Source organism: Modestobacter sp. VKM Ac-2985 (assembly GCF_026967925.1).
In the GTDB taxonomy this organism is placed as follows: domain Bacteria; phylum Actinomycetota; class Actinomycetes; order Mycobacteriales; family Geodermatophilaceae; genus Modestobacter.
In genome coordinates this window covers 226,381-283,241 of sequence record NZ_JAPVBI010000002.1, presented here as the reverse complement: position 1 = coordinate 283,241, position 56,861 = coordinate 226,381, and the positions used below count along the sequence as shown (strand labels likewise).

The 56,861-nt window shown below is 74.1% G+C and carries 51 protein-coding genes, 1 pseudogene and 1 riboswitch (2 of these 53 only partly in view); of the genes and pseudogenes, 21 read left to right on the top strand and 31 right to left on the bottom strand.

All coding sequences use genetic code 11. The features are described 5' to 3' along the window. Both O2V61_RS10565 and O2V61_RS10560 read right to left on the bottom strand, forming a co-directional pair. A protein-coding gene (locus O2V61_RS10565; RefSeq protein ID WP_269183267.1) for a carbohydrate kinase family protein crosses the window boundary here: on the bottom strand, nucleotides 1–591 show its 5' portion. Its footprint begins 357 nt before the window's first position; the window shows 591 of its 948 coding nt (coding positions 1–591); it begins with the start codon at nucleotides 589–591; its stop codon lies off the left edge, out of view. Continuing rightward, nucleotides 531–1,370 (bottom strand): BtpA/SgcQ family protein, encoded by an 840-nt coding sequence (locus O2V61_RS10560; RefSeq protein ID WP_269183266.1) that lies wholly within the window; start codon nucleotides 1,368–1,370, stop codon nucleotides 531–533. Before O2V61_RS10560 ends, O2V61_RS10565 begins: the two co-directional genes overlap by 61 nt. A gap of 201 nt (nucleotides 1,371–1,571) precedes the next feature. Here O2V61_RS10560 and O2V61_RS10555 point away from each other — a divergent pair, with 201 nt between their 5' ends. After that, entirely contained in the window at nucleotides 1,572–2,576 is a 1,005-nt protein-coding gene (locus O2V61_RS10555; RefSeq protein ID WP_269183265.1) for a LacI family DNA-binding transcriptional regulator, read from the top strand. 20 nt (nucleotides 2,577–2,596) lie between these two features. Here the strand turns inward: O2V61_RS10555 and O2V61_RS10550 are convergent, their stop codons facing one another. From O2V61_RS10550 to O2V61_RS10535, 4 genes are all read right to left on the bottom strand, one after another. Further along, nucleotides 2,597–3,685: a M20 family metallopeptidase gene (locus tag O2V61_RS10550; RefSeq protein ID WP_269183264.1), complete on the bottom strand. Its 1,089-nt coding sequence runs from the start codon at nucleotides 3,683–3,685 to the stop codon at nucleotides 2,597–2,599. A gap of 33 nt (nucleotides 3,686–3,718) precedes the next feature. Continuing rightward, the gene (locus O2V61_RS10545) at nucleotides 3,719–5,959 is read right to left on the bottom strand and encodes an MMPL family transporter (protein ID WP_269183263.1); all 2,241 of its coding nucleotides are present in this window, start codon (nucleotides 5,957–5,959) and stop codon (nucleotides 3,719–3,721) included. Nucleotides 5,960–5,982: 23 nt separating this feature from the next. Further along, nucleotides 5,983–6,609 (bottom strand): TetR/AcrR family transcriptional regulator, encoded by a 627-nt coding sequence (locus tag O2V61_RS10540; protein ID WP_269183262.1) that lies wholly within the window; start codon nucleotides 6,607–6,609, stop codon nucleotides 5,983–5,985. A gap of 129 nt (nucleotides 6,610–6,738) precedes the next feature. Next, the gene (locus O2V61_RS10535; protein ID WP_269183261.1) at nucleotides 6,739–8,469 is read right to left on the bottom strand and encodes a glycerol-3-phosphate dehydrogenase/oxidase; all 1,731 of its coding nucleotides are present in this window, start codon (nucleotides 8,467–8,469) and stop codon (nucleotides 6,739–6,741) included. Between the two features lie 158 nt (nucleotides 8,470–8,627). Between O2V61_RS10535 and O2V61_RS10530 the strand changes: the two genes are divergently transcribed. The 5 genes from O2V61_RS10530 to O2V61_RS10510 all read left to right on the top strand — a co-directional run bounded on the left by O2V61_RS10530 (nucleotide 8,628) and on the right by O2V61_RS10510 (nucleotide 14,273). Beyond that, nucleotides 8,628–9,323 (top strand): IclR family transcriptional regulator, encoded by a 696-nt coding sequence (locus O2V61_RS10530; protein ID WP_269183260.1) that lies wholly within the window; start codon nucleotides 8,628–8,630, stop codon nucleotides 9,321–9,323. Then, complete coding sequence (gene glpK, locus O2V61_RS10525; RefSeq protein WP_269183259.1) at nucleotides 9,316–10,818, top strand: glycerol kinase GlpK; 1,503 nt, start codon at nucleotides 9,316–9,318, stop codon at nucleotides 10,816–10,818. Before O2V61_RS10530 ends, glpK (O2V61_RS10525) begins: the two co-directional genes overlap by 8 nt. Nucleotides 10,819–10,978: 160 nt before the next feature. Then, on the top strand, nucleotides 10,979–11,716 hold the full coding sequence (locus O2V61_RS10520) for an MIP/aquaporin family protein (RefSeq protein WP_269183258.1): 738 nt from the start codon (nucleotides 10,979–10,981) through the stop codon (nucleotides 11,714–11,716). Nucleotides 11,717–11,778: 62 nt separating this feature from the next. Next, nucleotides 11,779–13,296, top strand: a complete 1,518-nt coding sequence (gene glpK, locus O2V61_RS10515) for a glycerol kinase GlpK (protein WP_269183257.1) — start codon at nucleotides 11,779–11,781, stop codon at nucleotides 13,294–13,296. A gap of 113 nt (nucleotides 13,297–13,409) precedes the next feature. After that, a complete protein-coding gene (locus tag O2V61_RS10510; RefSeq protein WP_269183256.1) occupies nucleotides 13,410–14,273 on the top strand; it encodes an endonuclease domain-containing protein in 864 nt (287 codons plus the stop codon). A 34-nt stretch (nucleotides 14,274–14,307) separates the two neighbouring features. Here the strand turns inward: O2V61_RS10510 and pgm are convergent, their stop codons facing one another. Further along, nucleotides 14,308–15,942 (bottom strand): phosphoglucomutase (alpha-D-glucose-1,6-bisphosphate-dependent), encoded by a 1,635-nt coding sequence (pgm, locus tag O2V61_RS10505; RefSeq protein ID WP_269183255.1) that lies wholly within the window; start codon nucleotides 15,940–15,942, stop codon nucleotides 14,308–14,310. A gap of 77 nt (nucleotides 15,943–16,019) precedes the next feature. Here pgm and O2V61_RS10500 point away from each other — a divergent pair, with 77 nt between their 5' ends. Then, nucleotides 16,020–19,280 (top strand): DEAD/DEAH box helicase, encoded by a 3,261-nt coding sequence (locus tag O2V61_RS10500; RefSeq protein ID WP_269183254.1) that lies wholly within the window; start codon nucleotides 16,020–16,022, stop codon nucleotides 19,278–19,280. Here the strand turns inward: O2V61_RS10500 and O2V61_RS10495 are convergent. From O2V61_RS10495 to O2V61_RS10485, 3 genes are all read right to left on the bottom strand, one after another. Beyond that, nucleotides 19,273–19,653 carry a DUF4190 domain-containing protein gene (locus O2V61_RS10495; protein ID WP_269183253.1) on the bottom strand — a complete coding sequence of 127 codons (381 nt, stop codon included), beginning with the start codon at nucleotides 19,651–19,653 and terminating at the stop codon, nucleotides 19,273–19,275. The two genes, O2V61_RS10500 and O2V61_RS10495, sit on opposite strands and share 8 nt — an antisense overlap. Before the next feature lie 140 nt (nucleotides 19,654–19,793). Beyond that, complete coding sequence (locus O2V61_RS10490; RefSeq protein ID WP_269183252.1) at nucleotides 19,794–20,204, bottom strand: VOC family protein; 411 nt, start codon at nucleotides 20,202–20,204, stop codon at nucleotides 19,794–19,796. Nucleotides 20,205–20,208: 4 nt separating this feature from the next. After that, on the bottom strand, nucleotides 20,209–21,054 hold the full coding sequence (locus tag O2V61_RS10485) for a helix-turn-helix domain-containing protein (protein WP_269183251.1): 846 nt from the start codon (nucleotides 21,052–21,054) through the stop codon (nucleotides 20,209–20,211). A gap of 91 nt (nucleotides 21,055–21,145) precedes the next feature. Here O2V61_RS10485 and O2V61_RS10480 point away from each other — a divergent pair, with 91 nt between their 5' ends. Beyond that, nucleotides 21,146–22,951, top strand: a complete 1,806-nt coding sequence (locus O2V61_RS10480) for a SpoIIE family protein phosphatase (RefSeq protein ID WP_269183250.1) — start codon at nucleotides 21,146–21,148, stop codon at nucleotides 22,949–22,951. Here O2V61_RS10480 and bluB read toward each other — a convergent pair. After that, complete coding sequence (bluB, locus tag O2V61_RS10475; RefSeq protein ID WP_269183249.1) at nucleotides 22,948–24,678, bottom strand: 5,6-dimethylbenzimidazole synthase; 1,731 nt, start codon at nucleotides 24,676–24,678, stop codon at nucleotides 22,948–22,950. The genes O2V61_RS10480 and bluB overlap by 4 nt on opposite strands. Further along, nucleotides 24,675–25,517 carry an alpha/beta fold hydrolase gene (locus O2V61_RS10470; protein WP_269183248.1) on the bottom strand — a complete coding sequence of 281 codons (843 nt, stop codon included), beginning with the start codon at nucleotides 25,515–25,517 and terminating at the stop codon, nucleotides 24,675–24,677. Before O2V61_RS10470 ends, bluB begins: the two co-directional genes overlap by 4 nt. Nucleotides 25,518–25,608: 91 nt before the next feature. Here O2V61_RS10470 and O2V61_RS10465 point away from each other — a divergent pair, with 91 nt between their 5' ends. Then, nucleotides 25,609–27,390 (top strand): DEAD/DEAH box helicase family protein, encoded by a 1,782-nt coding sequence (locus O2V61_RS10465; protein ID WP_269183247.1) that lies wholly within the window; start codon nucleotides 25,609–25,611, stop codon nucleotides 27,388–27,390. Nucleotide 27,391: 1 nt separating this feature from the next. On the opposite strand, the gene O2V61_RS10460 is transcribed toward O2V61_RS10465, so the two are convergent. The 5 genes and pseudogenes from O2V61_RS10460 to O2V61_RS10440 form a co-directional block, all read right to left on the bottom strand. Beyond that, the gene (locus O2V61_RS10460; protein WP_269183246.1) at nucleotides 27,392–27,835 is read right to left on the bottom strand and encodes a GNAT family N-acetyltransferase; all 444 of its coding nucleotides are present in this window, start codon (nucleotides 27,833–27,835) and stop codon (nucleotides 27,392–27,394) included. 20 nt (nucleotides 27,836–27,855) lie between these two features. Further along, the gene (locus tag O2V61_RS10455; protein WP_269184261.1) at nucleotides 27,856–28,293 is read right to left on the bottom strand and encodes an HNH endonuclease signature motif containing protein; all 438 of its coding nucleotides are present in this window, start codon (nucleotides 28,291–28,293) and stop codon (nucleotides 27,856–27,858) included. A 27-nt stretch (nucleotides 28,294–28,320) separates the two neighbouring features. Beyond that, nucleotides 28,321–29,177 (bottom strand): annotated as a pseudogene (locus O2V61_RS10450) (DUF222 domain-containing protein); the annotation flags it as partial. Between the two features lie 72 nt (nucleotides 29,178–29,249). Next, nucleotides 29,250–30,788 (bottom strand): flotillin family protein, encoded by a 1,539-nt coding sequence (locus tag O2V61_RS10445; RefSeq protein ID WP_269183245.1) that lies wholly within the window; start codon nucleotides 30,786–30,788, stop codon nucleotides 29,250–29,252. Continuing rightward, entirely contained in the window at nucleotides 30,785–31,351 is a 567-nt protein-coding gene (locus O2V61_RS10440) for a hypothetical protein (protein WP_269183244.1), read from the bottom strand. Before O2V61_RS10440 ends, O2V61_RS10445 begins: the two co-directional genes overlap by 4 nt. A gap of 122 nt (nucleotides 31,352–31,473) precedes the next feature. Beyond that, a riboswitch (TPP riboswitch) is annotated at nucleotides 31,474–31,568 on the top strand. On the opposite strand from O2V61_RS10440, the gene thiM reads away from it, so the two are divergent. The 3 genes from thiM to thiD all read left to right on the top strand — a co-directional run bounded on the left by thiM (nucleotide 31,561) and on the right by thiD (nucleotide 33,832). Further along, on the top strand, nucleotides 31,561–32,355 hold the full coding sequence (gene thiM / locus O2V61_RS10435; RefSeq protein ID WP_269183243.1) for a hydroxyethylthiazole kinase: 795 nt from the start codon (nucleotides 31,561–31,563) through the stop codon (nucleotides 32,353–32,355). It overlaps the preceding riboswitch by 8 nt. Next, nucleotides 32,352–33,017 (top strand): thiamine phosphate synthase, encoded by a 666-nt coding sequence (gene thiE / locus O2V61_RS10430; protein ID WP_269183242.1) that lies wholly within the window; start codon nucleotides 32,352–32,354, stop codon nucleotides 33,015–33,017. The genes thiM and thiE overlap by 4 nt, the downstream gene beginning before the upstream one ends. Further along, complete coding sequence (gene thiD / locus O2V61_RS10425) at nucleotides 33,014–33,832, top strand: bifunctional hydroxymethylpyrimidine kinase/phosphomethylpyrimidine kinase (protein ID WP_269183241.1); 819 nt, start codon at nucleotides 33,014–33,016, stop codon at nucleotides 33,830–33,832. Before thiE ends, thiD begins: the two co-directional genes overlap by 4 nt. A 1-nt stretch (nucleotide 33,833) precedes the next feature. On the opposite strand, the gene O2V61_RS10420 is transcribed toward thiD, so the two are convergent. Continuing rightward, nucleotides 33,834–34,775, bottom strand: coding sequence for a tetratricopeptide repeat protein (locus O2V61_RS10420; RefSeq protein ID WP_269183240.1), 942 nt, complete (start codon nucleotides 34,773–34,775; stop codon nucleotides 33,834–33,836). Between the two features lie 61 nt (nucleotides 34,776–34,836). After that, nucleotides 34,837–36,189 (bottom strand): DNA polymerase IV, encoded by a 1,353-nt coding sequence (locus tag O2V61_RS10415; protein WP_269183239.1) that lies wholly within the window; start codon nucleotides 36,187–36,189, stop codon nucleotides 34,837–34,839. Nucleotides 36,190–36,219: 30 nt separating this feature from the next. Between O2V61_RS10415 and O2V61_RS10410 the strand changes: the two genes are divergently transcribed. Together O2V61_RS10410 and O2V61_RS10405 are read left to right on the top strand one after the other, a co-directional pair. Beyond that, entirely contained in the window at nucleotides 36,220–36,810 is a 591-nt protein-coding gene (locus tag O2V61_RS10410) for a class I SAM-dependent methyltransferase (RefSeq protein ID WP_269183238.1), read from the top strand. After that, nucleotides 36,807–37,265: a cupin domain-containing protein gene (locus O2V61_RS10405; protein ID WP_269183237.1), complete on the top strand. Its 459-nt coding sequence runs from the start codon at nucleotides 36,807–36,809 to the stop codon at nucleotides 37,263–37,265. The genes O2V61_RS10410 and O2V61_RS10405 overlap by 4 nt, the downstream gene beginning before the upstream one ends. Nucleotides 37,266–37,281: 16 nt before the next feature. On the opposite strand, the gene O2V61_RS10400 is transcribed toward O2V61_RS10405, so the two are convergent. From O2V61_RS10400 to rpsF, 8 genes are all read right to left on the bottom strand, one after another. Next, entirely contained in the window at nucleotides 37,282–38,124 is an 843-nt protein-coding gene (locus tag O2V61_RS10400) for a GmrSD restriction endonuclease domain-containing protein (protein WP_269183236.1), read from the bottom strand. 109 nt (nucleotides 38,125–38,233) lie between these two features. Continuing rightward, nucleotides 38,234–38,854: a hypothetical protein gene (locus tag O2V61_RS10395; RefSeq protein ID WP_269183235.1), complete on the bottom strand. Its 621-nt coding sequence runs from the start codon at nucleotides 38,852–38,854 to the stop codon at nucleotides 38,234–38,236. A gap of 106 nt (nucleotides 38,855–38,960) precedes the next feature. Continuing rightward, a complete protein-coding gene (locus O2V61_RS10390) occupies nucleotides 38,961–39,491 on the bottom strand; it encodes a GNAT family N-acetyltransferase (RefSeq protein WP_269183234.1) in 531 nt (176 codons plus the stop codon). A gap of 5 nt (nucleotides 39,492–39,496) precedes the next feature. After that, nucleotides 39,497–40,867 carry a replicative DNA helicase gene (gene dnaB / locus O2V61_RS10385; RefSeq protein ID WP_269183233.1) on the bottom strand — a complete coding sequence of 457 codons (1,371 nt, stop codon included), beginning with the start codon at nucleotides 40,865–40,867 and terminating at the stop codon, nucleotides 39,497–39,499. 603 nt (nucleotides 40,868–41,470) lie between these two features. Further along, on the bottom strand, nucleotides 41,471–41,917 hold the full coding sequence (gene rplI, locus O2V61_RS10380) for a 50S ribosomal protein L9 (protein ID WP_269183232.1): 447 nt from the start codon (nucleotides 41,915–41,917) through the stop codon (nucleotides 41,471–41,473). 11 nt (nucleotides 41,918–41,928) lie between these two features. Beyond that, nucleotides 41,929–42,165 (bottom strand): 30S ribosomal protein S18, encoded by a 237-nt coding sequence (gene rpsR / locus O2V61_RS10375; protein WP_036333041.1) that lies wholly within the window; start codon nucleotides 42,163–42,165, stop codon nucleotides 41,929–41,931. Nucleotides 42,166–42,199: 34 nt separating this feature from the next. Next, entirely contained in the window at nucleotides 42,200–42,712 is a 513-nt protein-coding gene (locus O2V61_RS10370) for a single-stranded DNA-binding protein (RefSeq protein ID WP_269183231.1), read from the bottom strand. A gap of 2 nt (nucleotides 42,713–42,714) precedes the next feature. Next, entirely contained in the window at nucleotides 42,715–43,002 is a 288-nt protein-coding gene (gene rpsF, locus O2V61_RS10365) for a 30S ribosomal protein S6 (protein ID WP_269183230.1), read from the bottom strand. A 172-nt stretch (nucleotides 43,003–43,174) separates the two neighbouring features. Between rpsF and O2V61_RS10360 the strand changes: the two genes are divergently transcribed. Next, on the top strand, nucleotides 43,175–43,990 hold the full coding sequence (locus O2V61_RS10360; RefSeq protein ID WP_269183229.1) for a deoxyribonuclease IV: 816 nt from the start codon (nucleotides 43,175–43,177) through the stop codon (nucleotides 43,988–43,990). On the opposite strand, the gene O2V61_RS10355 is transcribed toward O2V61_RS10360, so the two are convergent. After that, entirely contained in the window at nucleotides 43,945–45,381 is a 1,437-nt protein-coding gene (locus O2V61_RS10355; protein WP_269183228.1) for a glycosyltransferase family 87 protein, read from the bottom strand. The two genes, O2V61_RS10360 and O2V61_RS10355, sit on opposite strands and share 46 nt — an antisense overlap. Before the next feature lie 115 nt (nucleotides 45,382–45,496). Further along, nucleotides 45,497–47,764 (bottom strand): transglycosylase domain-containing protein, encoded by a 2,268-nt coding sequence (locus O2V61_RS10350; protein ID WP_269183227.1) that lies wholly within the window; start codon nucleotides 47,762–47,764, stop codon nucleotides 45,497–45,499. Between the two features lie 585 nt (nucleotides 47,765–48,349). Between O2V61_RS10350 and O2V61_RS10345 the strand changes: the two genes are divergently transcribed. The 3 genes from O2V61_RS10345 (at nucleotide 48,350) to O2V61_RS10335 (ending at nucleotide 50,974) form a co-directional block, all read left to right on the top strand. Further along, complete coding sequence (locus O2V61_RS10345) at nucleotides 48,350–48,961, top strand: PadR family transcriptional regulator (protein WP_269183226.1); 612 nt, start codon at nucleotides 48,350–48,352, stop codon at nucleotides 48,959–48,961. A gap of 80 nt (nucleotides 48,962–49,041) precedes the next feature. Next, nucleotides 49,042–50,121: an inositol-3-phosphate synthase gene (locus O2V61_RS10340; protein WP_269183225.1), complete on the top strand. Its 1,080-nt coding sequence runs from the start codon at nucleotides 49,042–49,044 to the stop codon at nucleotides 50,119–50,121. An 88-nt stretch (nucleotides 50,122–50,209) separates the two neighbouring features. Further along, entirely contained in the window at nucleotides 50,210–50,974 is a 765-nt protein-coding gene (locus O2V61_RS10335) for a hypothetical protein (RefSeq protein ID WP_269183224.1), read from the top strand. A 119-nt stretch (nucleotides 50,975–51,093) separates the two neighbouring features. Here the strand turns inward: O2V61_RS10335 and O2V61_RS10330 are convergent, their stop codons facing one another. Next, the gene (locus tag O2V61_RS10330; RefSeq protein WP_269183223.1) at nucleotides 51,094–51,765 is read right to left on the bottom strand and encodes a YqgE/AlgH family protein; all 672 of its coding nucleotides are present in this window, start codon (nucleotides 51,763–51,765) and stop codon (nucleotides 51,094–51,096) included. Between the two features lie 108 nt (nucleotides 51,766–51,873). Here O2V61_RS10330 and O2V61_RS10325 point away from each other — a divergent pair, with 108 nt between their 5' ends. Beyond that, nucleotides 51,874–53,199 carry an MFS transporter gene (locus O2V61_RS10325; RefSeq protein ID WP_269183222.1) on the top strand — a complete coding sequence of 442 codons (1,326 nt, stop codon included), beginning with the start codon at nucleotides 51,874–51,876 and terminating at the stop codon, nucleotides 53,197–53,199. On the opposite strand, the gene O2V61_RS10320 is transcribed toward O2V61_RS10325, so the two are convergent. Continuing rightward, the gene (locus tag O2V61_RS10320; protein ID WP_269183221.1) at nucleotides 53,200–54,711 is read right to left on the bottom strand and encodes a CCA tRNA nucleotidyltransferase; all 1,512 of its coding nucleotides are present in this window, start codon (nucleotides 54,709–54,711) and stop codon (nucleotides 53,200–53,202) included. Between the two features lie 42 nt (nucleotides 54,712–54,753). On the opposite strand from O2V61_RS10320, the gene O2V61_RS10315 reads away from it, so the two are divergent. After that, the gene (locus O2V61_RS10315) at nucleotides 54,754–55,230 is read left to right on the top strand and encodes an NUDIX hydrolase (RefSeq protein WP_269183220.1); all 477 of its coding nucleotides are present in this window, start codon (nucleotides 54,754–54,756) and stop codon (nucleotides 55,228–55,230) included. Then, nucleotides 55,227–56,861, top strand: partial view of a DUF6049 family protein gene (locus tag O2V61_RS10310; RefSeq protein WP_269183219.1) — the 5' portion only. It continues 702 nt past the right edge of the window; the window shows 1,635 of its 2,337 coding nt (coding positions 1–1,635); it begins with the start codon at nucleotides 55,227–55,229; its stop codon lies off the right edge, out of view. The genes O2V61_RS10315 and O2V61_RS10310 overlap by 4 nt, the downstream gene beginning before the upstream one ends.

Below are 56,861 nucleotides of genomic sequence, written 5' to 3'. Positions count from 1 at the left end.
CCGGTGGTGCCCGACGACGACGTGGTCGGCGGCGTGCACCGCGGCGATCGCGACGTCGCGGTCGTCGCAGCCGTCGAGGTCCACGGCCAGGCGGACCCCGGTCCGGGCGGCCTGCTCGAGCTCTGCCGCGCGGTAACCGTCGAGGTAGAGCAGCCCACCGTCGGCAGCCAGCCGATCGGCGACCGCCGTCACGTGGGCCGGCCCCAGGGCGTCGTCCTCGCTCACCACCGAGCGCCGGCCGGCGCCGTCCACCAGCACGATCGCGGTGGACAGGAAGCCGGTGCGGTCGGTCCACCCCGTGTCGATGCCCTCGGCGGTGAGCTCCGCGAGGAACCGGGCGGACAGCGGGTCGTCGCCGACCACGCCGGCGAAGGCGACCTGCGCACCGGCGCGGGCGGCGGCGACCGCCGCGTTGGCGGCCATCCCGCCCGGGAGGTGCTCCACGGTGACGGCGTGCACCCGCTCGTCGGGACGGGGGACGTGGGGCACCCGTCCGACGACGTCGAGGTTGGCGTACCCGCAGAAGACGATCACCGTCCGGCGGCCCGGGAGACGGCGCGCACCTTCTCGGGGTCGACCCGGCCCCACCACCGGCTGTTCTCCTTGGCGGCCGACGCGACGATCGCGCCGTCACACTCGGCGAGCAGGGGACCGACGTTGCCCGGGTCGATGCCGCTGCCGATGATCACCGGCAGTTGGGTGTGGTCCCTGATGCCCACGACCTCGGCCACGGACGTCGGGTGCCCGGTGCGGGAGCCGGTGGCGATCAGGACGTCGGCGTCGAAGAACTCGGCGTCCTCGGTCTGCTCGGCCAGCGTGCGGTCGGCGACGATCGCGTGCGCTCCGTGCTTGACGTGCACATCGGCGAAGACCTTCACCGGGTCGGCCCCGATCGTGTGCCGGTACCGGGTGGTGCTGGCCGCCTGCCCCTCGATGATCCCCTCGTTGGCCACGTAGGCGTTGGCCCACTGGTTGACCCGGACCCAGCCGGCCCCGGCGGCCCAGGCGGCGGCGACCGAGCACTGGCCGGCGTTGGACAGCACGCTGACCCCGACCTTCGTGCCGAGCTCGGCGACGACGGCGGCGGTGATCACGCCCATCGTCGCGGCCACCTCGTACCCGTGCTCCCCCGGCTTGAGGAACGGCAGGTCCCAGTGGTTCTCCACGATCACGGTGTCGAAGCCGTTGCCGACGTAGGCCTGCGTCTCCTCGACGGCGAACCGGCACAGCTCGGCCACCGACTGACCGCGGTAGGAGGGGCTGCCGGGGAGCGGAGGCAGGTGGACCGCACCCACGAGCGTCTTCTCCGTGCCGAAGAGCTCGGCCATCGCCGAGGGCTTGCGGGGGTACACACCGAGCTGCGTTGCCACGTCCACACCCGTTCAGGTAATCGATTGCACGACCCCGATGACGCTAGTGGCGCACCCCGTGGTGGCGTCAATAGGCAATCGTTTACATTCGTGTTTCCGCTGGTCAGCCGAGTGACATCTGTTCGACACGGGCGTACGGCACGCTCCCGCACGCGCGGTCGGCGATGATGACGGAGTCAGCAGACCGACAGAGGAGGGTGCGTGGGGAGGGTCACCATCCGCGACGTCGCCGAGCGGGCACAGGTGTCGACCGCGACCGTCTCCCGCGCCCTGTCCGGGGCCAAGCCGGTCTCCCCGGCCGTCGTCGACCAGGTCCGCCGCGCCGCCGACGAACTCGGCTACGCCGGGAACGGCATCGCCAGTGCGCTGCGTCGCAGCCGCACCGACACCGTCGGCATGGTGGTGCCGAGCATCGCCAACCCGTTCTTCACCGGCCTCGTCGAGCACGTCGAGCACGCCCTGCAGGACGTCGGCCGACAGCTCTTCCTGTGTTCCTCCCGGTCGGACCCGGAGCTGGAGGCACAGCGACTGCGCAGCCTCGTCGCCCGCCAGGTCGACGGCATCATCATCAGCCCGGTGCACGGCAGCCTGAGCACGACGGCGGTGCGGTGGGCCGCGGACGAGCTGCCCCTGGTCCAGGTCGACCGCTACGTCACCGGCGTGGACAGCGACTGGGTCGGGGTCGACGACGACGCCGCACTGGAACTGGTCATGGAGCACCTGGCCGACCGCGGCGTCCGCTCCGCCGCGTTCGTCAGCTCCCAGCTCACCAACTCCTCGACCGAACTGCGGGGCGCGGGCTTCCGCCGGCACGCCGCACGCCTGGGCATCGCCGTGCGTGAGCGGGACGTCCTGCTGGGCGAGTACTCGATCGAGTGGGGACGGCAGGCCGCCCTCGCGTTGCTGGCTGCCGGACCACGACCGGACGCCGTCGTCTGCGCCGACGACCTGATCGCGCTCGGGATGCTGCAGGCGTGCGCGGCGGCAGGCGTCGACGTCCCCCGCGACCTGCTGGTCACCGGGTTCGACGACATCCCGTTCGCCGCGCTGAGCCATCCGCCGTTGACCACCGTCCGGCAGCCGCAGGCGGAGATCGCGGCCGAGGCGGTACGCCTCCTGTCGCGGGTGCTGGGTGCGCAGGAGGCCCCACCTGCGCGGGTGGCGCTACGGCCCTCCCTCACCGTCCGGTCCAGCACGAGCCGCTGACCGGTTCCACGTGGAACCGGTCACCGCGGCCAGCGGGCGAGGACGTCGGCGAACGCGGCGGCGGCCTGCTGCGCCTCGACCACCTCGACGTGCTCGTCGACGGCGTGCATCACCGCGGGCGTGCCCGGCCCCCACACGACGATCGGCGCCCCGCCGGTGACCGCGGTCAGCACGGAGGCGTCGGTGAAGTAGGTGGCCGGCGCAGCCTGCACCTCCACGGGCAGGGTGGCGACCCAGGGGTCGTCGGCCGGCGTCCGCACCGCCGGGAGGTCGACCAGGACGTCGACCTCCGACACCTCCGCCTGAGACCGCCACCAGGCGGTCAGCCGCTCACCGGTGCCCACGGTGCGCTGGTCGACCACCACCTCCGCCCGGTCCGGGACGACGTTGGGCACCGTGCCGCTGTGCAGCACGCCGGGGTTCCAGGTCTCGGCGCCCAGGAACGGCTCACTGGTCAGCGGCAGCTCCCGGCCCGCCCGGCCGAGCACCGCGACCAGGTCCAGCAGCGCGTTGTGTCCCCGCTCCGGGGTGCTCCCGTGGGCGGCGACCCCCCGGGTCCGGACGGCGAGCCACAGCGCGCCCCGGTGGCCCAGGACGACCCGGTTGCCCGTTGCCTCCGGGACGATGACGGCGCCCACCGACAGGTCCGCGACGGCCCCGGCCGCGGCAGCGGCACCTCGCGAGCCGATCTCCTCGTCGCTGGTGAGCAGCAGGGCGAGCGGCGTCTCCGGGTCCGCCGCAGCCAGCGCCGCGACCGCAGCGACCACCCCGGCCTTCATGTCCGAGGCACCACGGCCCCAGATCCGGCCGTCGTCCAGGTCTGCGCCGAACGGGTCCCGCTGCCACCCGCCGGGGTCGCCGGCCGGGACCGTGTCGACATGGCAGGCGATGACCAGCCGCGGTCTCGCCGGGTCGGTGGCGGAGGTGAGCAGGGTCCACGGCTGCTCGGGGTCGGGGCCCTCGATGCGCTGCAGGTGCGGGGCGACTCCTGTCGCCACGTCGGCGACCAGGCCGAGCAGGCCCCGTTGACCGGCCGCGTCGCCGGAGACGGTCGGGGTCCGCACCAGCTCACGGATCAGCTCGGCGACGTCCAGGGCAGGGGCGCTCATGGACCGATCATGGCCCGCGCCCCTGCCCTCCGCTCAGCTGCCCACCGGCTCCGGGGTGCGCTCGCTCTCGACGGTCCGGCCCAGCTTGGCGCCCTCGACGTCCAGGTCGGGGAGCAGCCGGTCCAGCCAGCGCGGCAGCCACCAGGCCGAGCGGCCCAGCAGCGCCAGCACGGCGGGCACCAGCGTCATCCGGACGACGAAGGCGTCCACCAGCACGCCGACCGCCAGCCCGAAGGCGATCGCCTTGACGGTCACGTCCTCGATGGTCACGAAGCTGCCGAACACCGAGAACATGATCAGCGCCGCCGCGACCACCACCCGGGACGCGTGCCGCATGCCGGCGACCACCGCCGCACGCGGGGCGGCCCCGTGCACGAACTCCTCGCGCATCCGGGAGACGAGGAAGACCTCGTAGTCCATGGCCAGGCCGAAGAGCACCGCCATCAGCAGGATCGGCATGAAGCTGATGACCGGGCCGGTGGCCGGCACGCCGAAGACGTCCATCAGCCAGCCCCACTGGAAGACCGCGACGACGGCACCGAACGAGGCGCCCACCGAGAGCAGGAAGCCCAGCGCGGCTTTGATCGGCACCAGGATCGAGCGGAACACCAACAGCAGCAGGACCAGCGCCAGGCCGACGACGACCAGGGTGAAGGGCAGCAGGGCGTCGCCCAGCCGGTCGGAGACGTCGATGGCGACGGCGGTCTGCCCGGTCACCGTCACGTCGCCGCCGGTGTCGGCCTCGAGGTCGTCCGCGAGGTCACGCAGGTCGGCCACGAGCGCGGTCGTCGCCTCGTCCTGCGGACCGCTCTCGGGCACCACCTGGACGATCGCGGCGGAGCCGTCGGCCAGCACCTGGGGCAGGGCGTAGGCGACGTCGTCCAGTCCGCCGGTGAACTCCCCGGGCTGGTCGGTCGGCGTGCCACCGATCGCCGCTGCGGCCTGGCCGGCCGTCTGCTCGGCCGTCGCCGGGTCCAGCCCGTCGAGGAAGACGATGAGCGGGCCGTTGGCGCCCGGACCGAAGTACTCGCTGACCGCGTCGTACGCCTGGCGCGTGGTGCTCTCCTCCGGGGCGGTGCTGGCGTCGGGCAGGGCCAGCCGCAGCTGCAGCGCCGGGATCGCGACCACCAGCAGGCCGACGACGGTGACCAGGACGGTGAGCACCGGGCGGCGGGTGACGATCGCGGCCCACCGGGCGCCACCGGTGCGCGCCGGGGCGCCGGCGTGCTCGGCGAGCGCGTGCTCGCGGCGGGCGGCGCGGGACCCGGGCTTGGGCACCAGCCGGGCGCCGGCGAAGCCCAGCAGCGCGGGCAGCAGCGTCAGCGCGACCAGGACGGCGACCAGCACCGTCCCCGCGGCGCCCAGGCCCATCACGGTCAGGAAGGGGATGCCGACGACAGCGAGCCCGGACAGCGCGATGATCACGGTCAGGCCGGCGAACACGACCGCGGACCCGGCGGTGCCGGCGGCCCGCCCGGCGGACTCCTCGGGGTCCATGCCGGCGGCCAGCTGGCTGCGGTGCCGGGACAGGATGAACAGCGTGTAGTCGATGCCGACCGCCAGGCCGATCATCAGCGCCAGCGTCGGGGCGGTCGAGGAGAGCGTGATGACCCCGGACGTCGCCAGCAGCCCGGTGAGCCCGATGCCCACCCCGACCAGCGCGGTCAGCAGGTTCATCCCGGCCGCGAGCAACGACCCGAAGGTGATCACCAGCACCAGCACGGCGACCACGACACCGATGAGCTCCAGCGGGCCGACGGTCACCGCCCCGGTGTTGAACGCGGCCCCGCCGACCTCGACCTGCAGGCCGGCGTCCGTGGCGGCGGTGGTGGCCGCCTGCAGCTCCTCGAGCGCGTTCTCCCCGAGCTCGGGCGGCGGCACCGCGTACTGCACCGGCGCCAGGGCCGCGCGGCCGTCCGGGCTGATCGACTGGGTGGCGAAGGGGTCCTGCACACCGGCGACCTGGTCGACCTGGCCGGCGGCGGCCACGGTCTGGCCGATCGCGGCGGCGTACTCGGGGTCGGCCACCGTGGCGCCCTCGGGCGCGACGAAGACCAGTTGCGCACCCGCCCCCGCCGCTGCCGGCGAGACGTCGTCGAGCCGGTCCAGCGCGGCCTGGGACTCCGAACCGGGGATCGTGAACTCGTCGTCGAACTCCCCGCCGATGGTGAGGAAGAGCCCCACGACGAGCCCGAGGACCGCGAGCCAGGCCACGGAGAAGAGCCCGCGACGGCGATAGGCCGCGCGGCCGATCCGGTAGAGCAGGGTGGACATCGGTTCTCCTGGGTTCAGCCGGGTCAGGGGGTGGTCGGGGTGCTCGACACGGCACCGCGGACGAGGGAGAGCAGGGCGGTGCGGCGCAGGGGCTCGAGGTCGCCCTGCGCGGTGAGTGACATGACGGTGAGCCCGCTGAGCAGCGCGGTGGCCGCCCCGATGAGGTCGGCCGCCGGCAGGGAGAAGGTCAGCCCCGCCTCGGCGGCCATCCGGTCGACCAGGTCGGCGAGCCGGCTGCCGACCTGCTCGTCGTGCCGGCGCAGCACCTCCGCGGCCTCGGGGTTCCGAGCGGCGTGCAGCGTGTACTCGGTGACCACCAGCGCCCAGGTGCGGTCGCAGCGGAACGCGCCCAGCACCCGGTCGACCGCGGCGGCGAGGGGGTCCGGCTCATCGGCCAGGCCGGCGAGGAGCTCGGCGACCCGGGCGAGGTCCCGCTCGACCTCGCGGGTCATCAGCGCCTCGAACAGCTCGTCCTTGGACGTGAAGCTGGAGTAGAAGGCGCCGCGGGTCAGCCCACCGCGGCTGCAGATGTCCTCGACGCTGGCCGCCGCGAAGCCCTGCTCGGCGAAGGTCTCCAGGGCGGCGTCCAGCAGCCGCTCGACGGTCGCCTCACGACGGCGCTTGGGCCGCTGCAGGTCGACGTCGGTCACGATGCAGCACTGTATTGGATACACCGGTGCATCGGGAGGCGAGATGGGTCACTGTCCCGGCGCCGGACGCGACGAGGCCGCCGCCTCCCCACAGGGAGGCGGCGGCCTCGTGTGCAGCTGCCCGGCGGATCAGCCCAGGGCGCGGCCCACGGCGACGGCGCGGGTGTCCGGTGCAGCGATCCGCGCGGCGTCGGCCTCCTGGTCGTCGGTGGCCTCCTGCGAGCGCCGTTCGGCCTCCACCCGCGCCGTGTAGCTCTGCACCTCGCTGACGATCCGCTCCTCGTCCCAGCCGAGCACGCCGGCGACGGCCCGGGCGACCGGCTCGGCGGACTCCACCCCGCGGTGCGGCGTCTCGATGGAGATCCGGGTGCGCCGGGCCAGCAGGTCGTCCAGGTGCAGCGCGGCCTCGTGCGCGCACCCCCACACCATCTCCACCATCAGGTACTCCTCGGCACCGGGCACCGGGTCGAGGAGCTCGGGTGCGTCGGCGGCCAGGTCGAGCACCTCGGGGGTCAGCGAGCCGAACCGGTTGAGCAGGTGTTCGGCACGGAAGCGGGGGATGCCCCAGCGGTCGGAGAGCCCGTCGAGGCTGTTGACCATCGCCGCGTAGCCCTCGGCACCGACCAGCGGGATGTTCTCGGTGACGCTCGGCGGGACCCGGCGGGTGACGTCCTCGGCCACGGCGTCCACGGCGTCGGCGGCCATCGGCCGGTACGTCGTGTACTTCCCGCCGGCGACGGCGATCACCCCGGGCATCGGCCGGGCGACGGCGTGCTCCCGGGACAGCTGGCTGGTCGACTCGCTCTCCCCGGACAGCAGCGGGCGCAACCCGGCGTAGACCCCGGTGATGTCGTCGTGCGTCAGCGGGACGGACAGCACCTCGTTGACGTGGTTGAGGATGTAGTCGATGTCGGCCCGGCTGGCGGCCGGGTGCGCCTTGTCCAGCTCCCAGTCGGTGTCCGTCGTCCCGATGATCCAGTGGCTGCCCCACGGGATGACGAACAGCACCGACTTCTCGGTGCGCAGGATCAGCCCCGCCTCGCCGTTGATCCGGTCCCGGGGGACGACGATGTGCACGCCCTTGCTGGCCCGCACGTGGAAGCGGCCGCGGCCGCCGACCAGCGTCTGGATGTCGTCGGTCCAGACCCCGGTGGCGTTGACGACCACCTCGCTGCGGACGTCGACCTCGTTGCCGGTCTCCACGTCCCGGACGCGCGCACCGACCACCCGGCCGCCGGCGTGCTCGAAGGAGACCACCTCGGCCGAATTGAGCACGGTCGCCCCGTAGGCGGCGGCGGTGCGGGCCACGGTCAGGGTGTGCCGGGCGTCGTCGGCCTGGGCGTCGTAGTAGCGGACGGCGCCGACGAAAGCGTCGGGCTTGAGCGCGGGGAACATCCGGCGGGCGCCGGTCCGGGTCAGGTGCTTCTGCGCGGGCATCGGGTCGGACAGCGAGCCGAGTCGGGCGAGCCCGTCGTAGAGGGCGAGCCCGGCGGTGACGTAGGGCCGCTCCCAGCCGCGGTGGGTGAGCGGGTAGAGGAACGGCACCGGCTTGACCAGGTGCGGGGCGATCCGGTTGACCGACAGGTCGCGCTCGTGCAGCGCCTCCCGGACCAGGCCGAAGTCGAACTGCTCCAGGTAGCGCAGCCCGCCGTGGAAGAGCTTGGAGGAGCGCGAGGAGGTGCCGCTGGCGAAGTCACGGGCCTCGACCAGCGCCGTCCGGAGCCCGCGGGTGGCAGCGTCCAGCGCGACACCGGCACCGGTCACCCCGCCGCCGATCACCAGGACCTCGAACTCGCCGGCCGCGAGGTCGGCCCAGGCCTGGGCGCGCTGCTCGGGACCGAGTGGGCGGACTGCCGTCATGGGGGAACTCCTCGGTACGGGCCGTCGCCGACGACGGCGCACGATGCCACGGTAGGTCGGCGCCGGGAAGGCCGTCGACGCCCGCTGTCTGACATGGTCGGACAACCCAGGTGTGCTGGGTCACCATCCGGGCCCGGGATGGCCTAGCGTCGGGCGTCGTGCCGGGCACCGTGCAGTCCATCGAGCGGGCAGCGGCGATCCTGCGCGTGGTGGCCGGCTCCGGCGGCAGGCTCGGGGTCACCGACATCGCCGCGGCGGTCGGGCTGGCCAAGACCACCGCGCACAGCCTGCTCCGCACCCTGCTGAGCGTCGGCTTCGTGGAGCAGGACCCCGCCACCGGCCGCTACGCCCTGGGCCCCGGGTTGCTACGGCTGGGCACGCCGCTCGACGTGAACGAGCTGCGGGCCCGCTCCTCGAACTGGGCAGACGCCCTGGCCGCCCGCAGCGGGCACGCGGTACGGCTGGCCACCCTGATCGGCACGGAGGTCGTCGTCGTCCACCACGTCTTCCGCCCCGACGACTCCGCGCAGGTGCTGGAGGTCGGCACCACCCTGCCCGCGCGCAGCACCGCGCTCGGCACGGTGCTGATGGCGCACGCGCCCGCCCCCCCGGCCGAGCTCGCCGAGGTGCGCACCCGGGGCTGGGCGGCCGAGCGGGGCGAGCACGAGCCGGGGATGGGTGCGATCGCCGCACCGGTCCGGACCGCGGGTGGCCTGGTGGTCGCTGCCCTGGGCGTCAGCGGGCCGGTGACCTCGCTGTTCGACGGCCGTGGCGTGCCGCGCAGCCTGCTGCTGGCCATGGTCACCGACGCCGCGCACGCGGTGTCCCGCGAGCTGGGGCACAGCAGTGGCTGACCGCTACGTGCTCGCCGTCGACCAGGGGACGACGTCGACGCGGTCGCTGGTCTTCGACCGGGGCGGCCGGATGGTCGCCGTCCGCCAGCGCGAGCACCACCAGTACTTCCCCCGCCCCGGCTGGGTCGAGCACGACCCGATGGAGATCTGGGCGAACACCCAGCGGACCGCTGCACAGGTGCTCGGCGACGTGCCGGACGCCGGGGACGTCGTGGCCCTGGGCATCGCCAACCAGCGGGAGACCACCGTGGTCTGGGACCGGGTGACCGGCCGGCCGGTGACCCGCGCGCTGGTCTGGCAGGACACCCGCACCGCCGACCTGGTGACGGAGCTGGCCGCGCGACCCGACGCCGGCCTGGTCGCCGAGCGCAGCGGGATGGCGATCGCCGGCTACTTCTCCGGCCCGCGGCTGCGCTGGATCCTCGACCACGTGCCGCGCGCCCGGGAGCGCGCCGAACGCGGTGAGCTGCTGTTCGGCACGATGGAGACCTGGCTGATCTGGAACCTCACCGGCGGGCCGGACGGCGGCGTCCACGTCACCGACGTGACCAACGCCAGCCGCACCCTGCTGATGGACGTGCGCAGCTGCCGGTGGGACCCCGACCTGCTGGCCTTCTTCGACATCCCGGCGGAGATGCTGCCGGAGATCCGACCCTCGGTCGGCATCCTCGGCCAGGCCACTGCGCTCAACCGGTCGCTGCCGATCGCCGGGGCGCTGGGCGACCAGCAGGCGGCGCTGTTCGGCCAGGCCTGCTTCGCCCCCGGGGAGGCCAAGTGCACCTACGGCACGGGCAGCTTCCTGCTGCAGAACACCGGCACCGAGCTGGTGCGCACCCGGTCCGGGTCGATCAGCACGGTGGCCTACCAGCTGGCCGGGGAGGCGCCGCGCTACGCGCTGGAGGGGTCCGTCGCCGTCGCTGGGGCGCTGGTGCAGTGGCTGCGGGACGGGCTCGGCCTGATCGGCTCGGCCGCGGAGGTGGAGACCCTGGCGCGCACGGTCGCCGACAACGGCGGCTGCTACGTCGTCCCGGCGTTCTCCGGTCTGCTCGCCCCGCACTGGCGGGGTGAGGCCCGCGGCCTGGTCGCCGGGCTGACCTCCTACGTCACCAAGGGGCACCTGGCCCGGGCGGTGCTGGAGGCCACCGGCTGGCAGACCCGCGACGTGGTGCAGGCGATGGCGGCGGACTCCGGCCTCTCGCTGCCGGCCCTGCGGGTGGACGGCGGGATGACCACCAACAACCTCCTCATGCAGTTCGTGGCCGATGCGCTGGACACCCCGGTGGTGCGGCCGATGGTGGGGGAGACGGTGTCGCTGGGTGCGGCCTACGCGGCCGGCCTCGCCGTCGGGGTGTGGTCGGACATCGAGGCGCTGCGCCGGAACTGGCACCGGTCCGCGCAGTGGACGCCCACCCCCGAACGGGCCCGAGCACTGACCGCGGAGTACCGGTGCTGGGAGCGCGCGGTGGAGCTCAGCATCGCCTGGGGAGCTCCCTGAGCCGGTCGGTACGACCATGTCGGACCCCGACTGTTGTCCAGCTCACACTCAGCCTCCTACGGTCCTCGCACGACGGGACGCGTGGTGATCACCACCACAGTCCCGTCACCGACCCACCCGGTCCGCGACGCCGCGGGCCCGTCGTGAGGAGCGCCTACTCGTGGACACCGTCGGTCTCTGGACCGTCTTCGGCAGTGAAGTACTCGGCACCGGGATCCTGCTGCTGCTCGGCGTCGGCGTGGTCGCCAACGTCGTGCTGCCCAAGACCAACGGCAACGGCAGCGGCTGGATCGTCATCATCTTCGGCTGGGGGCTCGCCGTCTTCGCCGGCGTCTTCGCCGCGGCCACCTCGGGAGCGCACATCAACCCGGCCGTCACCGTCGGCCTGTGGGTCAGCGGGGCCGAGGAGTACGCCCCCGGCGTCGACGTCAGCATCGCCAGCACGCTGGTGTACTTCGCCGGCCAGCTGCTCGGCGCCTTCCTCGGGGCGGTCGTCGCCTACCTGGCCTACTACGGGCACTACAACGACCCGGACGCCGCCGGCACCCAGCTGGGCACCTTCGCGACCGGGCCGGCCATCGGCACCGTCAAGGACAACGTGGTGACCGAGGCCGTCGGCACGTTCGTCCTCGTCTACATCGTCCTGCGGTTCGGGGACACCCCGACCGAGATCGGGCCGCTGGCCGTCGCCCTGCTGGTCGTCGGCATCGGCGCCTCGCTCGGTGGTCCGACCGGCTACGCCATCAACCCGGCCCGTGACCTCGGGCCGCGCATCGCGCACGCCATCCTCCCGATCCGCGGCAAGACCCACAGCAACTGGGGCTACGCCTGGGTGCCGATCGTCGGCCCGATCATCGGCGCCGTCCTCGCCGGCGCGCTCTCCCACGTCAACCTCTGACCCGACCCCTTCCGGGGGCCGGAGTCGCGATTCCGGCCCCTCCTTCTGTAGGAGGTACTCGCATGGCCCAGTACGTAGCCGCCATCGACCAGGGCACCACCAGCACCCGGTGCATGATCTTCGACCACGACGGCGCCGTCGTGTCCGTCGGCCAGAAGGAGCACGAGCAGATCTTCCCGCGGGCGGGATGGGTCGAGCACGACGCGATGGAGATCTGGCGGAACACCCGCGAGGTGGTCGGCCAGGCGCTGGCCCGCAGCGACGCCGGCACCTCCGACATCGTCGCCGTCGGGATCACCAACCAGCGGGAGACCGCGGTGGTCTGGGACCGCGCGACCGGGGAACCGGTCTACAACGCGATCGTCTGGCAGGACACCCGCACCGGCAAGATCTGCGAGGAGCTCGGCGCCCTCGGTGGCGGCGCCGACCGGTACAAGGACAAGGTCGGCCTGCCACTGGCCACCTACTTCGCCGGCCCCAAGGTCCGCTGGATCCTGGACAACGTCGACGGCGCCCGGGAGAAGGCCGAGCGCGGCGAGCTGCTCATGGGCACCATCGACTCCTGGCTGATCTGGAACATGACCGGCGGAGCGGACGGCGGGCTGCACCTCACCGACGTCTCCAACGCCTCCCGCACCATGCTGATGGACTACCGGAAGCTGGCCTGGGACGCCGACATCGCCGAGGAGATGGGCATCCCGATGTCCATGCTCCCGGAGATCCGCTCCAACTCCGAGGAGTACGGCAAGGGCCGCAAGGCCGGCTTCCTGGCCGGGGTGCCGATCGCCGGCTCGCTCGGTGACCAGCAGGCGGCCACGTTCGGCCAGGTCTGCTTCACCAAGGGCATGGCCAAGAACACCTACGGCACCGGCAACTTCATGCTGCTCAACACCGGCGAGGAGGCCGTCCCGTCGGAGAACGGGCTGCTCACCACGCTGTGCTACCAGCTCGGGGACGCCAAGCCGGTGTACGCGCTGGAGGGCTCGATCGCGGTCACCGGCTCGCTGGTGCAGTGGGTCCGGGACAACCTGGGGATGATCAAGACCGCCCCGGAGATCGAGGAGCTGGCCCGCACGGTCGACGACAACGGCGGCTCCTACTTCGTCCCCGCCTTCTCCGGGCTGTTCGCGCCGCACTGGCGCGCGGACGCCCGCGGCGCCGTCGTCGGGCTGACCCGGTTCGTCAACAAGGGCCACCTGGCCCGCGCCGTCCTGGAGGCGACCGCGTACCAGACCCGCGAGGTGCTGGACGCGATGAACGCCGACTCCGGGGTCGACCTGACCGAGCTCCGGGTGGACGGCGGGATGGTCGGCAACGAGCTGCTCATGCAGTTCCAGGCCGACCTGCTCGGCGTCCCGGTGATCCGGCCGAAGATCCCCGAGACCACCGCGCTCGGTGCGGCCTACGCCGCCGGCCTCGCCGTCGGCTTCTGGTCCGACCTCGACGAGCTCACCGCCAAGTGGGCCGAGGACAAGCGCTGGGACCCGCAGATGCCCACCGAGGAGCGGGAGCGCTACTACCGCAACTGGCAGAAGGCGGTCACCAAGTCGCTGGACTGGGTCGACGAGGACGTCACCTGACCCCGCGCCGCTCCGCCTGACCCCGAGGGCAGAAATGGCCATTTCTGCCCTCGGGGGCCGGACCTGTGGACGACGGCAGCAGGGCCGACGGGTACTCCGCCAGTCTCTCGTGGGTGTCCAATCGCACTCATCGCCTCACCGGCGTCTTCGTCGGCAGCCACGCCGTGGCAGCCGGGGACCTGACCGTCAAGGAACTGCGCACGTTGAGCTACCGGCGGCTCGTCCAGGGCGTGTACGCCGATCCAGCCCTGCCCTTCGACCACCGATTGCGGTGCCGGGGTGTGGCGCTGCTGCTGCCTGACGGCGCAGCGATCGGAGGTCACTCGGCGGCCGCCTGGCACGGTGCACCCTTCGCCGGGGCCCGTGACCCGGTGACCGTCGTCCGGCAACCGGACGTCGAGTGGAGGGGTCCGCGCGAGGTCCGGGTGCACCGCACCGCTCTGCGGCCGTCCGACGTCGTGCTCATCGACGACGTCCCCGTCACCACGGCCCGTCGAACCGCATGGGACGTCGCCGCCCTGGAACCGCTGGGCACCGCCATCGCCGCGCTCGATGCCATGGTCCGCGCCGGCCGCGTGACCGAGCACGAGTTGGCGACGATGGCGGAGCACGGCATCGGTCGCTGGGGTGTCACAAAGGTCCGACGTGCGGTCCCACTCGTCGATCCGCGGGCCGAGTCCCCACCGGAGTCGAGGGTCCGGGTCGCGCTCGTGCTGGCAGGTCTCTGCCCCGTCCCGCAGCTCCCGGTCCTCGACGGCGGCGTTGAGGTGGCGCGGGTGGACCTCGGCTTCCCCGAGGAACGACTGGCCGTCGAGTACGAGGGTGCCCACCACTTCGACGCTGAGCAGATCGTTCGAGACGACGCGCGGTACGCCCGCCTGCTCTCCGCCGGCTGGCGTGTGATCCGGCTGGCCGCCCATGACCTGCGTGACCTGGAGTCCGTCATCGCCCGCGTCCGGCTCGCGTTGGACTCGTGAGCGGGGGCAGAAATGCCATTTCTGCCCCCGGGCGTCACCTCTGGAGGGCGGCGGAGACGACGGCCTTGGCCTCTTCCCTGACCTGGGCGAGGTGGTCGGGGCCCTTGAAGGACTCCGCGTAGACCTTGTAGACGTCCTCGGTGCCCGAGGGGCGGGCGGCGAACCAGGCGTTCTCCGTGGTGACCTTCAGCCCGCCGATCGCGGCGCCGTTGCCGGGCGCCGTCGTGAGCTTCGCGGTGATCGGCTCGCCGGCCAGCTCGGTGGCGGTGACGGCGTCGGGGGAGAGCTTGCCGAGCGCGGCCTTCTCCTCCCGAGTCGCTGCGGCGTCGACCCGGGCGTAGGCAGACTCCCCGAACCGTTGCGTCAGTGACGCATGCAGTTCCGAGGGGGAACTCCCGGTCACAGCCTGGATCTCCGAGGCCAGCAGGGCGAGCAGGATGCCGTCCTTGTCCGTCGTCCACACCCCACCGTCGCGGCGGAGGAACGACGCCCCGGCCGACTCCTCGCCGCCGAACCCGACCGACCCGTCGAGCAGGCCGGGCACGAACCACTTGAACCCGACCGGCACCTCGACCAGCCGGCGCCCCAGGTCGGCGACGACCCGGTCGATCAGGGAGGAGGACACCAGCGTCTTGCCCACCGCCGTCTCGGCGCCCCAGCCGTCGCGGTGGCTGAAGAGGTAGGAGATCGCCACGGCCAGGAAGTGGTTGGGGTTCATCAACCCGCCGTCGGGGGTGACGATGCCGTGCCGGTCGGCGTCGGCGTCGTTGCCGGTGGCGATCTGGAACTGGTCCTTCGCGCTGATCAGTGAGGCCATCGCCGAGGGGGAGGAGCAGTCCATCCGGATCTTGCCGTCCCAGTCCAGCGTCATGAACCGCCAGGTCGGGTCGACCAGCGGGTTGACGACGGTGAGGTCCAGACCGTGCCGTTCGGCGATCGCACCCCAGTAGTCGACGCTCGCCCCGCCGAGCGGGTCGGCGCCGATCCGCACCCCGGCGCTGCGCACCGCCTCCAGGTCCAGCACCTGCGGCAGGTCGTCGACGTAGGTGCCGAGGAAGTCGTAGGACTGCGCCGCGGCCCGGGCCCGGGCTATCGGGATGCGGCGCACCCCGTCGAGACCGGTGGCCAGCAGCTCGTTGGCCCGCTGGGCGATCCAGCCGGTGGCGTCGGTGTCGGCCGGCCCGCCCGAGGGTGGGTTGTACTTGAAGCCGCCGTCCCGGGGTGGGTTGTGCGAGGGGGTGACGACGATGCCGTCGGCCAGCCCGGAGGTCTTCCCCTGGTTGGCCCGCAGGATGGCGTGGCTGACCGCGGGGGTGGGCGTGTACCGGTCGGCGGCGTCGACCAGCACGGTCACGTCGTTGGCGGCCAGCACCTCCAGGGCGCTCACCCAGGCCGGCTCGGACAGCCCGTGGGTGTCCCGGCCGACGAACAGCGGGCCGTCGTACCCCTGCTGGGCGCGGTACTCGCAGATCGCCTGGGTGGTGGCCAGGATGTGCGGCTCGTTGAACGCGCCGTCCAGCGAGGAGCCCCGGTGCCCGGAGGTGCCGAACGTGACCTGCTGGGCGACGTCGTGCGGATCCGGCTCGACCGTGTAGTACGCGGTCACCAGGTGCGGGACGTCGACCAGGTCGGAGGGCTGGGCCGGCTGGCCGGCGCGGTCGGAGCTCATGCGTTGATCTTCGCGCCGAGCGCCCGGTCACCGCGACCTGGGCCACCGGTGTCGGTGCCCCGCCGTAACCTGGCCGGGTGTTCGGTGACTGGCGGGAGATGGTCACCGACGCGGCGTTGACGGACGCCGTCGGCGCGGACGTGCTCGACCGGGCCCGCCCCTACGTCGCCCGCGGCGTCCTCGACGTCCGGCTGGCCGACGACGCACGGCGGTTGACCGGTCTGGTCCAGGGCGGCGCACCCGAGCCCTACCGGACGACGGTGGTGCGCACCGACGGCGGCCGGGTGGGCTGGGCCGGGGCGTGCACGTGCCCGGTCGGCGACGACTGCAAGCACGCGGTCGCCGTCCTGCTGTCGCTGCGGTCGAGCCTGAGGGCGTCCCCGGTGGCGAACGGGTGGGAGCAGGAGCTCGAGGAGCTGGTGGCCGCGGCCGCCGACCGGCGGCCGCGCACCGCGGTGCCGATCGGGCTGCAGTTCGAGCTGGTCGAGCAGGCCCCCGGGCAGGGGCGGAGCTCGGTCGGCGCACCGGGCACCCGGCAGCGGTTGGTGCGGCTGCGGCCGGTGGTCCCGGGCAAGCGGGGGCAGTGGGTGCGCACCGGGATCTCCTGGCGGCAGCTGCAGTACGACAACAGCCGGGCCGGCTGGGACCCGGCGCACGTGGCCTCCATGCGGGCGCTGCACGCCACGCACCAGGCCGCGCGGAACCAGTTCTACTCGTACGCCCCGGTCGACGTGTACCTGCACGAGTTCGGCCCCGGGCTCTGGCGGCTGCTGGCCGAGGCGGTGGCCGACGGCGTCCCGCTGGTGACCGCCGACCGTTCCCCCCGGCCGGTGGTGCTGGCCGAGGCCGAGGCGGACGTGGCGGTCGACCTGCGCGACAGCGGCGACCGCACCGAGCTGTCCGCCGTCCTGCGGGTCGACGGACGATCCGTCGCCCCCGCCGCGCTCTCCTTCCTCGGCATGCCCCCGCACGGGGTCACCGTCGACGGTCCGGCCCGGGACGAGGCACCCGACGGTGCGCCGGGCCTGGTGCTCGCCCGGCTCGACTCCCCGGTGCCCCCGGTGCTGGCGGGCCTGGTCGCCCGGGGAGGCGTCATCGGCATCCCGGCCGGCGACGTCGACCGGTTCCGCCGCGACTTCTACCCGGGGCTGCGGCAGGCCGTGCCGGTGATCTCCGCTGACGGCTCGGTGGAGATCACCGACGTCCCGCCCCCGCGGCTCGCCGCCGAGGTGCGCTACCCCGGTGACGCGACGGTGACGGTGGCCTGGTCGGTGCGCTACGCCGACCGGTCCTACACCCCGGGCACGGAGGCCGGCCCGGCCGACGGCCGCGACCTGGCCGCCGAGGAGCTGCTGGTCGAGGGGCTGCCCGGCCCCGTCGGTGGGGTCGCCGAGCTGTGGACGCCGGAGCGCCGGCTGGCCGCGCGGGTCGAGCTGGCCGGCATGGAGGCGCTGGAGTTCACCACCGAGGTGCTCCCCGCACTGCGTGCCGACCCCGGCGTCGACCTGACCGTGGTGGGCACCCCGACGTCCTACCGACAGACCACCTCCGCGCCGCAGATCAGCTTCGCCGCGCGGGACAGCCGGGAGTCCGACTGGTTCGACCTCGGGATCACCGTGACGATGGACGGCCAGCACGTGCCGTTCGCGACGCTCTTCTCGGCGCTGGCCGCCGGGCGCACCCGGCTGGCGCTGATCAGCGGCACCTGGTTCTCCCTGCAGCGCCCGGAGTTCGAGCAGCTGCGACTGCTGATCGAGGAGGCCCGGGAGCTGCGGGACCTGCCCGGGGACGAGGTGCAGGTCAGCCGCTTCTCCGCCGGGCTCTGGGAGCAGCTGCTGGGGCTCGGGGTGGTCACCGAGCAGAGCGATCGCTGGACCCGTGAGGTGCGAGGGCTGATCGACGCGGAGACCGCGGAGCCGCCGCCCGTACCGGCCGGCCTGGTCGCCGAGCTGCGGCCCTACCAGCGCGAGGGCTACGGCTGGCTGTCCTTCCTCTGGGACCACCGGCTCGGCGGGGTGCTCGCCGACGACATGGGCCTGGGCAAGACGCTGCAGACCCTGGCGCTGCTGTGCCGGGCGCACGAGGCCGGTGAGCTGGACGCGGCCCCGGTGCTGGTGGTGGCGCCGACCAGCGTGGTCTCCACCTGGACCCGGGAGGCGGCCCGGTTCGCCCCCGGGCTGCGGGTGGTGGCCGTGGACGAGACCGAACGGAAGGCCGGCACCACGCTGGGCGACCGGGTGGCCGGCGCGCACGTCGTCGTCACCTCCTACGCCCTGTTCCGGATCGACGCCGACTCCTGGACGTCGCTGTCGTGGCGCGGGCTGGTGCTGGACGAGGCCCAGTTCGTGAAGAACCACCAGGCCCGCACCTACCAGTGCGCGCGGATGCTGCCGGCGCCGGTGAAGCTGGCGCTGACCGGGACGCCGCTGGAGAACAGCGTGATGGACATCTGGGCGCTGATGTCGATCGTCGCGCCCGGGCTCTTCCCCGACCCGGAGCGGTTCACCGAGTTCTACCGGATCCCGATCGAGCGGGACGGCGACGCGGAGAAGCTGGCCGTGCTGCGGCGGCGGATCCGCCCGCTGATGCGCCGCCGGACCAAGGAGATGGTGGCCGCCGAGCTGCCGCCCAAGCAGGAGCAGGTGCTCGAGGTCGTGCTGAACCCCCAGCACGAGAAGCTCTACCAGACCCACCTGCAGCGCGAGCGGAGCAAGGTCCTCGGCCTGGTCGAGGACATGTCGAAGAACCGGATGACGATCTTCCGGTCGCTCACCCTGTTGCGGCAGCTGAGCCTGGACCCGGCGCTGATCGACCCGGCGTACGCCGACGTCCGCTCCAGCAAGGCCGACGCCTTCCTGGACCAGCTGCGCGAGGTCGTCGCCGAGGGGCACCGGGTGCTGGTCTTCAGCCAGTTCACCCGGTTCCTCGGCTCGATCCGCGACCGGCTGACCGCCGAGGGCATCGACTGGGTCTACCTGGACGGCCGGACCCGGGACCGGGACGCGCGGATCGAGGAGTTCCGCACCGGCGGCGCCCCGGTGTTCCTGATCAGCCTCAAGGCCGGCGGCTTCGGGCTCACGCTCACCGAGGCCGACTACGTCTTCGTGCTCGACCCCTGGTGGAACCCGGCCAGCGAGGCGCAGGCGGTCGACCGGGCGCACCGGATCGGGCAGGACAAGACGGTGATGGTCTACCGGCTGGTGGCCGTCGGCACCATCGAGGAGAAGGTGATGGAGCTCAAGGCGCGCAAGCAGGCCCTGTTCTCCCGCGTCGTCGGCGACGGCGCGCTCGCCTCAGGGGCGCTCACCGCCGACGACGTCCGCGGCCTGTTCAGCTGAGGCCGGCCGCGATGGCCAGCACCAGGGGGATGGCGAGGACGCCGATGCCGACCCAGCCGAGCACGATCCCCGCGGTCGCCATGCCGTCGCCGCCCTCACCGCGCTCGCGGATCTGCTTCTTCGCCACGTAGCCGAAGACCAGGGCCAGGATGCTGCCGATCCAGTACAGCCAGACGATGCCCAGCACCATCGAGGCGATGGCGAGCCCGTTGGTGCGCTGCGGCGGCGGGTAGCCGTAGCCGTACGGGGGCGGACCGTAGGGCGCTCCCGGCGGGCCGTAGGGCGGACCCGGCGGAGGACCGTAGGGCGGACCGTAGGACGGGGTCCCGTGCCCCTGCGGACCCGGGTGCTGACTGCCGTCGTCCTGGCTCATCTGCTCGTCCCCCGTGATCGCCGCGCGTGCGGAGCCGCCCCGACGGGCCGGACGCCCCCGACCCTAGGAGCCGATCGGCGCGGCGGACAGCCCCGACCCTCCCGACGGATGAGCCCGGCGCCGGTCGTGGAGCGAAGGGCTCAGCTACGGCGCGGCTCGCCTCGGTAGCTCCCTACGCTCCACAGGTTGCCCTCCGGGTCGCGGACGGCGAACTCGCGCCCGCCGTGGTCGGTGTCCTGCAGTGGCCTGAAGACCTCGGCGCCGGCTGCGACCGCGCGATGGAACAGCACGTCGACGTCGTCGCTCACCAGGTAGCAACCCGTGCTGCCCGGGGCGACCGTCCAGCCACCGTCGTCGCGCACCGAGCCGAGCATCACCCCGCCGCCGGGCGGCCAGTCCAGCTGGGCGTGGTGCACGACGTCGCCCTCGCCGTACACGGCGGTCTCCTCGAAGCCGAGGGCGTCGACCAGGAAGCGGATGACCGCCCGGGCGTCCCGGGCCCGGAAGGCGGGCCAGACGGTGGGCGGGGGAGCGGTTCGGGTGTCGGTCATGGGCTCAGGGTGTCGACACCGACGTCCGGCTGTCTTGGACGAATCCGAGCTCCGCGACCAGCCACCGGGTCGGCGGGAGGCCACTGAACGCCCGCCACTCGCGGGTCAGGTGCGCCTGGTCGGCGTAGCCGGTGGCGACGGCGAGCGCGGCCAGGTCGGGCGGGCCACCACCGGCAACCCGGGCGGCCAGCGCCCGCCGGGCCCGGTCGAACCGGACGACGCGGGCCGCCTCCTTCGGGGTCAGCCCGGTCTCGGCGCGGAACCGGGTGAGCAGGTGCCGCTCGGACCACCCCACCCGCCCGGCCACGTCGGCGACCCGCAGCCGCCCGCCGGAGGCGAGGGTCAGCCGCCAGGCCTGGACGACCTCGGGGGCCGGCGCACTGTCGGCCTGGAGCCGGCGGAGGAGGACGTGCTCCAGGGCCGCGAACCGGCCGGCCCAGTCCGGCGCGGACCGCACCCGATCGACCAGCTCGGCGCCGTCGGGGCCGAGCACGTCGGCGACCGGGCAGTCGAGAGAGGCCAGCGTGCCCGCCGGCAGACCGAGCAGTGCCCGCGCGCCCAGCGGGCTGAGCGCCAGCTGGACGCCGGCCTGCCACCCGGTCTGGGTGATCAGCGCCGGACGGGTGTGCAGCCCGCCCAGCAGCGCGTCGTAGCGGCCCGGTGCCTGCTGGGGATCGGGGTGCGCGGCGAGCACCAGCGGCTCGTCCAGGGTGACCACGAAGGTGAGGGACGGCGAGGGCAGCCCGCGGTGCACCCCCGACGCGGACCCGCCGTACCGGTAGCCCACCGCACCGGCCACGAACGGGCGCAACGCCGGGTGCAGCCGGGCGTGCACCCACTCGTCGGTCACCGGACCAGGATGCTCCCCCGACCGTCAGCCCCGTCGTGTTCACTGCTGTTGTGCACACTCCGATCCCGGCAGCTCCTCCGCGTCCTGCCCGGTGACCGGTCAGCAGATCGTCAACGCCCCCGAACGGGTGGCCGCCGTGCGCGCCACCGACCTGCTCGACGGTGCTGCCGAGGAGTCCTTCGACCGGCTGACCGCCCTCGCCCGGCGGCTGACCGGGGCGCCGCTGGCCCTCCTCACCGTCGTCGACGACGAGCGCGCCTACTGGCTGAGCCACCAGGGCATGGCCCCGGACAGCCCGGGCCAGACCACCGTCGAGGAGTCCTTCTGCCAGCACGTGCTGGACGGGAGCTCGATGGTGCTGGTCGACGTGGCCGCCGACCAGCGGACCCGGGACATCACGTCGATCGGGGGCGTGGGCGTCCGCGCGTGGGCCGGCTTCCCGGTGTACACCCCGGACGGGCAGGTGCTGGGCAGCTTCTGCGTGGTCGACACCGACGTCCACGAGTGGACCGCGGACGACGTCGAGCTGCTGGAGGACCTCGCGGCCATCGCCTCCCGTGAGGTCGCGCTCCGGGTGACCACCGCCCAGGCCGAGCAGGCCCGCGCGGAGGCCCGCGCGGAGGCGGACCGGGCGGCACTGCTGTCCCGCATCGGCGATCTGCTCACCTCCGGGCTGGAGCCCGCGGGCGTCTGGCAGGCGATCGCCCGGCTGGCCGTCCCGGCGCTGGGCGACCTCGCCTACGTCTGCATCGTGGAGCGCGACGGCAGCCTGTCGCCGGTCGCCGTCCGCCACTCCGACCCCGAGCAGCTCGCCGTCCTGGAGGAGTGGGTCCACGGCGCCGGACGCCGGGTGGGGGAGGCCTCGGGCCCGGGTCACGTGGCCGCCACCGGCCGGGTCGAGCTGATCGACGTGCCCTCCGGCGCTCCGCTGACCACCGCCCAGGAGGACGCCGCTGCCCGGCTGGGGGTGCGCAGCGCCCTGGTCGCGCCGCTGACCAGCCGCGGTGCGGTGATCGCGGTGCTGCTCGTGGCCCGGACCGGTGCGGCGGCGTCCTACACCGAGGTCGAGCAGGAACTGGTCACCGCGATGGCCGACCGCGCCGCACTGGTGGTGGAGAACGCCCTCGCCTACGCGTGGCAGCGGTCGGTGTCGGAGACGATGCAGCGGGCGCTGCTGCCACCGGTGCTGCCCCGGCCGGAGAACCTGCAGCTGGCTGCCCGGTACCAGCCGGCCGGGGACGCCCAGCTGGTGGGCGGGGACTGGTACGACGCCTACCTGGACGCGCGGGGCGCCACCAGCTTGATCATCGGCGACGTCGCCGGCCACGACATCGAGGCAGCGGCCACGATGGGCCAGCTGCGCACGATGCTGCGGATGGCCGGCCACGACGGCACCACGGCCGCCGGCGCCGTGCTGACCGCCGTGGACGCCGCCTGCGACACCCTCGGGCACGGGGTGTTCGCCACCGTCCTCGTCGCCCAGATCGCGCGCGATCCGGGTGCCGACCGGACCGTCCGCTGGTCGTCGGCGGGGCACCCCCCACCGCTGGTGCTGCACGCCGACGGCCGGGTCGACGTCCTCACCGACCCGGTCGGGCTGCCGCTGGGCGTGCTGCCCGACCAGCCGCGCCCCGAGCACCGCTGGGCGCTGCCGGCGGGCTCCACCCTGCTGCTCTACACCGACGGCCTGATCGAGAACGGTGCCGGCCCGGGCGGCGCTCGGGACCTCGACCAGGGTCTCGGGCGCCTGGTCGACGTGGTCTCCGACGCCGCCGGCCTGGGGCTGGACGAGCTGTGCGACCGGGTGGTCCAGACGCTGCTGCCCGCCGCCGGTGCCGACGACGACGTCGCCCTCATCGCCATCCGGGTCGACGCCGCACCGGCCGACCCGCGCTAGGAGCCGACCCGGGCGGTCTCCCGGCGCAGCCGCAGCCCCTGCAGCAGCAGCCCGGCAGCGAGCACCGCGCCCACCCCCTCGCCGGCGCGCAGCCGCAGGTCCAGCAGCGGCTCGCAGCCGAGGGCCTGCAGGACGGCGTCGCAGCCGCGTTCCCGGCTGCGCTGGCCGGCCACCAGCGCCGACTGCGCCGCCGGCTCCAGCAGGACGGCGACCAGCGCGGCGACCGCGGTGGCGAAGCCGTCCAGGACGACGACCGCCCCGGCCTCCGCCGCCCCCAGCACCACCCCGGCGAGCACGGCCAGCTCCGGACCGCCCAGCTCGGCGAGCGCGGTCTGCGGGTCCAGGCCGGTGCCGGCCCGGGCCAGCGCCGCCGCGACGACGTCCCGCTTGCGCTCGACCATGGCTGCGTCCGCCCCGGACCCGAGCCCGGCGACGTCGGCTGGTTCCACGTGCAACAGTGCGGCGGCCAGGGCGGCGGCGACCGTGGTGTTGCCGACGCCGACCTCGCCGAGCGCGACCAGCCCGGCCCGCCCGTGCTCGGCGCCCAGCGCCCGGCCGGCCGCGAGCAGCGCCGCGGTGTCCGCAGCCGTCATCGCCGGCCCGGTCACCAGGTCCCCGCGGGCCCCGGCCGGCCGGGCAGCGACCGCCCCGGGCACCGCAGAGCCGGCGACGCCGGCGTCCACCACGACCAGGCCGAGCCCCGCCGACCGGGCGGCGGTCGCCCCCAGGGCCACCCCGGCGACCGCGGCGGTGGCGACGTCCCGCGTGGTCGAACCCGGGTAGGCCGAGACGTGGTGCGCGGTGACCGGGTGGTCGGCGGTGGCGAGCAGCAGCACGCCCCCGGTCAGGTCGCCCAGGCCCAGGGCCACCGCCCGGGCGACCGCGCCGTCCAGCACGCCGAGCGACCCCGGTGGGGTGAGCAGCCGGTCGGCGTCGTCCCGGGCGCCGACGACCGCAGCGGGTGCGGGGCTGCGCAGCCGGGACGGCGGCGGTGCGGGCGCGGCCTCCTCCGCCGGCCACCGGTCGGCCAGCACGACGTCGGACAGCGGCTGCCGGCGCGACCAGGCGGCCCGCTCCAGGCCGGGGGCCGGCGGGCGCTCGTCGGGCCAGCCCAGGCACAGCCAGCCGAGGGTGACCACCCCGTCGGGCAGCCCGAGCAGGTCGGCGAGCTCCTCGGGCCGGAACAGCGTCACCCAGCCGACGCCCAGTCCCTCCGCCCGGGCGGCCAGCCACAGGTTCTGGATCGCAGCTGCGCAGCTCCACAGGTCGGCGTCGGGGAAGGTCGCCCGGCCCAGCACGCCGGCCGCCGGCGTCCGCCGGTCGCAGCAGACGACGACGCCCAGCGGCGCCTCCCGTACCCCGGCCAGCTGCAGGTCCAGCAGCCGGGCGGCGGCGTCCGGGTCGAGCTGGGCGGCCTGGCGCAGCCGCTCCCGGTCGGTGAGGACGGCGGCGGTGTCCCGGATGCCGGCGTCCCGGACGACGACGAACCGCCACGGCTGGCTGTGCCCCACCGACGGCGCCTGGTGCGCGGCGGTGAGCACCCGGGTCAGCACCTCGTCGGGCACCGGGTCCGGCCGGTACCGCCGGACGTCGCGGCGGGCCTCGACCGTCCGGTACAGCCCGGCCCGGTCGGCCGCCGGCAGCGCCCAGCCGGCGGGGTCGGCGGCCCGCTCGGACGCCGCGGTGCCGTCGCCGATCAGCGGTACCGGCCTGGGCCAGGTGGTCATCCCTCGACCTGCGCCAGGAACCGGCGCACGGTCTCCAGGAAGACCTCGGGCTGTTCGGAGTGCACCCAGTGCCCGGCGTTCTTCACCCGGACCAGCCGGGTCGTCGGGAAGAGCTCGTCCATCCGCGGCCGGTCCTCCTCCAGCACGTAGGTGGAGTTCGCCCCGGCGATCCAGAGCACCGGCCCCTCGTAGCTGGCCCCCGGCGGCGGGTCGGGGAACCGGCGCAGCTCACCCAGGTCGCGGGCCAGGGTCTCCAGGTTCAGCCGCCAGCGCCAGCCGTCGCCCTCCCCGACGCCGTCCCGGACCAGGCTCTGCAGCAGGAAGGACCGCACCATCGTGCTGGGGACGGCGGCGCGCAGCGCCTGGTCGGCGTCCTCCCGGGTCTCCAGCTCCTCGAGGTCCATGCCCTGCATGGCGGTGATGAACGCGGCGAACGGTGAGGCCTCCTCGTCGGGGTCCTCGGTGCGACCGCCGGACTCGGGGTAGTCGGTCGGGGCGATGTCGACGACGACGAGGGCGCGCAGCAGCTCGGGCCGGCGCAGCGCCAGCTGCATCGCCACCTTGCCGCCCATCGAGTGCCCGACCAGCGTCACCGGCTCGCCCAGCTGGGCCAGCTCGGCGGCGACGTACTCGGCCATGTCGACGTAGTCGACCCGGTCGGTCCACGGCGAGTGCCCGTGGTTGGGCAGGTCGAGCAGGGTGACCCGGTGCCCGTCGGCGGCCAGCGCCTTCGCGATCGTCGTCCAGTTGCGGCCCTGGCCGAACAGGCCGTGCACGAAGACCACGCGGGGCCCGGAGTCGCCGACCGTGCGGGCCGACAGGCGGATGTCCTCGGTCATGCGCTGATCGCAGCACATGTCGCTGCGCCTGGGTGTCGGTGGGCGCCCGTAGCGTCGCCGGGACCGGTCGTCGACCCCCAGGAGATCCCCCGTGCCCGGACGCCGACGGCGCCCCACCAGCTCGACCCGCAGCAGCACCACGCGGACGACGACGACCACCCGGAAGGCCGCACAGCGGAAGGCAGCCGCCCGCAAGGCTGCGCCGAAGCTGGCCGCCGAGCTGCCGGTCGCCGGGCCGGGGGAGCGGGTCTGGGTGCTCGCCGTCCCGTTCCGTGCGCCGGCGCCGGGCGCGAGCTGGCACGCCGGCCTGTCCGCCCACGTGTACGTGGGCGCCACACTGCCCGCGGCGCTGGCGCCCTACGACCCACCGCCGCACAGCCTGGAACGGTTCCTCGAGGACGAGCTCAACGCCGAGCCCCGCCCGGTGCCGGCGGGCCGCCCGATGTCGCCCCGGCCGGAGCAGCTCACCGGGGCGGCGGTCATCGCCGCGCACGAGGCCGCGGGTGGGCGGATGTTCCTGCTCGGCGACGACCCGGGGGTGGGCAAGACCGGCACCGCGATCCTGGCCGTCGCGCAGATCGCCGCGCGGCGGCCGGTGCGCACCGTGCTCGTCGTCGCCGATCGGCCGGCCGCGATCACGGTGCCGCACTGGGCCCGCTCGATCGCGGCCTTCGGGGGCGCTGCAGCGCAGGGGCAGGGCCTGCGCTGGTGCGTGACCACCTGGGACCGGCTGGGCAAGGTCGCCGGGCTGACCAAGGCCACCGGCGCACGGTTCGACGTCGTGATCGCCGACGAGGCGCACATGGTGCGGCACACCACCACCCAACGGTGGAAGCACTGGAAGTCGGTGTCCGGCGCCGGCCGGGTCAAGGACGCGCCCTACGTGCTGCTGGCCACCGCGACCCCGGCACACACCCCGCTGGAGCTGCCCTACCTGGCGCCGCACTTCGCCGCCGTCCACGGGGAACCGCTGAAGGAGTGGGCCGACCTGCCCAGCCGGCTCGCGGCGCACGGGTTCCACGTGGAACGTGCCCGCTACGGCTGGAGCTGGACCGAGGACGCCGACGAGCGCCGGGCCGACCTGACCCGGCTGCGCAGCTGGCTGGCCGACACCGACCCGCCGGCCACGCTGCACCGCCCTGCCCCGTGGGGTCCGGTGTCGGTCACCGGCACCCCGGTCGAGCTGACCCCGGCCGAGCGGGCGCAGTACGAGGCAGAGTGGTCGGAGTTCCGTGCGGAGATGCAGCTGGCCCGCCGGAAGCGGGAGACCGCGCGCGGCCGGGCGGCGCTGCTGCGGTTCCGGCAGAAGGCCGGGCTGATCCGGGCGGCGGCGACGGTCGACTGGGTGAAGGCCCAGGTGGAGGCCGACCGGCAGGTCGCGGTGTCGGTGGAGTTCGTCGAGACCGCCGCCGACCCGATCCGGGAGGCCCTGCTGGACGGCGGCGTCGCCGTCGCCTCGATCTACGGGCGGGACCGCTTCGACGTGGAGGCCGAGCGGCTGCGCTTCCAGAGCGGGGAGGCGCCGGTGTGCGTGTTCACCGTGACCGCCTCGATCAGCCTGCACGCCGGTGAGGTGCTGCCCGGGGGCCGTACTGCGTCGACCACGCCGCGGGTCGGGCTGTTCCACCAGCCACGGTTCTCCGGGATCGCTGCCCGGCAGGTCACCGGCCGCACGCACCGGGACCACCAGGTCTCACCGTGGCGGGTCGCGTTCGCGCAGGACACCGTGGAGGAGGACGTCGCCCGGGTGATGGTCGAGCGGCTGGCGGTCACCGGCTCGACCGCCGGCGGCGACACCGCCGGGCTGCAGCAGATCGCCGAGCTCCTCGACGCCGACTGGCTGCCGGCGACCTCGCTGACCGGCGCCGACTGAGTCAGCCGGCCAGCTGCATCGGCAGGTGCGGGATGCCGTCCTCCACGTAGTCCGGTCCCGAGCGGCGGAACCCGAACCGCTCGTACCAGGACTCCAGGTACGCCTGCGCGCCGATGTCGATGCGCCGGCCCTCGCACAGCTCGATGCCGCGGGCGACGAGCTGGGCCGACAGGCCCCGACCCCGGGCGCCCTCCGCGGTGGCGACCCGGCCGATGGCCCGGTCCGCACCGTTGTGCAGCACCCGGATGGTGGACAGCACGGTGCCGTCGTCCGCCTGGTGCCAGAGGTGCACGGTGGTCGGCTCGGCGTCCCGGCCGTCCAGCTCGGGGTACGGGCAGGCCTGCTCCACGACGAAGACGTCGACCCGGAGCCGCAGGATCCCGTAGAGCTCGGCGGGGGTCAGCTCGGCGAAGGCGGCCTCGCGCAGGGCGGGTGCATCGGTCACCGGTGCATCGTCGCAAGCGGTCAGGACGCCGCCCGCCGCAGGTGATCGCGGTGGGCCAACAGCGCCCAGACCACGTGCCCGAGATCCATCCGTTCACCACCGGCCGGCCAGGCATCGGGCAGTGCGGCGTCCGGCACCAGGGTCAGCAGCGGCCGCGCCGACGTGGCCTCCTTCGCGGGCAGGCCGGCCGCGAAGGCCTCGTCGGCCGGGCCCCAGATCCGTCGGCCGTGCCGGTCGTGGGCGACGAGCTCCCGACCCCGGCGGTCCAGCACCAGACCCTCGTCGTGCACCAGGCCGTGGTCCACGTCGCAGAGCAGCACCATCGCCGACACGTCGGTGCGGCCACCCAGCCGCCACGGGGTGAGGTGGTGGGCGTGCAGCCGTTCGATCCGGGTCTCGGTGCAGCCCGGCCGGGCACAGCCGCCGTCCCGGGCCAGCAGCGCCCGCCGCTGCGTCACGGTGGCCAGCCGCCGACGCCGGCCGAGCGCGAGCGGCTGACCGTTCCGCTCCACGATCACCGTCAGCGCCGCCTCGCACGCCATCCGCCGCACCGGGCGGCGTCGTCGGCCAGGACGTCGGCGTCCACGTGCACCACCACCTCCCGGCGCGGCGGGTCGCCCGCCCGTCGTCCGGTGTCGGCGGCGACCTCGGCCAGCTGGGCCAGCGCCCGGCAGCGCCGCGCGCTCATCCGTTCCCGCGGGAACGTCTCGGGGTCCGACGGGCAGTCGGTGCCGGCCGCGGCGGCGGCGGCAGCCTCCCGGGTCGCGGCGGCGCGTTCCCGACGGGCGGCGCGCTCGGCCAGCGACTCGACCGACGCCAGCAGCGCAGCACCGGCTTCCCCGTCCATCCGGACCTGCAGCACGAGCATCCCGTCGCCGTCCCAGTGCCACTGGAAGGACCGCTTCTCCGCGACCAGCTCCTCGTCCACGGCGTCCGAGCGACGCCAGGCCCGCACCACCCGCTCCACCTGGGACGCCGTGGCGTGCCGCGCCAGCTCCACCAGCTCGATCTCGGTGCCGGCGTCAGCGACCCGGGTGATCGCCCGGACCTTCGAGTAGGACAACCGCCCCGTGGCGAACGCATCCGCCGTCACCGGCAGCGAGCCCAGCGCCCGGGCGACCCGCACGTGCTCCCGCGCGGCACCGGGGCTCATCCCGCACTGCCAGGCCAGCCAGTGCGCGCAGCTCGTGACGCCGACCTCGCCCCAGCCCTCCCGGGCGTCGAACTCCGCCACCAGTCGAAGCCAGGTAGCGGTCGCCGCCGCCAGCCGCACCGCCCCCGACCGGATCTCTCGCGCCAGCTCCTCGACCGACAGCTGCACCGAACCGTCCTGCACCGTCATGACTGCACCCATGACGCGACGCTACGACCGAGGTACGACAGAACCCGCAGCTCAGCGGCCCGGGGGCGATGATCAGTGCCGGGTCGGCTCCGCGCCGTTGCCGTCGAGTGGCACCCGGGTGACCGGCGCGGCGTCGCCGACGCTGTCCGCAGCTCCGCTGCCCAGCCGCCTCAGCAGTGCACCGACGTCCAGTCCGGTGAGGTCACCGGACAGCTGCAGGCCCTGGGCGACGTTGGCGGCCACCGACCGGCCGAGCGAACCGGCGCCGTCGGCGGAGATCACGGTCATCTTGTCCACCCCGGCCAGCGGGGCGGACGCCGCGGAGACCACCTCGGGCAGCACCTTGACCAGCATCTCCAGGATCGCTGCCTCGCCGTAGTTGGCGAAGGCGTCCGAGCGGGCGTCCATCGCAGCGGCCTCGGCCTGCCCGCGGGCCAGGATCGCCGCCGCATCAGCGGCGCCCTCGCGCTCGACGGCGTCGGCGACGGCCTGCCGCCGGAGCTTCTCGGCCTCACCGCGCTTGGCACCCTCGATGGCCTCGGCATCGGCGAGGGCCGAACGCCGCGCCCGCTCGCCCTCACCGGAGAGCCGCGCCTGCTCGGCCGCGGCCTGGGCGCCGGCGATGGTGGCCTGGCGCTGGGCCTCGGCGGTGAGGATGGCGGAGTTCTTGCGCCCCTCGGCCTCCTGCTCCACCCGGTACCGCTCGGCGTCGGCCGGTCGGCGGACCTGGGTGTCCAGCTGCGCCTGGGTCAGCATCGCCGTCCGCTCGGCGACCTTCTCCTGGGCGGCCAGCACCTCCTGGTCCTGGGCGGCCTGGGCCAGCGGCCCGGCGGCGGCGGCCCGCGCGGTGGCGGCATCGGTCTCGGCGGTGATCTCGGCCTGCTTCAGTGCGAGCTGGCGCTGGGAGATGGCGATCGCCTCGTCAGCCAGCAGCTGCTCCTGCTGGGCTGCCTGGCGGGCGCGCGCCTCGGCGATGCTCGCCTCCTTGAGCACCCGGGCGGCCTCCGGGCGACCGAGGTCGGCGAGGTACGTGCCCTCGGCCTGGATGTCCTGGAGCTGGAAGGTGTCCAGCACGAGCCCCTGCCCGGTGAGCGAGGACTCCGCCTCCTCGGCGACCGCCGAGGCGAAGGCGGCCCGGTCGCGGATGATCTCCTCGATGGTCAGCCGACCGACGATCGACCGGAGGGCACCCGCGAGCACCTCGGAGGTGAAGGTGTCGATGCCCTCCTGCTGGGCCAGGAAGCGCTGGGCGGCAGCCCGGATGGCGCCCTCGTTGCCGCCGACCTTGACGATGGCCACGCCCTCCAGGTCGCACTTGACCCCCTGCTTGGACACCGCACCGCGGATGGCCACCGGGATCCGCCGGCTGGACAGGTCGATGGAGTGCAGCTTCTGCACCACGGGCAGCACGAAGACGCTGGCGCCCATGACCACCTTCTGGCCGGACATGTCCCGGCTGACCGCGCCCGCGGAGTCGGTCACCGAGCGCCCCTGCCGGCCGGTGACCAGGAAGGCCTGGTTCGGCCCGGCCACCTTGATCCGGCTCAGCACGAGCAGCACGAGCAGCACGACCAGCGCGGCGATGCCGCCGAGGGCGTAGAGCAGGGTCATGGGGTGGTTCCTCCGGGGCTGGAAGGCGGGTCGAGCGGGCGGTCCGGTGCGGTGGAGACCACCTCGACGGAGGTGTCGGTCGGGGTGTCGACGACGTACACGGGGGTGCCGGCAGGCAGGGGGACCTCGCTGCGGGCGTGGTACTTCAGCTGCTGCCCGGCGACGCTGAGCCGGACCTCGCCGAGACCACCGGCGGGGACGCCGGAGACGACCACGCCCTGGGCGCCCAGGAGCCGGCTGCTGGTGAGGGTCGGTTCGGTCGGCATGTCCCGGAAGGCAGCGGAGAGCCGGACGGCGCCGGCGCTCAGCGGGAACGCGACGAGCAGGCCGCCGAGGACGGCGAGCAGCACGGCAACCCCACCGGTCAGGTCCGGCAGCAGCGCGGTGACGGCGGCCCCGCCGAAGCCGATGCCGCCGACGAAGGCGGCGATCGCCGGCAACGAGAAGGGCCCGTCGGCGTCGCCGTGCCCGAGGTCGCCGACGTCGCCCAGCACGAGGGCGAGCAGCAGCACGAGCACGCCGACCCCGCCGGTGGCGAGGAAGGCCACCGCGATCGGGTCCACGTGACCTCCCCAGGGGGTTCCGGAGGCCGAGACTCGCAGGTCAGACGCTGATGATCAAGTGCCGTTCCGGTTCGCGGGCAGGAGCTGACCCCGCCGGGTGAGGTCGGGCGGTGTTAGCGTCGCGGGCTGACACGGGGTGTCCCACCTGGGGACTGAGAGCACACCCGTCGAACCTGCTCCAGTTGGTACTGGCGAAGGGATGTCACGCGATGGACGTCATCGACCTGCGCACCGCCCGCACGGCGCTGCTCGACTCCGCACCCCTGGTGCACTGCCTGACCAACACGGTCGTGCAGACGATCACCGCCAACGCGCTGCTGGCGATCGGCGCGGCCCCGGCGATGGTCGACGACCCGGCCGAGGCCGGCGAGTTCGCCGCCGTCGCCTCGGCAGTGCTGGTCAACGTGGGCACGGTGCAGCAGCGCACCGCCGAGGCGATGCGGCTCGCCGCCCGCACCGCCACCGACGTGGGCACCCCGTGGGTGCTGGACCCGGTGGCCGTCGGCGGACTCACCTTCCGCACCGAGCTCGCCGCCGACCTGGTCGAGCTGCGCCCGACCGTCGTCCGGGGCAACGCCTCGGAGGTGCTGGCCCTGGCCGGCGCCGGCAAGGGCGGCCGCGGCGTGGAGAGCACCGACTCCCCGGAGGCCGCGCTCGAGGCGGCCGGGGAGCTGGCCCGGCGGACCGGCGGCATCGTCGCCGTCAGCGGCCCGGTCGACGTCGTGACCGACGGGGACCGGGTCGTCCGGGTGGGGGGCGGGTCCCCGCTGCTCACCCGCACCACCGGCGCCGGCTGTGCGCTGGGTGGCATCGTCGCCGCCTACGTCGCGACCACCGGTGACCCGCTGACCGCCGTCGTCGCCGGCCACGCCCACGTGGCGCTGGCCGCCGAGGCCGCCGCCGGGCTCGCCGCCGGGCCGGGCACGTTCGCCGCGCTGTGGCTGGACGCGCTCGACGCGGTCGACGGCGACGCGCTCGCCCGCGCCGACGTCCGCACCTCATGAGGGCCGGCTTCGACCCGCGGCTCTACCTGGTCACCGACACGCTGCTCTGCGCGCCCCGGTCGGTGCCCGAGGTGGTCGCCGCGGCCGTCTCCGGTGGCGTGACCGCCGTCCAGGTGCGGGACAAGACCGCGGGCCGCCGCGACCTGCTCGCCCTCACCCGCGCGGTGCAGGACGCGCTCCGGCCGACCCCGGACGTGCGGCTGTTCGTGAACGATGCCGTCGACGTCGCCCTGCTCACCGGGGCCGACGGCGTGCACGTGGGCCAGGACGACCTGCCGCCCGCCGACGTCCGCCGGCTGCTGGGCCCGGACGCCCTGATCGGCGTCTCCGTCGGCAGCGCCGCCGAGCTGGACGCCGTCCTGGCCCTCCCCGCCGGCACCGCGGACCTGGTGGGCCTGAGCCCGGTCTGGTCGACCCCCACCAAGCCGGACGCCGGCGCCGCCCTGGAGCTCGACGGCACCCGGGCGCTGGCCGCCCGCGCCCGCGCCGGGGGGCTGCTGTCGGTGGCCATCGGTGGGATCTCCGCCGCCACGGCGGCAGCCGTGGCCGGCACCGGGGTCGACGGCATCTGCGTGGTCTCCGACATCTGCGCCGCCGCCGACCCGGCGGCCGCCGCCCGGACCCTGCGCTCCGCGATGGCCGGGGAGCTGGTGGCCCGATGACCGCCGCCGTGGCGCTCACCGTCGCCGGCAGCGACCCCAGCGGCGGCGCCGGCATCCAGGCCGACCTCAAGACCTTCAGCGCACTGGGCGTCTACGGCACCGCAGTGCTCACCGCGCTGACCGCGCAGAACACCCGCGGCGTCACCGGCGTGCACCAGGTGCCGGCCGGCTTCGTCGGCGATCAGCTGGCCACGTTGTGGGACGACGTGACGGTGCACGCCACCAAGCTCGGCATGCTGGGCACCGCCGACGTCGTGCGGACGGTCGCCGCGGCGCTGGCCGGCCGCCCGGGCGGGCCGGTGGTCTGCGACCCGGTGATGGTGGCGACCAGCGGCGACCGGCTGATCTCGGCGGATGCGGTCGACGCCGTCCGCACCGACCTGCTGCCGGTGACCGACCTGCTCACCCCGAACGTGCCCGAGGCCGCGGCCCTGCTGGACGTCGCACCGGCGACGACGGTCGAGGAGCTGGCCCCGCAGGCCCGCGCGCTGCTGGCGCTGGGGCCGGCGGCGGTGCTGCTCAAGGGCGGGCACCTGGGCGGGGAGGAGAGCGTCGACGTCCTGGCGACCGCGGCCGGGGTGCTGGAGACCCGGCGCCCCCGGGTGCGGACGTCGTCCACCCACGGCACCGGTTGCACGCTGTCCTCGGCGCTCGCCGCGCTGGCCGCCCGTGAACGGCAGGCCGGGAACGAGCTGGACTGGACGCCGCTGGTCGACGAGGCCCGCGACTACCTGCAGGCCGCGCTCCAGGCCGGGGAGTCGCTCGGCGTCGGCTCGGGGCACGGGCCGGTGCACCACTTCGCCGGGCGCTGGTAGGTCAGCCCTCCTCGGCGAGGACCTCGCGCAGCACCCGGGCGGCCAGCTCGTCCCCGCCGGCGGCGGCGATGGAGAAGTGCTCGACGGCCGTGTCGACGTCGCCGGTCTCCAGCAGCAGCACCCCCAGGTCGTGGTGGGCGTGCAGGTCACCGCCCTCGACACCGGCCCGGTAGGCGGCCTCGGCGGCGACGGCGTCGTCCAGCTCGTCGCGGTAGAGGTTGCCCAGCGGCAGCCAGCTCGCGAGCTCGCCGCGGGCCGCGCCCCGCTCCAGCAGCACCCGGGCCTCCTCGACCCGGCCGGTGCTGCGCAGCAGGTCGGCCAGGGCGGTCCGGGTGTGCGGGTGGTGGTCGGCGCCGGACCGCAGCTCGGGCTCCAGCGCGAGGTCGCGGCTCTCCTGCCAGCGCCAGCAGGCCAGGGTGGCGCGGGCCACCGGGTTGCCGGCGTCCGCGGCGGCCTGTGCCCAGTGCCAGGCCGCCAGCTGCCGGCCGGAGGACCGCAGCAGGTACGCCAGCTCCAGCGCCGCCGGGTGCGCACCGCGCTCGGCGGCCATGCGGAACGCCCGCTCGGCCTCCGGTGCCCGGTCCTGGCCCTGCAACGCCTCGCTCAGCGCGGCCCAGCCACCGGCGTCCCCGCGGTCCACGGCGGTCCGGGCGGCGGCCTCCGCCTCCGACCAGCAGCCCAGCCGCAGCAGCGCCCGCGCCAGGTCGAGCCAGGCGGCGTCCTGCCCGGCGTCGGCCGCCCGGCGGTGCGCCACCGCAGCCTCCGCCCAGCGCCCGAGCACGCCCAGGCAGGCGCCCAGGTGGCGGAGGGCCACCGGGTCGCCCTGCGCCGCCGCCGTCCCGAGGAGCTCGACCGCCCGCTCGTGGTCGCCCAGGTCGGCGAGCGCGCACCCCCGGTCGACGAGGACGTCGACGTCAGGGGTGTTCTCCGGGTCCAGGGGCACGTCGGCAGTCTGTCGTGATCATGGGCTCGGGCGCATGCCCCGAAGGGGCGGGGCCACCCGTTCAGGGGGTCCAGTCCGGCGGATCGGCCGGTTGCAGGTCCGGGTCGTCGGCCACCAGGGTGCGCACCGGCCCGGGCGTCGTGCGCGGGCCCTCGAACCGGACGGTCACCCGGTTGAGCCCGCTGCCCCACACCCAGCCCGACCCCAGCTCCGGGTGGACGACGTCCTGCCCCGGGTACCAGACGACGACGGCGGGCCCCGGCGCCGGATCGGCCGGCAGCTCCACCGGCTCGCCCGGCTCGACGGCATCGGCCGGCTCCACCACCTCGGCCGGCTCGGCGACCTCGGCGAACAGGTCGCCCTGCGCGTAGGGCGACAGCCCCGAGACGCCGACGCCGAGCAGCCGCAGGCCGCCGCTGCGGTCGACGGCGCCGAGCAGCCGGTGGGCGATCTCGGCGATCTGCCGCGGGTCGTCGACGGCGTGGGCCAGGGTCTGGGAGCGGGTGAGGGTGCTGAAGTCGTAGCGGCGGACCTTCAGCGTCACGGTGCGCCCGGAGGTGCCCGAACGCTGCAGCCGGCTGCCCACCCGGGTCGCCAGCGCCTGGATCTCGGCGGCGAGCCGGGCCGGGTCGGTCAGGTCGCGGGCGAAGGTCTCCTCGGCGCTGACCGACTTGGCCTCCCGGTCGGTGATCACCGGCCGGTCGTCGTCCGCGCGGGCCAGCCGGTATAGCCCGGCGCCGTGCGCCTGGCCGACCAGGCTGGTCAGGTCGACCAGCGACAGCCGGTGCAGGTCACCGATGGTCTTCACCCCGATCTGGGCCAGCCGCTCGGCGGTCGCCGGCCCGACGCCACCGAGCGCGCGCACCGGGAGCGGGTGCAGGACAGCGAGCTCCTGCCCGGGCGGGACGACGGTCAGCCCGTCCGGCTTGTCCAGCTCCGAGCCGATCTTCGCCACCGCCTTGGAGGTGCCGATCCCGACCGATCCGGTGACCCCACCGGTGGCGACCGCGATCCGGGCCTTGAGGTCGGCCGCCAGCGCGGTCACCCCGGGGACCGACAGGTCGTGGTCGCCGGCGGCCAGGTCGACGTAGGCCTCGTCGATGGACACCGGCTCGACCAGCGGGGACAGCTCGCGCAGCAGCGCCATCACCACCTCCGACGTCCGCTTGTAGGCCGCGAAGCGGGTGCCCAGGAACGCCGTGCCGGCCGGGCACAGGCGCCGGGCCTCGATGGTCGACATGGCGCTGCGCGCGCCGAACGCCCGGGCCTCGTAGGACGCGGTGGAGACGACGCCGCGGCCACCGGTGCCACCGACGACGACCGGCCGGCCGCGCAGCGAGGGCTTGTCCCGCTGCTCGACGGCGGCGAAGAAGGCGTCGAGGTCCAGGTGCAGGATGCTGGGCTCCCGACGCACGCGTCCATGATGCCGCGCGATGATGACCGCATGGTCGAACAGAGCAGCTGGAGCCGGATGTCCCAGGCGGACCCGGCGCACTCCACCGCCTACGTCGAGCGGTTCCGCCGGTTGGCCGCCGAGGGCATGGACCTGGCCGGGGAGGCTCGGCTGGTCGACGCGCTGCTGCCCCGCGGCGCCCGGGTGCTGGACGCCGGCTGCGGTCCCGGGCGGGTCGGCGCCGTCCTGTTCGACGCCGGGCACGAGGTGGTGGGGGTGGACGCCGACCCGGTGCTGATCGCCGCTGCCGAGGTCGACCACCCCGGGCCCCGCTGGATCGTCGGCGACCTGGCCGAGCTCGACCTGCCGGACCCGTTCGACGCGATCGTCTGCGCCGGGAACGTGATGGCCTTCCTGGCACCGAGCACCCGCGGCGAGGTGCTCCGCCGGTTCCGGACCCACCTGCGCCCGGACGGCCGGGCGGCGATCGGCTTCGGCGCGGGGCGCGGGTACCCCTTCGAGGAGTTCCTGGCCGACGCCGAGAGCGCCGGGCTGACCCCGGACGTGCTGCTGTCCACCTGGGACCTGCGGCCGTCCTCACCGGACGCCGACTTCCTGGTCGCCGTCCTGCGCCCGGCATGACCCTCCTGCCCGACCCGGCGACCTTCTCCCGGCGCGCGGAGCAGCCGTCGGCGGGCCGGACCCGGTTCATCGCCACCGGTGCGCAGACCCGCGGGGACTTCGGGCTGTTCGAGGTGACCATGGCCCCGGGCGGCAGCGGTCCCGGGCCGCACCTGCACCGCACGTTCAGCGAGTCGTTCCACGTGCTGGAGGGGTCGTTGGCGGTGCTGGCGAACGGCGAGTGGACGACGGCGCACGCCGGCGACCTGGTCTACGTGCCCCGTTCCGGGGTGCACGGGTTCCGGTCCGTGGGCACGGACGTCGGGGCCCGCTTCCTCATCCTGTTCACCCCGGGCATCCCGCGGGAGGAGTACTTCACCGGGCTGCTGGAGCTGCACGCCGGTGGGCGCACGCCGACGACGGAGGAGATCGACGCCTTCGCGCTCCGGCACGACCAGCTCAACCTGCGCGACTGAGGCGTGCGGCGGCGGGTCATTCGCAGGCGGTGCCGTCCCCGTCGCCGTCCATCGCGTCGGACCACCCCGGGTCACCGCGGTGCAGGGGTGCGGCGCCGGCCGCCCGGGCGGCGTCGCAGTTGGCGAAGGGCTCGACCGCGGTGGGCGTTCCCGCGGGAACGCCCACCGCGGGTGACGTCGGGACCGGTTCGCCGGGGCAGGTGTCCAGCACCCGGGCGATGGCGTCGTGCTCGGCCGGGGTGACCCACAGCCCGTAGCCGGCCTTCACCGCGACCTGCCGGGCGACGTAGGCGCAGCGGTACCCGCGGTCGGCCGGCAGCCAGGTGGCCGCGTCGCCGTCGCCCTTCTGCCGGTTCGCCGAGTAGTCGACGGCCAGCAGGTTGAGCGGGTCGTTGGCGAAGGCGGTGCGGCGGGCCTCGTCCCACGCGAAGGCGCCGGTCTGCCAGCCGTTGCTGAGGGCGACGACGTGGTCGATGTCGACGCTGCTGCCGTCGCCCTTCTGGAAGGCGATGGTCTGGCCGGTGTAGGGGTCGACGAGGGCGCCGCTGACCACCACGCAGTCCTGGGTGCCGGGCCGGAACTGCTCCTCGGTGAGGTCGCGGGCCAGCACGTCGTTGCGGGTGTCGCAGCCGTTGCGGTCGACGTCGGCCCAGGTGGCGCCGAACTCGTCACGGTCGTACCCGGTCTTCGCTGCGCGGCCCTTCACCGGGAGGGTGGCCAGCACGTCGGCGGCGGAGGCGGACTGCTGGGCGGCCTCGGAGACGGCGTCGGCGGCCGGGGTGGCCGGGGCGTCGGCCGGGGCGCAGGCGGCGGTGCCGAGGACGGCGAGCGCGGCCAGTGCGGTGATGCGGTGTTTCACGTGGAGCCCCCGGGAGTCGGCCAGCCCCGACGGTAGGTTCCGCGATCCTGGATCCGGGGACCTGCCGGGCGCGCCGGGCGACGTGTCGCCGCCCGGCGCGCAGGCGGGATCAGCCCCGGCCACCCCGGCCGTTGCCGTTGCCCTGGCCGTTGCCGGCTGCGTCGCCGGTGCTGGCGACCTCCGCGGACTCGGCCACCTCGACGCTGTCCGTCTCGGGCGCGGGCTCGGTGACGGGCTCGGTGACGGGCTGCTCCTTGCCCGCCTTGCTGCGTGCTGCCGAGGAGACGGCCCGGCCGTGCTCCCGGCCCGACTCGAAGCTGGAGTGGGCGACGGACGAGACGGCCTCGCCGTGGTTGGCCGGGGCCGGCACCTCGGGCGTCGTGGGCTCCTCGACGGGCTCCTCGACGGGCACCTCGGTCGGGTCCTCGGTCGGCTCCGGCGTCGGCTCGGTGGTCGGGTCGGTCGGCTCCGTGACCTCCGGCTCGGGAGCCTCGGTCGGCTCGGCGCTCGGGTCGGACGTCGGCGTCGCGACGTCGGTGGGCTCGTCGGCGCCGGTCGGCTCCGTGGTGCCCACCTCGGCCACCGTCGGCTCGGCGGCGGCGGTGACCACCTGGGTGGTCACGGCAGCACCCCCACCGGCCACGACGACAGCCGTTGCGCCGGCGGCCACCTTGGCGGCCAGTGAGGCGGAGACGGCCTTGGCGAGCAGGCCGGAGAAGAGCGAGAACACAGGTGACCTCCAGGTCGGGGACGGAGCGTTGCCTGGAGCATCGGCAGCAGGGCGCCGATGGTTGAGTCGCGACGGTCTCGTATCCCTGATCGGGTGAACGCGCCGCTCAGCGAGCGAGCGCGATCCAGTACCGCCGGGTGCGGCCCAGTTCGGTGTCCCGGACGTCCTCCAGGACCCCGCCCACCCGCTCGATGACCCCCGCCGACGCGACGTTGCCCTCTGCGCAGGTGACGAGCACCCGGTCCAGCCCCAGCGTGCGGGCCTGGGGCAGCACCTGGCGCAGCGCCCACGTCGCCAGGCCGCGGCCACGCGCCGACGGCCGGATGCCGTACCCGACGTGCCCCCCGGCGCGGAGCAGGAAGTCGGTCAGCTCGTGCCGCAGCGCGATCGCACCGAGCACGGTCTCCCCCTCGACGACCCACCAGTACGTGCAGTGCACCCGCCCCTCGGCGGGTGGCAGCGCCGGGTCGGACTCCCCGCGCAGCCGGTCGACCCAGGTGCCGAAGCCCTCGTGGGTGTCGACGTCGTCCCCGGACTCCAGGCCGGCGCCGTCCTCGTGCACCCCGACGCCCCACTCGCGGTGCGCGGCGAGCCACGCGGCGTACCGCCGCGGAGTCGGCTCGACCAGCTCGGGCAACAGGATCAGTTGGCCATGTCGACGAAGCGTGAGTAGTGGCCCTGGAAGGCGACGGTGACGTTCGCGGTGGGGCCGTTGCGGTGCTTGACCAGCATGATGTCGGCCTCGCCGGCCCGCGGGGACTCCTTCTCGTACATGTCCTCGCGGTGGATCATCATCACCATGTCGGCGTCCTGCTCGATCGAGCCGGACTCGCGGAGGTCGGAGAGCATCGGCTTCTTGTCCTGACGCTGCTCCGAGCCACGGTTCAGCTGGCTCATCGCGATGACCGGGAGCTCGAGCTCCTTGGCCAGCAGCTTCAGTGCACGGGAGAACTCCGAGACCTCCTGCTGACGGCTCTCGACCTTCTTGCCCGAGGTCATCAGCTGCAGGTAGTCGATGACGATGAGCTTGAGGTCGTTGCGCTGCTTGAGCCGCCGCGCCTTTGCCCGGATCTCCATCATCGTCATGTTCGGTGAGTCGTCGATGTAGAGCGGGGCGTCGGCGATCTCGCCCATCCGGCGGGCCAGCTTCGACCAGTCCTCGTCCGACAGCGTGCCGGCGCGCATGTGGTGCAGCGGGACCTTCGCCTCCGCCGACAGCAGACGCATGGTGATCTCGTGCTTGCTCATCTCGAGGGAGAAGATCGCCGCGGGCATGTGGTGCTTCACCGTGGCCGACCGCGCGATGTCCAGCCCCAGCGTGCTCTTGCCGACACCAGGTCGGGCGGCGATGACGACCATCTGGCCGGACTGCAGGCCGTTGGTGAGCTCGTCGAGGTCGCGGATCCCGGTGGGGACACCGCGCGCCGTGCCACCCCGGGAGGCGATCGCGTCGAGCTCGTCCATCGTCGGCTGCAGGACGTCGGCGAGGCGCGAGTAGTCCTCGCTCATCCGCTTCTCGGTGACGTCGTAGATCTCCTGCTGGGCCCGGTCGACGATGTCGTCGACGTCGCCCTTGCCACCGGCGGCGCCGTAGCCGAGCTGCACGACCCGGGTACCGGCCTCGACCAGCCGCCGCAGCACCGCCTGCTCGGCGACGATCGCCGCGTAGTAGCCGGCGTTCGCCGCGGTGGGGGTGGAGGCGATGAGCGTGTGCAGGTAGACCGCACCGCCCATCTTGGACAGCTGGTCGGTGCGGTTCAGCTCCGCGGCGACGGTGATCGCGTCCGCGGGCTCGCCGCGGCCGTACAGGTCGAGGACGACGTCGAAGACGACCTGGTGCGCCGGGCGGTAGAAGTCGGGACCGGCCAGGACCTCCACCACGTCGGCGATCGCGTCCTTGCTCATCAGCATGCCGCCGAGCACCGACTGTTCGGCAGCGACGTCCTGAGGGGGCTGCCGGTCGTACTCCGGAGCCGTGACCCTCGGCCTGCTGATGTCCTCGACGACCGCCACGCTGATGTCCTCCTCGTCCCGCGCCCGCCCAGACCTGGAGGTCTGCGTGCGGCGCGCCCTGCTCTCGCTGTCGCTCGAACTGCTGTTCGCACAACAGCTACCACCGGGCGCCGACAGTTCGCGCCCGGCGGTAGCTGGGGTGACGTTAGGAACCGGGGAGGGGGCGCGTCCAACACCGCTGTGCACGCCGATCTGCACAACTTGTGGACAAGTCGGTGGACGGAGGCGGTCACCGTGTGGAGACCGTGGTGGACCCACCGACGTCGTGTCCCCGTCACCCCCTCGTCACCTGCACCGGGACCTGTCCCGGGGTGTGGACGGAAGAAATCCGGCAACTTCCCGCAGAACTCGCGGCTCGGGCGTGTCGGCCGATCCCCGCAGGTCACACGCGTAACGACCGACGGCCCGGCTCGGCCACCCCGGACGCATGCGCTCGCCGAGGGCACCCGACCCGCCGGCGATGCCGTTCACCTGCCGTCCACGGTGGCGTCCGCACCCGTGTCGACACGGGAGGGCGTCGACCGGGCATCGGGAACGCCACGAGGGGCGCCGGACCGGAGTCCGACGCCCCTCGTGGGCAGTGCTGTGGAAAAGCGGCCTCGATCAGCCGGCGACGACGTCCAGGGTGACCGGGACGGAGACCTCCGGGTGGACCCGCACCGTGACGGTGTGGGTGCCGAGGCTCTTGATGCTGCTGGGCAGCTCGATCCGGCGACGGTCGAGCTCCGGGCCGCCGGCAGCGGTGACCGCAGCGGCGACGTCGGCGGTGGTGATGCGACCGAACAGGCGGCCGCCGTCACCCGAGCGGGCCGGCAGTGTGACGGTCAGCTTCGAGAGCTGACCGGCGACCGTCTGGGCCTCCTCGAGCGAACGCACGTCGCGGGCAGCCCGCGCCCGGCGCAGGCTGTTGACCTGCTTCTCGGCACCACGGGTGGCCAGCATGGCCAGCCCGCGGGGCAGGAGGTAGTTGCGGGCGTACCCGCCCTTGACCTCGACGGTGTCGCCGGAGGAACCGAGACCGGTGACCTCAGCAGTCAGGATCAGCTTCATGGTGCTCATGATCAGCGCGCCGTGGAGGTGTAGGGCAGCAGTGCCATCTCGCGGCTGTTCTTCACGGCCACGGCGACGTCACGCTGGTGCTGGCTGCAGTTGCCGCTGACGCGGCGGGCACGGATCTTGCCGCGGTCGGAGATGAACTTCCGCAGCAGGGTCGTGTCCTTGTAGTCGATGTAGGTCGCCTTGTCCTTGCAGAACTGGCAGACCTTCTTCTTGATCTTGCGGGGGGGAGGCTTGGGCACTGGGTTCTCCAGAGATCAGTACAGAGAGGGGGGATCAGAAAGGCGGTTCGTCGGACGACGCCGGCGGGGTGGACCAGGGGTCGCTCGCTCCGCCACCGGAGAAGCCACCACCACCGCCACCGCTGTTGCCGCCGCCACCGCTGTTGCCGCCGCCGCCGAACCCGCCGCCGCCACCCTCGCTGCGCGCAGCGCGGGTGACCTTGGCGGTGGCGTACCGCAGAGAGGGGCCGATCTCGTCGACCTCCAGCTCGATGACGGTGCGCTTCTCGCCTTCCTTCGTGTCGAAGGACCGCTGCTTCAGCCGGCCCGACACGATGACCCGCGAACCGCGGGTGAGCGACTCGGCGACGTTCTCCGCCGCCTGACGCCAGACGTTGCACCGGAGGAACAGCGCCTCGCCGTCCTTCCACTCCTGCGACTGACGGTCGAAGGTGCGGGGGGTCGACGCCACGGTGAAGTTGGCGACAGCGGCGCCGGACGGGGTGAACCGCAGCTCCGGGTCGGCCGTCAGGTTCCCGATGACGGTGATGACGGTCTCGCCGGCCATGGTCAGTGAGCCTCGGGGCGCATCAGCTTGGTGCGCAGGATGGACTCGTTGAGGTTCAGCTGACGGTCCAGCTCGGCGACGGCGGCCGGCTCGGCCTGGATGTCGACGATCGCGTAGATGCCCTCGACGTTCTTGTCGATCTCGTAGGCCAGCCGACGGCGGCCCCAGATCTCCGTCTTGACGGTGCCACCGGAGTTGGTGACGACGGTCAGGAAACGATCCAGGCTGGGAGCGATGGTCCGCTCCTCGAGCTCGGGGTCGAGGATGATCATCAGTTCGTAGTTACGCACGGAGAACCCCACCTCCTCTGGTCTCAGCGGCCGCAGGGTGTCTGCAGCAGGAGGGTCGTACATGCGTCGCGCGCCCGGCCCTGCAGGAGGCAGGAGAGGACGCGCACCGGCCAGGCTACCAGTGCCCTCCACCCACCGGGTCCGCACGGCGGGTGCGCCTACTCTGCTGCGGGTGGCTGAGCAGCTGATCGGCGTGCACGTCGGACCGGGTCTGACCGAGGACAACGAGCTGGCCGACGGCGGCCCGCTGGCCCGCGCGGCCGAGCTGGACGCCGATGCGGTGCAGGTGTTCCTCGCCGACCCGCAGGGCTGGAAGGCACCGAAGCCGAGGCCGGACGCCGAGGCGCTGCTCGGCTCCGACGTCGCCGTCTTCGTGCACGCCCCCTACGTGCTCAACGTCGCCTCGACCAACAACCGGATCCGCATCCCGAGCCGCAAGCTGCTCGGCCAGCACGCCCAGGCGTCGGCCGCCGTCGGCGCCCGCGGCATGGTCGTGCACGGGGGTCACGTGCTGGCTGGTGACGACCCGGCGGCCGGGGTCGACAACTGGCGCAAGACGTTCGCCAGGCAGGCCGACGAGGGCGGCTTCGGCGTCCCGGTGCTGATCGAGAACACCGCGGGCGGGGACAACGCGATGGCCCGTGACCTCGACGCCGTGGCCCGGTTGTGGGAGGCGGTGGGCGAGTTCGGCGCGGGGTTCGTGCTGGACACCTGCCACGCCTGGGCGGCCGGATGGGACCTGGCCCGGGTGGTGGACGACGTCCGGGCGATCACCGGCCGGATCGACCTGGTGCACCTGAACAACAGCCGCGACCCCGCCGGTTCCGGCCGTGACCGGCACGCGCCGCTGACCGCCGGGGAGATCCCGCTGGAGCTGCTGGTCGGCGTGGCCCGCACCGCCGGCGCCCCGGTCGTCCTGGAGACCCCGGGTGACACCGCGGGTCACGTCGAGGAGATCTCCCTGCTGCGCGAGGCCCTCGCGGGCTGAGCCCGGCCCACGGGCCGGGGGAGCACCCACCGGTCGGGGGCGCCGTCGAGCGGGCCGCCGGCGGGGTCGTCGGTGCCCGGCCAGCTGCGGCGCACCAGGTCCCGGTCCGGCGACCAGACCTCCCGCACGACCAGTGCCATCAGCACGAGGACGGCGACGTCCCGCACGATCACCGCGAGGTAGAACCACTCCACGCCCACGCCGTTGTCGTCGGCACCGAGGTAATAGAGCATGGTCATCACCCAGACCAGCACCTCGGTGGCCTGCCAGAGCAGCAGCGAGCGCCAGCGCGGCCGGGCCAGCACCGCGAGCGGCAGCAGCCACAGCGAGAACTGCGGGCTCCACACCTTGTTCAGCAGCAGGAAGGCCGCGACCAGCAGGAACGCCAGCTGGGGGAGTCGCGGGCGCAGCGGGGCGGCCAGGGCCAGCCAGGCGACCGCGGCGGCCGACAGCAGCAGCACCACCGCGACGGTCGCGTTGAGCACCGACGGGGTCTGCCCCTCGGCGAGCGGGCCGTCCAGGATCCGCTCGCCGGTCAGGTCCAGGGCGATCGCCCAGATGCTCTCCGGGTTCGCCGGCCGGATGTCGCTGAAGGTGAAGAACCGGGCCCAGTTGTCCGGCGCGACGAGGGCCACCGGCAGGTTCACCGCCAGCCAGGCCAGCCCGGCGGCCAGGACGGCCGACAGCCAGGCCCGCAGCCGGCCGGCGCGCAGGCACAGCACGAACAGCACGCCCAGCACGATGACCGGGTAGAGCTTCGCCGCGATCCCCAGCCCGATCAGCACGCCGGCCAGCACCGGGTGCCGGCGCGCCCAGGCCCACATCCCGAGGGTGGTCAGCGCGATGGCCAGCAGGTCCCAGTTGGTGAAGGCGTGCACCAGCAGCAGCGGCGAGAGCGCCACCATCGCGGCGTCCCAGGGCCGGCGCCCGGCCAGCCCCAGGACGCCGCGGGTGACCAGCAGCGCCAGCGCCGACAGCAGCAGGCAGGTGACGACGTAGAAGCTCCCCACCGGCGCGCCGGAGATGCCCGCCGCGAGCCCGTCCCAGGCGCGCGCGACCACCGCGGCGCCCTGAATCGACGCACCGATGAGCACCGGGTACTCGACGGCGGAGTCCAGGTAGGGCACCTGCCCGTCACCCACCCCGTGGGTGAAGAACAGCGGGATGGGATCGCTGTAGCAGAAGTGCGTGTACTGCTTGCTGCCCGACCAGTCGCCGCCGGCACACGGCGCCTGCTTCAGCCAGGCCAGACCGAGCACGACGACGGTGAAGAGCAGGCACACCCGCAGCGGTGTCCAGAACCGGGCGCGCCCGGTGACGGCGTGCCGACCCCAGGGACCGCCCACGGCCTCGCTGGCCTGGACAGCCACCGGGTCGGTCCAGGTCGGCACGATCCGGTCCGGCTCCGGCGGCGCAGACACCTCGGGCCCGCCCCCCAGCCGGTCGGCTGGAACGGACGGGCCCGTCGGTGTCGCACTCACGCGGTCAGTCTGCCTGCTGCCCGGGTCAGTTGGTCGCGACCGTCGGCGTCGGCGTCGACGTCGGGGCTGGGGCCGGGGCCGGGGTGGTGGAGGGGACCGGCTCCTCCTCCACCACCTCGGGCACCGGACTGGGGGCCGGAGCCGGAGCGCTGCTCGTCGTCCGGCTGGGCGCCGGAGCCTGACGGGTGACCTGCGCCGGTGCGGGTTCCGGTTCCGGTGCCTCGCTCGTGGTGGGGGCCGGGGCCTGCGTCGTCGGCTCGGGGATGCCCCTGTCCGGGTCGCCCTTGATCAGCGCCTTGGACGGGAGCGGCTCCTCGGCGGTGCCGGCGAGCACGGTGTCCATGAACTGCTGCCAGATCTCCCCCGGGAGACCCGAGCCGTAGACGATGTTCCCCCGGGAGTTGACGATGGCGTCGGTGCCCTTCGTGCCGATCCACACCGCGGTGGAGATCGACGGCGTGTAGCCGACCATCCAGGCGTCGGAGTTGTCGGTCCGGTTCGCGCCCTGGGTGCCGGTCTTCGCCGCCACCGGCCGGTCGCCGTCCAGCGGCAGGTCGGAGCTCTCGGCCACGTCGGTCAGGGCGAAGGTGACGTCGTTGGCCACCTCCGCCGACACCGCCTGCGTGGTCGCGGTCGTCCCCGTGCCCAGCACCGTGCCGGCGCTGTCGGCGACCGAGGCGACGAAGTGCGTCGCGTGCTGCACCCCGCCGGCGGCGAAGGTGGCGAAGCCGGCGGCCTGCTGGATCGGCCGGACCGGGTACTCGCCGATGCCGATCGAGCCGCCGGTGATGTCGGTCTTCGGGATGCTGAGCGTCTCGTAGCCGGTCAGGTCCTCGGGCACCGTGTTGTCGTCCCGGTTGGGGTCCCAGGTCGCCGGCAGCCCGGCGACCTTCCGGGCCGTCTCGGCGACCACCTCGGGACCGACCTCGTAGGCCAGGCCGTAGAACGTGGTGTTCAGCGACCTGGTCATCGCCTCCTTCAGCGTGCAGTTGCCGCACTGCGCGTTGCCGGAGTTCACCACCGGCAGCCCGGGCCGGTCGTCGAACTCCTGCGGTGAGCTGCCGTCGCGGCGGGTGCCGACGCTGTAGCCGTTCTGCAGCGCGGCGGCCAGCGTGTACGGCTTGAAGGACGACCCGGGCTGCTTGAGCGCCTGGGCGTAGTCGGTGGTGTCGACCGCCGGGTCCTCGCTGCTGCTCAGGTCGTTGCCGTAGTAGGCCAGCACGCCGCCGGTCTTCGGGTCCACCGCGACCAGCGCCTCCCGGAGGTTCTCCGGTTCGCCGGCCATCACGTCGTTCACCGCGGCGAGCGCGGCGTCCTGCTTGGCCTTGTCCACCGTCGTGGTGATCCGCAGACCGGCGGAGTAGATGTCGTCCCGGGTGTAGCTGAACGGCTGCTGCTCCAGCTCGGCGAGGACCTGGCGCACGATCAGCCCCTCCGGGCCGGTCGGGATGCCGGAGCTGCTGCCGGTGTTGGGCAGCACCGCCGGGTAGACGGCGGCCTCGCGCGCTGCGGCGTCCAGCCAGCCCTGCTCGACCATCGCGTCCAACACCAGGCCCCAACGGTTCTGGGCACCCTCCGGGTTGGTCTCCGGGTCGTTCGCGCTGGGGTTCCGGATGAGCACGGCGAGCACCGCACCCTGCTCCGGGTTGAGCTCCGCGGCGGACACCCCGAAGTACGTGGTGGCCGCCGCCTCGATGCCGTAGGCCCCGCGACCGAAGTAGATGGTGTTCAGGTAGTTCTCGAGGATCTGCTCCTTCGAGTACTCGTTGTCCAGCTTGACCGCGAGGAAGAGCTCCTTGAACTTGCGGCTGAACGTCTGGTCGGAGGTCAGGAACGCGTTCTTCACGTACTGCTGGGTGATCGTGGAGCCACCCTGGGTGGAGCCGCCGGTCAGGTTGTTCCACGCCGCCCGCACGATGCCGGTGAAGGAGATGCCCGGGTCGGTGTAGAACGCCCGGTTCTCCGCGGCCAGCACGGCGTTCTGGGCCGGCTCCGAGATCTGCCCGAGGGAGACGTTCGTCCGGTTCTCGTTGCCCAGCCGGGCCATCTCGGTGACACCGTCGGCGTAGTACACGACGGTCGTCTGGTCGGTCTGGACCGACTCCGGCGTGGGCACCTCGGTCGTGGCGTAGACCACGCCCACGAAGACGCCCAGCAGCACGAGCATGCTCAGGAACGCCCCGGCGAGCACCTTCAGCCAGCGCCGACGCTTCGGCTTGGCACCCTTCTTCCCGCCACCACCGGGCGGCCGGCTGCTGCCACCGGGCCGCCGCCCACCGGTCGGGGGCTTCACCGGGGGACGGCCACCGCCGCTGCCGCCACCGGACCGAGCCGCCGGACGCGCACCACCGTCACGGGACGTCGTCGTCCGGGCCCGGGCAGCGGGCGGGCGGCGGGCACCGGCTGCACCGCTGCCGCCGGAGCCGGCGCGGGCCCGGGCCGGCGGGGGACGGCGGACCGAGCCGGCACCGGGGGTGACGCGGGCGGTCTCGTCGTGGGGAGGCACGCGGTGGGCCCCTTCCTGCAGGTCGTGGGGTGCTCAGCCGCCGAGGTGCAGGCGGTCCTGGGCGCCCAGGGTGACGTCTTCAGCTGTGTGTCGACTGGGAGCGCGTCAGCGCTGCCCGGCGGGACGCCGCCCGGCGGCGGTCCTCGCGAGGTCCGCGTCGCGGCGACCCAGCGCGTCGTCCAGCACCGGCCGACGTCCGGGCACGGCCGCCAATGTACGCACTGAGCAGGGCGTCATGGTCCCTCCAGAGATCGACATGGGGCTGGTGAGGCGCCCGTGGCCGGGCTCTCCGACTTGCGCGCAGTACAGCGCCCAGATGTATCGTGCCGATACATCGATCCGGTGAACGCCGGCAGACCTGGAGGTGGCGCCGTGCTCGAGTTCGCCATCCTGGGCCTGCTGCAGCAGTCGCCCATGCACGGCTACGAGCTCCGCAAGGAACTGGCCGCCGTCCTCGGTGGGCTCCGGTCGATCTCCTACGGCTCGCTCTACCCCGCGCTCAAGCGCCTCCAGGCCGCCGGCCTGATCGCCAGCGACGACCCGACCCCGCGGTCCCTGCTCCCCGCCGACGCCCCCGCGCTCACCGGCCGGCGGGGCAAGGTCGTCTACGCGATCACCGCCGAGGGCAAGGAGCGCTTCGCCGACCTGGTCAGCCAGACCGGGCCCGAGGCCTACGACGACGAGGGTCGGTTCGGCGTCCACCTCGCCTTCTTCCGGCACACCGCCGCCGACGTGCGGCTGCGCATCCTGGAGGGCCGCCGGCGCACCGTCGAGCGCCAGCGCGACCGGCTCATGGACTCGCTGCGCCGCACCCAGGAGAAGCTCGACCGCTACACCCTCGAGCTGCAGCGGCACGGCCTGGACTCGGTCGACCGCGAGGTCCGCTGGCTCACCGAGCTCATCGACAGCGAGCGCGACGACGCGCGCGCCGAGGCGGCCCGGGCTGAGCAGTCGCCCACGCCACCGGACGACGGCACCACCTGAGCTGCACCACCTGAACCACTGCACCGCACCCATCGCACACAGTCCGGACCCGGGTCGGGTCCGTCGGAGGGAGTCATCTCATGGCATCGGTCAAGGTCGCCATCGTCGGCGTCGGCAACTGCGCCGCATCGCTCGTCCAGGGCGTCGAGTACTACCGGGACGCCGACGAGACCGCGTCGGTCCCCGGCCTCATGCACGTCCGGTTCGGCGAGTACCACGTCTCCGACATCGAGTTCGTCGCCGCCTTCGACGTCGACGCCAAGAAGGTCGGCCGCGACCTCTCCGAGGCGATCGTCGCCAGCGAGAACAACACCATCAAGATCGCTGACGTGCCGCCGCTGGGCGTGACCGTGCAGCGCGGCACCACCCTCGACGGGCTGGGCAAGTACTACCGCGAGATCGTCGAGGAGTCCGACGACTCTCCGGTCGACATGGCCGCCGCGCTCCGGGAGTCCGGCGCCGACGTCGTCGTCTGCTACCTCCCGGTCGGCTCCCAGCAGGCCGCGGAGTTCTACGCCCAGGCCGCGATCGACGCCGGCGTCGCCTTCGTCAACGCGCTGCCGGTCTTCCTCGCCGGCACCAAGGAGTGGGCGGACAAGTTCACCGCCGCCGGGGTGCCGATCGTCGGTGACGACATCAAGAGCCAGGTCGGCGCCACGATCACCCACCGGGTGCTGGCCAAGCTGTTCGAGGACCGCGGCGTGCAGCTGGACCGCACCATGCAGCTCAACGTCGGCGGCAACATGGACTTCAAGAACATGCTCGAGCGGGAGCGCCTGGAGTCCAAGAAGATCTCCAAGACCCAGTCGGTCACCAGCCAGGTCGACCGGGACATGGGCAAGGGCAACGTGCACATCGGCCCGTCGGACCACGTGCCGTGGCTGTCGGACCGCAAGTGGGCCTACGTCCGCCTGGAGGGCCGCGCGTTCGGCGACGTCCCGCTGAACCTGGAGTACAAGCTCGAGGTCTGGGACTCCCCGAACTCGGCCGGCATCATCATCGACGCCGTCCGGGCCGCGAAGATCGCCAAGGACCGCGGCATCGGCGGGCCGATCCTGTCCGCGTCGTCGTACTTCATGAAGAGCCCGCCGGTGCAGTACAGCGACAGCGAGGCCCGGGACGCCGTCGAGGCCTTCATCCGCGGGGACGTCGAGCGCTGACACAGCCCGACCACGGAACGGCCCGCACCCCGCACCGGGTGCGGGCCGTTCCGCGTCCGGGGCCGGCACCGGCTCCTAGTGTTGAGGCATGCCGCTGCGTCGCCCGCCACTGCTCGTGCCCGCCCTGCTGGTGGTGCTGGCCCTGCTCGCCGGGTGCGGGGACGACGAGACCGCACAGCGCGTCCCCGGCGACCCGGTGAGCTCCGCGGAGGCCGAGGTCCTCGGTCAGGTGCTCTACGCCGACCGCGAGGAGGGCGGCGCCGACTTCGAGGTGACCGCCCCCTACGCCGAGGGCTCCGTCCTCACGCTCACCGGCGAGATCGACTTCACCGAGGGGACGGGCCGGGCCCAGGCCGCCACCAGCTACGCCGACGGGCGCCCCGAGGACACCCGCACCCTCTTCTTCACCGGCGAGGACCTCTGGCAGGGCGACGTGCCGGGGCTGGCCGAGGAGCTCGAGGAGGCCGGCCTCCCACCCGCCACGTACGTGCGCCGACCGATCGCCACCACGCAGGCCGGCGGTACGGCCTCACTGCTGGACGTGCTGGTCCAGATGGTGCCCAGGCTCGCGTCCACGACGGCGGACGACCCGCAGTCCTTCGCCGGCTACACCTGGGCGGGCAGCCGGTCGATCAACGGGGAGCTCGCCTCGGTGTTCCAGAACCCCACCGGGACGACGATCGCCGTGGCCGCCGACAGCGAGCTGCTGGTGCAGTACGCCACCACGCTGCAGGGCGTGCCCGTCACCATCACCCTGGCCGACCACGGCGAGCGGGAGATCACGCTCCCGGCCGAGGGCGACACGGTGAGCCTCACGGAGCACCCGGAGATCGCGGCGGCGCTGGGCCTGTGAACGACAGAGCAGGAGGGGGCGGCCTCTTCCCCAGGTCGCCCCCTCCTGCGGGCTCATTCCTACCAGGTCCTGGCCGCCACCGGGAGTCGACACGCGGGCATGTCGGTCAGGCGCCCGCGTCAGTTGGCGGAGGGGTCCGCCGTGGCGGTGGAGAGCACGGCGAGCCGACCCGACTGGCGGCGCAGCACCGACCGCCACAGCTCGGGTCCGGAGGCGCCGGTCAGCACGTCGGCGGGGATCCCGGCGACGCAGGCCCAGGCGCCCTCGGCGAGCTCGCCGGCCAGCTGCCCGGCTGACCACCCGGCGTAGCCGGCGAACACCCGCAGGCCGCCGATCTCGCCGTCCAGCTCTGCCGGGTCGCTGTCCAGGTCGACCAGGTGGACCGCCCCGGCGACCGCGCGCAGCCCGCTGTCGGCCGGCAGTGGCTCGCTGCCCCGGCGGGTGGCCAGGCACAGGGCGGTGTCGGCCTCACACGGCCCGCCCACGTGGAAGACGCCCGGCTCGACCGCCAGCTCCGACCACCCCGGCAGGACGTCGCCGATCCGGACCTCGCTGGGCCGCCCGAGCACGACCCCGATGGTGCCGGTGTCGGTGTGGTCCAGGACGTAGACGACCGCGCCGGCGAAGGTCGGGTCGGTCAGGGTCGGCATCGCGACCAGCAGGCAGCCCGGCCGGACGTCGTCCAGCGAGCCGACCGACAGCGCCGGGATGCCGGTACGCCTGCTCCGCCCCGCAGCCTTGCCGGCTGTGGGGCGATGCTCGGGTTCGGGTGACGAGGGCACCGGGTTCATCGCCTCCAGTGTGCATCAGGGACGGGCCGGAGGGGTGGCTGATCCGTCCGCCTCCTGACCGCCGGACGTCGGGTGCCCGCCGACCGCGGGCGACGTAGTGTGGCTGGGATGCAGCAGGCGCCCACGACCGTGCGTCACCTCCTGCTGCGTGGTGACTTCCGTCGGCTGCTGGCCACCCGGCTGTCCTCCCAGTTCGGTGACGGCGTCTTCCAGGCCGCACTGGCCGGCACGGTGCTGTTCAACCCCCAGCAGGCCACCGACCCGATCGACGTGGCCGCCGGGTTCGCCGTCCTGCTGCTGCCGTACTCGCTGGTCGGTCCGTTCGCCGGGGTGTGGCTGGACCGCTGGAGCCGCCGACAGGTCCTGCTGGTGGCCAACGTGGTGCGGGCCGTCCTCGTGGTCGTGGTCGCGGCGCTGATCCTGCTGGGGGTCCAGGGCCCCGGGTTCTACGTCGCCGGCCTGCTGGTGTTCTCGGTCAACCGCTTCGTGCTGTCCGCGCTCTCCGCCGGGCTGCCGCACACCACCGACGCACCCTCGCTGGTCTCGGCCAACGCGCTGTCCACGACGTCCGGCGCGGTCGCGGCCGTGCTCGGCGGCGGGGTCGCGATCGGCGCGACGGCGCTGACCGGCTCCGCGAGCGGCGGGTACGCAGGCCTGGCACTGGCCTCTGCGGTGCCCTACCTGGCCGCCTCCGCCATCGTCTCCCGCTTCTCCCGCGGCCACCTCGGCCCCGACCACCTCACGCTGGCCGCCACGGTCAGCGCCCGGGACGTGCTGCACGGGATGGTGGCGGGTGCCCGGCACATGCTGGCGCACCCCCCGGCGACGGCGATCCTGTCGGTGATGGCGGTGCACCGGCTGATGTACGGGCTGCTGACCCTCATGACGTTGCTGCTCTACCGCAACTCCTTCGCCGAGGACACCGGGCTCTTCCCGGGCGGGCTGGCCGGCCTGGGCCAGGTGCTGGCGGCCGGCGCGATCGGCACCCTGCTGGCCGCCGCGGTGACCCCATGGGCGGTGCGCCGGTGGGGCAAGGCCGCGTGGGTGTTCGGCCTGCTCGTGCTCGGCGGCACCGGCCAGCTGGTGCTGGGCGGGGTGTTCCGGCCGGCGGCGATCGTGGCCGCCGTCCTCGTCCTGGGGTTCGTCGCGCAGGGCATCAAGATCTGTGTCGACACCACGCTGCAGGAGTCGGTGGACGACGACTTCCGCGGCCGGGTCTTCTCCGTCTACGACACCCTCTTCAACGTCACCTTCGTGGTGGCCCTGCTGGCCGGGGCGTTCCTGATGCCGGCCTCGGGGGTCAGCTGGGCGCTGCTGATCGGGGTCGCCGCCGGCTACCTGCTCACCGCCGTGGCGTTCAGCCGCTGGGCCCGGACCGAGGCCCGCCGCACCGACGACGCCCCGCTGGCCCTGCGGGTGTCGCTGACCCCGTAGTCAGCCGACCTGGCCGCGGGCCCGCCACCAGGCGAGCAGCTCGGCCTCGGCCTCCTCCGGCTCCAGCGGCCCTCGCTCCAGCCGCAGGTCCTTGAGGAAGCGCCACGCCTCGCCGACCTCGCGGCCCGGCGGGATCTCCAGCAGCTCCATGATCCGGTTGCCGTCCAGGTCCGGCCGCACCCGGGAGAGGTTCTCCGCCTCCGACAGCACCTCGATGCGCTCCTCCAGGGAGTCGTAGGTGGCTGACAGCGCCGCGGCGCGCCTCTTGTTCCGCGTCGTGCAGTCGGAGCGGACGAGCTTGTGCAGCCGGGGCAGCAGGTCACCGGCGTCGGTGACGTACCGGCGGACGGCGGAGTCGGTCCACTCACCGCGGCCGTAGCCGTGGAAGCGCAGGTGCAGGAAGGTCAGCCGGGAGACCGCCTCGACGACGTCCTTGGGGTACTTGAGCGCCAGCAGCCGCTTGCGCACCAGCTTGGCGCCGACCACCTCGTGGTGGTGGAAGGAGACCCGGCCCCGGTCCTCGTGCCGCCGGGTCGCCGGCTTGCCGATGTCGTGCAGCAACGCGGCCAGCCGCAGCACCAGGTCCGGCGACGGCGACTCCGGGTCCGCCTTCTCCAGGGCGATCGCCTGGTCCAGCACGGTCAGCGAGTGGACGTAGACGTCCTTGTGCTGGTGGTGCTCGTCGATCTCCATCCGCAGCGCGGCCAGCTCGGGCAGGACGACGTCGGCCAGCCCGGTGGCGACGAAGAGGTCCAGCGCGGGGCCGGGGGCGTCGTTCAGCAGGGTGCGGGAGAACTCGTGCTGCACCCGTTCGGCGGTGATCCGGCCGAGCTCGGGGGCGAGCGCGGTCATCGCCTCGACCACCTCGTCGTCCGGGGTCAGCTCCAACTGGGCGACGAAGCGGACCGCGCGCAGCATCCGCAGCGGGTCGTCGGCGAAGGAGTCGACCGCCCGGCCCGGGGTGCGCAGCCGCCGGGCCAGCAGGTCACCCAGCCCGCCGAAGGGGTCGGTGACGGTGCGGTCCGGCCCCAGCGAGACCGCCATCGCGTTGACGGTGAAGTCGCGGCGGGCCAGGTCGTCGGTGAGCGAGGTGCCCCAGGCGACCTCCGGGTTGCGGGACTCCCGGTCGTAGCGGTCGGCCCGGAACGTGGTGATCTCCACCCGCTCACCGCGCACCTCGGCGCCGACGGTGCCGAAGGCGATCCCGGTGTTCCACGTGGAACTGGCCCAGCCCCGCAGCACCTCCAGGGTCTGCTCCGGCCGCGCGTCGGTGGTCAGGTCCAGGTCGCCGGTGGGCAGCGGCCGTCCCGTCCCGGCCGCCAGGAGGGCGTCGCGCACCGAACCGCCCACGAGGTGCACCTCGTGACCGGCGGCGGTGAACCGCTCGCCCAGGGCGACCAGCACGGGGGAGACCTCGACGAGCTCCCGCACCGTCTGCTGCACCGCCGCGGGGACGGGCTCGGGCGGCGGGGTCGGGCCGGAGGGGGCGCGACGCGACGGGTCGGTTGACACGACGGTCGAGGGTAGTGCCGTGCCGCGCGCTACCCTGCTGGCATGGCTGGAACGGGCGGGCGGCAGCGCCCCGGCCGCCGGCTGCGCCGGGTCGACGAGACCTCGGCAGGAGGCCTGGTGGTCGCAGACGACGAGGTCACCGGGCCGCGCGCCGCCCTGATCGGCCGCACCGACCGCCGGGGCCGCCTGCTCTGGTCGCTCCCCAAGGGGCACATCGAGCCGGGCGAGACGCCGGAGGACACCGCCGTCCGCGAGGTGGCCGAGGAGACCGGCATCATCGGCCAGGTCGTCGCCCCCCTGGGCATCATCGACTTCTGGTTCGTCGCCGACGGCCGCCGCGTGCACAAGACGGTCCACCACTTCCTCCTCCGGGCCACCGGCGGCGCGCTGTCCGACGCCGACGTCGAGGTCACCGAGGTCGCCTGGGTGCCCCTGACCGAACTCGGCGGGCGACTGGCCTACGCCGATGAGCGCGCCCTGGTCGAGCGCGCGCCCGGCCTGCTGGCCGACAGCGCGTGACCCGGCGGGTCGCCGGCCGCGCCGACGGCCGCCCCAGCACCTCCGCACCGAGGACGACGCCGGCCGGTGGCCGCCGGGAGGGCGGTCGTCGGCTGGCGCTCGGTGCCCTCGCGACCGTCGTCACCGGCCTGCTGGGCGTCCCCGCCCCGGCGCAGGCCGCGCCGGGCGACCCCGACAGCTCCACCGGCTCCTCGGCCGACCGGCCACTGGAGCTGACCGTGAGCCGGCTGGAACCCCGCACCGTCACCCCCGGTGCCGCCGTCGAGGTGACCGCGACCCTCCGCAACGACAGCACCGAGACCTACGACGACCTGGAGGTGCGGCTGCAGCGGGGCGAGGTGCTGACCTCGCGCAGCGGGCTGGCCGACGACCTGGCGAGGCCGGGTGACCACACCGCGGCGTCCACCGCCTTCCTCGGGGTGCCCGGCGGCGAGCTGGAGCCCGGCGGCACGCGCACGTTCAGCTACGTGAGCCCGGCCGATGCGCTGCAGCTCACCGTCGACGGCGTGTACCCGCTGCTGGTCAACGTCAACGGCACCCGGGACGACGGGGTCACCGAGCGGGCCGCCGAGCTGTCCACCCACCTCGTCGTCGAGTCGGCAGTACCCGCGACCCCGACCCAGATGGCGTGGCTCTGGCCGGTCACCGACCGCCCGCACCGGGACGCCACCGGTGCCTTCACCGACGACGACCTCGCCACCCAGGTGGCCGACGGCGGCCGGCTGGACCGCGTCGTGGAGACCGTCGAGCAGCTCCCGCGCACCACCGGCGCGACGGCCGCCGAGACGGTGCCCGCCGTGCCGGTCACCCTCGCCGTCGACCCGGCGCTGCTGGAGGAGCTGGCGGCCATGGCCGCCGGCCCCTACCTGGCGGACGGCGAGGAGGGCACCGGCACCGCGGACGCGGCCGAGCTCCTCGAGCGACTGCGCCGGCTCGCCGCCGACCACGACGTGGTGGCCCTCCCGTACGCCGACGTGGACGCCGATGCGCTGGTGGCGGCCGGGGAGCCTGAGGCGCTCCTGCGCACGCTGCCCGGCGCGGGCACCGTCCGGCAGCCCAGCACCGCCGACGGTTCCCTCGTCCCGGCGCCGGCTGCGGGCGCCACCCCCACCGGGGCGGGGGCCGGGGTCGTCGAGGAGGTGCTCGGGGTCCAGCCCCGCACCGACCTGGCCTGGCCGGCCGGCGGCACCCTGGACGAGACCACCCTGACCACCCTGGGCACCGGCGGGGTCGGCACCGTGGTGCTGGCCGAGGACGGGCTGACCGACGGCAACCAGGCGGTGGGGGACGACGGCGACCCGGCGGCTGCCCGCGGCGTGCTGGAGACCACCGGCGGGCCGGTCACCGCGCTGGTCGCCGACGGGGAACTGGCCGAGGCCGTCGAGGCCGCCACCCTGCGGCCGGAGACCGGGCGCCTCGTCGAGCAGCGCTACCTGGCCGAGCTCGCCGCGCTGCACGCCCAGCAGCCGGACGGCGCCCCCGCCACCGTCCTCGTCGCCCCGCCCCGCTGGGTCGACCCCGACCCGGGCACCGTGGCCGCGATGATGAGCGACACCGCCACCCAGCCGTGGCTGGCCCCGGCGTCGGTCGCGGCCCTGGCCGATGGTCCGGCCGCGGAGGTCGGGGAGCTG

What these genes read in the sequence shown, in the direction of transcription:
- thiM (WP_269183243.1), top strand. Translation starts at nt 31,561, where the DNA reads ATGGACGTCATCGACCTGCGCACCGCCCGCACGGCGCTGCTCGACTCC.
- O2V61_RS10550 (WP_269183264.1), bottom strand. Translation starts at nt 3,685, where the DNA reads ATGAGCGCCCCTGCCCTGGACGTCGCCGAGCTGATCCGTGAGCTGGTG.
- O2V61_RS10325 (WP_269183222.1), top strand. Translation starts at nt 51,874, where the DNA reads ATGCAGCAGGCGCCCACGACCGTGCGTCACCTCCTGCTGCGTGGTGAC.
- O2V61_RS10490 (WP_269183252.1), bottom strand. Translation starts at nt 20,204, where the DNA reads ATGACCGACACCCGAACCGCTCCCCCGCCCACCGTCTGGCCCGCCTTC.
- O2V61_RS10495 (WP_269183253.1), bottom strand. Translation starts at nt 19,653, where the DNA reads ATGAGCCAGGACGACGGCAGTCAGCACCCGGGTCCGCAGGGGCACGGG.
- O2V61_RS10535 (WP_269183261.1), bottom strand. Translation starts at nt 8,469, where the DNA reads ATGACGGCAGTCCGCCCACTCGGTCCCGAGCAGCGCGCCCAGGCCTGG.
- thiE (WP_269183242.1), top strand. Translation starts at nt 32,352, where the DNA reads ATGAGGGCCGGCTTCGACCCGCGGCTCTACCTGGTCACCGACACGCTG.
- O2V61_RS10315 (WP_269183220.1), top strand. Translation starts at nt 54,754, where the DNA reads ATGGCTGGAACGGGCGGGCGGCAGCGCCCCGGCCGCCGGCTGCGCCGG.
- pgm (WP_269183255.1), bottom strand. Translation starts at nt 15,942, where the DNA reads ATGAGCTCCGACCGCGCCGGCCAGCCGGCCCAGCCCTCCGACCTGGTC.
- O2V61_RS10370 (WP_269183231.1), bottom strand. Translation starts at nt 42,712, where the DNA reads ATGGCCGGCGAGACCGTCATCACCGTCATCGGGAACCTGACGGCCGAC.
- O2V61_RS10405 (WP_269183237.1), top strand. Translation starts at nt 36,807, where the DNA reads ATGACCCTCCTGCCCGACCCGGCGACCTTCTCCCGGCGCGCGGAGCAG.
- bluB (WP_269183249.1), bottom strand. Translation starts at nt 24,678, where the DNA reads ATGACCACCTGGCCCAGGCCGGTACCGCTGATCGGCGACGGCACCGCG.
- O2V61_RS10340 (WP_269183225.1), top strand. Translation starts at nt 49,042, where the DNA reads ATGGCATCGGTCAAGGTCGCCATCGTCGGCGTCGGCAACTGCGCCGCA.
- O2V61_RS10470 (WP_269183248.1), bottom strand. Translation starts at nt 25,517, where the DNA reads ATGACCGAGGACATCCGCCTGTCGGCCCGCACGGTCGGCGACTCCGGG.
- O2V61_RS10545 (WP_269183263.1), bottom strand. Translation starts at nt 5,959, where the DNA reads ATGTCCACCCTGCTCTACCGGATCGGCCGCGCGGCCTATCGCCGTCGC.
- O2V61_RS10330 (WP_269183223.1), bottom strand. Translation starts at nt 51,765, where the DNA reads ATGAACCCGGTGCCCTCGTCACCCGAACCCGAGCATCGCCCCACAGCC.
- thiD (WP_269183241.1), top strand. Translation starts at nt 33,014, where the DNA reads ATGACCGCCGCCGTGGCGCTCACCGTCGCCGGCAGCGACCCCAGCGGC.
- O2V61_RS10410 (WP_269183238.1), top strand. Translation starts at nt 36,220, where the DNA reads ATGGTCGAACAGAGCAGCTGGAGCCGGATGTCCCAGGCGGACCCGGCG.
- glpK (WP_269183257.1), top strand. Translation starts at nt 11,779, where the DNA reads ATGGCCCAGTACGTAGCCGCCATCGACCAGGGCACCACCAGCACCCGG.
- O2V61_RS10335 (WP_269183224.1), top strand. Translation starts at nt 50,210, where the DNA reads ATGCCGCTGCGTCGCCCGCCACTGCTCGTGCCCGCCCTGCTGGTGGTG.
- rplI (WP_269183232.1), bottom strand. Translation starts at nt 41,917, where the DNA reads ATGAAGCTGATCCTGACTGCTGAGGTCACCGGTCTCGGTTCCTCCGGC.
- O2V61_RS10445 (WP_269183245.1), bottom strand. Translation starts at nt 30,788, where the DNA reads ATGACCCTGCTCTACGCCCTCGGCGGCATCGCCGCGCTGGTCGTGCTG.